Origin of the sequence: Sphingorhabdus sp. EL138 (assembly GCF_945882965.1) — a bacterium.
Taxonomy (GTDB): Bacteria; Pseudomonadota; Alphaproteobacteria; order Sphingomonadales; family Sphingomonadaceae; genus Sphingorhabdus_B.
Map to the genome: position 1 here is coordinate 1 of NZ_CAMCWY010000022.1, position 42,526 is coordinate 42,526.

General features: G+C 55.7%; 37 protein-coding genes. 19 read left to right on the forward strand and 18 right to left on the reverse strand.

The genetic code is table 11. The features are described 5' to 3' along the window. On the forward strand, window positions 1-477 hold a 477-nt coding region (locus Q0N43_RS09760), incomplete at its 5' end, for an enoyl-CoA hydratase-related protein (protein WP_295445857.1). Between the two features lie 39 nt (window positions 478-516). Here the strand turns inward: Q0N43_RS09760 and Q0N43_RS09765 are convergent. Genes Q0N43_RS09765 through dapB form a run of 3 tightly spaced genes read right to left on the reverse strand, consistent with a single transcriptional unit; the run spans window position 517 to window position 2,330 of the window. Beyond that, entirely contained in the window at window positions 517-906 is a 390-nt protein-coding gene (locus Q0N43_RS09765) for a hypothetical protein (protein WP_366845962.1), read from the reverse strand. A 15-nt stretch (window positions 907-921) separates the two neighbouring features. Next, complete coding sequence (gene nth, locus Q0N43_RS09770) at window positions 922-1,608, reverse strand: endonuclease III (protein WP_295445859.1); 687 nt, start codon at window positions 1,606-1,608, stop codon at window positions 922-924. Next, window positions 1,605-2,330 (reverse strand): 4-hydroxy-tetrahydrodipicolinate reductase, encoded by a 726-nt coding sequence (gene dapB, locus Q0N43_RS09775; RefSeq protein WP_295445861.1) that lies wholly within the window; start codon window positions 2,328-2,330, stop codon window positions 1,605-1,607. The genes nth and dapB overlap by 4 nt, the downstream gene beginning before the upstream one ends. Window positions 2,331-2,387: 57 nt before the next feature. Between dapB and Q0N43_RS09780 the strand changes: the two genes are divergently transcribed. After that, on the forward strand, window positions 2,388-3,119 hold the full coding sequence (locus tag Q0N43_RS09780; RefSeq protein WP_295445863.1) for an NAD-dependent deacylase: 732 nt from the start codon (window positions 2,388-2,390) through the stop codon (window positions 3,117-3,119). Here the strand turns inward: Q0N43_RS09780 and Q0N43_RS09785 are convergent. Genes Q0N43_RS09785 through Q0N43_RS09815 form a run of 7 tightly spaced genes read right to left on the reverse strand, consistent with a single transcriptional unit; the run spans window position 3,108 to window position 8,309 of the window. Then, complete coding sequence (locus Q0N43_RS09785; protein WP_295445865.1) at window positions 3,108-3,872, reverse strand: HesA/MoeB/ThiF family protein; 765 nt, start codon at window positions 3,870-3,872, stop codon at window positions 3,108-3,110. The genes Q0N43_RS09780 and Q0N43_RS09785 overlap by 12 nt on opposite strands. Beyond that, window positions 3,869-4,318, reverse strand: coding sequence for a dUTP diphosphatase (gene dut / locus Q0N43_RS09790; protein WP_295445867.1), 450 nt, complete (start codon window positions 4,316-4,318; stop codon window positions 3,869-3,871). Before dut ends, Q0N43_RS09785 begins: the two co-directional genes overlap by 4 nt. Then, on the reverse strand, window positions 4,299-5,567 hold the full coding sequence (locus tag Q0N43_RS09795) for a bifunctional phosphopantothenoylcysteine decarboxylase/phosphopantothenate synthase (RefSeq protein WP_295445869.1): 1,269 nt from the start codon (window positions 5,565-5,567) through the stop codon (window positions 4,299-4,301). The genes dut and Q0N43_RS09795 overlap by 20 nt, the downstream gene beginning before the upstream one ends. A 5-nt stretch (window positions 5,568-5,572) precedes the next feature. Continuing rightward, window positions 5,573-5,692 (reverse strand): hypothetical protein, encoded by a 120-nt coding sequence (locus tag Q0N43_RS09800; RefSeq protein ID WP_295445871.1) that lies wholly within the window; start codon window positions 5,690-5,692, stop codon window positions 5,573-5,575. A gap of 20 nt (window positions 5,693-5,712) precedes the next feature. Then, window positions 5,713-5,970: a type II toxin-antitoxin system CcdA family antitoxin gene (locus tag Q0N43_RS09805; protein WP_295445873.1), complete on the reverse strand. Its 258-nt coding sequence runs from the start codon at window positions 5,968-5,970 to the stop codon at window positions 5,713-5,715. A 51-nt stretch (window positions 5,971-6,021) separates the two neighbouring features. Further along, a complete protein-coding gene (ubiB, locus tag Q0N43_RS09810) occupies window positions 6,022-7,566 on the reverse strand; it encodes a 2-polyprenylphenol 6-hydroxylase (protein WP_295445875.1) in 1,545 nt (514 codons plus the stop codon). An 11-nt stretch (window positions 7,567-7,577) separates the two neighbouring features. Next, window positions 7,578-8,309 carry a class I SAM-dependent methyltransferase gene (locus tag Q0N43_RS09815; RefSeq protein ID WP_295445877.1) on the reverse strand — a complete coding sequence of 244 codons (732 nt, stop codon included), beginning with the start codon at window positions 8,307-8,309 and terminating at the stop codon, window positions 7,578-7,580. Between the two features lie 75 nt (window positions 8,310-8,384). Here Q0N43_RS09815 and mutM point away from each other — a divergent pair, with 75 nt between their 5' ends. From mutM to Q0N43_RS09835, 4 genes are all read left to right on the forward strand, one after another. Beyond that, a complete protein-coding gene (gene mutM, locus Q0N43_RS09820; protein WP_295445879.1) occupies window positions 8,385-9,197 on the forward strand; it encodes a bifunctional DNA-formamidopyrimidine glycosylase/DNA-(apurinic or apyrimidinic site) lyase in 813 nt (270 codons plus the stop codon). Between the two features lie 108 nt (window positions 9,198-9,305). Then, window positions 9,306-9,569, forward strand: a complete 264-nt coding sequence (gene rpsT / locus Q0N43_RS09825; RefSeq protein ID WP_295445881.1) for a 30S ribosomal protein S20 — start codon at window positions 9,306-9,308, stop codon at window positions 9,567-9,569. Window positions 9,570-10,078: 509 nt separating this feature from the next. Continuing rightward, a complete protein-coding gene (gene dnaA / locus Q0N43_RS09830; RefSeq protein WP_295445883.1) occupies window positions 10,079-11,443 on the forward strand; it encodes a chromosomal replication initiator protein DnaA in 1,365 nt (454 codons plus the stop codon). A 198-nt stretch (window positions 11,444-11,641) separates the two neighbouring features. Continuing rightward, window positions 11,642-12,613 carry a hypothetical protein gene (locus tag Q0N43_RS09835; RefSeq protein ID WP_295445885.1) on the forward strand — a complete coding sequence of 324 codons (972 nt, stop codon included), beginning with the start codon at window positions 11,642-11,644 and terminating at the stop codon, window positions 12,611-12,613. 36 nt (window positions 12,614-12,649) lie between these two features. Here the strand turns inward: Q0N43_RS09835 and Q0N43_RS09840 are convergent, their stop codons facing one another. The 4 genes from Q0N43_RS09840 to secB all read right to left on the reverse strand — a co-directional run bounded on the left by Q0N43_RS09840 (window position 12,650) and on the right by secB (window position 16,548). Continuing rightward, entirely contained in the window at window positions 12,650-13,303 is a 654-nt protein-coding gene (locus Q0N43_RS09840) for a DUF4136 domain-containing protein (RefSeq protein WP_295445888.1), read from the reverse strand. Window positions 13,304-13,406: 103 nt separating this feature from the next. Then, window positions 13,407-14,405: a tryptophan--tRNA ligase gene (trpS, locus tag Q0N43_RS09845; protein WP_295445890.1), complete on the reverse strand. Its 999-nt coding sequence runs from the start codon at window positions 14,403-14,405 to the stop codon at window positions 13,407-13,409. A gap of 5 nt (window positions 14,406-14,410) precedes the next feature. After that, the gene (murJ, locus tag Q0N43_RS09850) at window positions 14,411-16,015 is read right to left on the reverse strand and encodes a murein biosynthesis integral membrane protein MurJ (RefSeq protein WP_295445892.1); all 1,605 of its coding nucleotides are present in this window, start codon (window positions 16,013-16,015) and stop codon (window positions 14,411-14,413) included. Between the two features lie 23 nt (window positions 16,016-16,038). Further along, window positions 16,039-16,548: a protein-export chaperone SecB gene (gene secB, locus Q0N43_RS09855; RefSeq protein WP_295445894.1), complete on the reverse strand. Its 510-nt coding sequence runs from the start codon at window positions 16,546-16,548 to the stop codon at window positions 16,039-16,041. A 253-nt stretch (window positions 16,549-16,801) separates the two neighbouring features. On the opposite strand from secB, the gene Q0N43_RS09860 reads away from it, so the two are divergent. The 3 genes from Q0N43_RS09860 to Q0N43_RS09870 are packed head-to-tail and all read left to right on the forward strand — an operon-like array spanning window position 16,802 to window position 19,244. Then, complete coding sequence (locus Q0N43_RS09860; protein ID WP_295445896.1) at window positions 16,802-17,461, forward strand: Tim44/TimA family putative adaptor protein; 660 nt, start codon at window positions 16,802-16,804, stop codon at window positions 17,459-17,461. A 12-nt stretch (window positions 17,462-17,473) separates the two neighbouring features. Further along, on the forward strand, window positions 17,474-18,682 hold the full coding sequence (locus tag Q0N43_RS09865) for an MltA domain-containing protein (RefSeq protein ID WP_295445898.1): 1,209 nt from the start codon (window positions 17,474-17,476) through the stop codon (window positions 18,680-18,682). A 7-nt stretch (window positions 18,683-18,689) separates the two neighbouring features. Beyond that, window positions 18,690-19,244: a Smr/MutS family protein gene (locus tag Q0N43_RS09870; RefSeq protein WP_295445900.1), complete on the forward strand. Its 555-nt coding sequence runs from the start codon at window positions 18,690-18,692 to the stop codon at window positions 19,242-19,244. Window positions 19,245-19,262: 18 nt separating this feature from the next. On the opposite strand, the gene Q0N43_RS09875 is transcribed toward Q0N43_RS09870, so the two are convergent. Then, window positions 19,263-20,078, reverse strand: a complete 816-nt coding sequence (locus Q0N43_RS09875; RefSeq protein WP_295445902.1) for a DUF815 domain-containing protein — start codon at window positions 20,076-20,078, stop codon at window positions 19,263-19,265. After that, window positions 20,075-21,811, reverse strand: coding sequence for an acyl-CoA dehydrogenase (locus Q0N43_RS09880; protein WP_295445905.1), 1,737 nt, complete (start codon window positions 21,809-21,811; stop codon window positions 20,075-20,077). Before Q0N43_RS09880 ends, Q0N43_RS09875 begins: the two co-directional genes overlap by 4 nt. A 54-nt stretch (window positions 21,812-21,865) precedes the next feature. Between Q0N43_RS09880 and Q0N43_RS09885 the strand changes: the two genes are divergently transcribed. The 8 genes from Q0N43_RS09885 (at window position 21,866) to Q0N43_RS09920 (ending at window position 30,713) form a co-directional block, all read left to right on the forward strand. Then, window positions 21,866-22,822 carry an L-threonylcarbamoyladenylate synthase gene (locus tag Q0N43_RS09885; RefSeq protein ID WP_295445907.1) on the forward strand — a complete coding sequence of 319 codons (957 nt, stop codon included), beginning with the start codon at window positions 21,866-21,868 and terminating at the stop codon, window positions 22,820-22,822. Window positions 22,823-22,984: 162 nt separating this feature from the next. Continuing rightward, complete coding sequence (locus Q0N43_RS09890) at window positions 22,985-24,040, forward strand: efflux RND transporter periplasmic adaptor subunit (protein ID WP_295445908.1); 1,056 nt, start codon at window positions 22,985-22,987, stop codon at window positions 24,038-24,040. Between the two features lie 3 nt (window positions 24,041-24,043). Next, on the forward strand, window positions 24,044-27,112 hold the full coding sequence (locus Q0N43_RS09895) for an efflux RND transporter permease subunit (RefSeq protein ID WP_295445910.1): 3,069 nt from the start codon (window positions 24,044-24,046) through the stop codon (window positions 27,110-27,112). 3 nt (window positions 27,113-27,115) lie between these two features. Continuing rightward, complete coding sequence (gene msrA / locus Q0N43_RS09900; protein ID WP_295445912.1) at window positions 27,116-27,655, forward strand: peptide-methionine (S)-S-oxide reductase MsrA; 540 nt, start codon at window positions 27,116-27,118, stop codon at window positions 27,653-27,655. A gap of 31 nt (window positions 27,656-27,686) precedes the next feature. After that, window positions 27,687-28,556: a UTP--glucose-1-phosphate uridylyltransferase GalU gene (gene galU, locus Q0N43_RS09905; protein WP_295445914.1), complete on the forward strand. Its 870-nt coding sequence runs from the start codon at window positions 27,687-27,689 to the stop codon at window positions 28,554-28,556. A 118-nt stretch (window positions 28,557-28,674) separates the two neighbouring features. Further along, window positions 28,675-28,893 (forward strand): hypothetical protein, encoded by a 219-nt coding sequence (locus Q0N43_RS09910; protein ID WP_366845963.1) that lies wholly within the window; start codon window positions 28,675-28,677, stop codon window positions 28,891-28,893. 184 nt (window positions 28,894-29,077) lie between these two features. Continuing rightward, window positions 29,078-30,133, forward strand: a complete 1,056-nt coding sequence (locus Q0N43_RS09915; protein ID WP_295445918.1) for a hypothetical protein — start codon at window positions 29,078-29,080, stop codon at window positions 30,131-30,133. A gap of 16 nt (window positions 30,134-30,149) precedes the next feature. Next, on the forward strand, window positions 30,150-30,713 hold the full coding sequence (locus tag Q0N43_RS09920; protein WP_295445920.1) for a hypothetical protein: 564 nt from the start codon (window positions 30,150-30,152) through the stop codon (window positions 30,711-30,713). A gap of 324 nt (window positions 30,714-31,037) precedes the next feature. Here the strand turns inward: Q0N43_RS09920 and rpoC are convergent, their stop codons facing one another. Then, complete coding sequence (gene rpoC, locus Q0N43_RS09925) at window positions 31,038-35,315, reverse strand: DNA-directed RNA polymerase subunit beta' (RefSeq protein ID WP_295445922.1); 4,278 nt, start codon at window positions 35,313-35,315, stop codon at window positions 31,038-31,040. 141 nt (window positions 35,316-35,456) lie between these two features. Then, entirely contained in the window at window positions 35,457-39,614 is a 4,158-nt protein-coding gene (rpoB, locus tag Q0N43_RS09930; protein WP_295445923.1) for a DNA-directed RNA polymerase subunit beta, read from the reverse strand. 588 nt (window positions 39,615-40,202) lie between these two features. Between rpoB and lepA the strand changes: the two genes are divergently transcribed. Together lepA and Q0N43_RS09940 are read left to right on the forward strand one after the other, a co-directional pair. After that, window positions 40,203-42,020 (forward strand): translation elongation factor 4, encoded by a 1,818-nt coding sequence (lepA, locus tag Q0N43_RS09935; RefSeq protein WP_295445925.1) that lies wholly within the window; start codon window positions 40,203-40,205, stop codon window positions 42,018-42,020. Window positions 42,021-42,130: 110 nt separating this feature from the next. Next, on the forward strand, window positions 42,131-42,526 hold a 396-nt coding region (locus Q0N43_RS09940), incomplete at its 3' end, for an ATP-binding cassette domain-containing protein (RefSeq protein ID WP_295445927.1).

Genomic DNA, 42,526 nt, shown 5'->3' on the forward strand with positions numbered 1-42,526 from the left:
GCTGTAAACGGCTTTGCGCTTGGCGGTGGATGTGAGCTTGCGATGATGGCGGATTTTATCATCGCGGGCGACAATGCCAAATTTGGTCAGCCTGAAATCAAGCTGGCCGTCACCCCCGGCATGGGCGGGTCACAACGCCTGACCCGCGCAATTGGCAAGGCCAAGGCAATGGAAATGTGCCTGACAGGCCGGATGATGGATGCGGCCGAGGCCGAGCGTTCTGGCTTGGTCGCAAAAGTCGTTCCTGCAGCCGAGCTTGTTGAAGAAGCCATAAAGACCGCCACGGCAATCGCCGCGATGGCCCCCTTGGCTGCAATCGCCTGCAAGGAAATGGTCAACGCTGCGTTTGAAACGACGTTGCAGCAAGGCGTACTGTTTGAACGGCGCTTGTTTCATGGCCTATTTGGTACGGAAGATCAGAAAGAAGGCATGGCGGCGTTCGTTGAAAAACGGCCGGGTAATTGGACGGGGAAGTAATGTTATCCTCCCCATCTTTAGTCGATGGGGAGGATTTACTCAATTAGCGGCTACTTTCTCCACCATTTGAAACTTGCCGAGGCCGCAGCCTGCGCCTTCAGAAAGCTGCCCGCCTTGACTATGCAAAACGCGGACGATGTCGACGCTGCACAATTGGTTGAGCGACGTTCGATAGGAAAAGCGTTCTTCAAACTTCAATCCGGGGCAGCTTTGGGACAGGGTGTTGCGATAGGTTTTGCCGCCGGCCATGCGGAAATCGATATTGCGGTTATCGATGACTTTCGTTGACCGTATTTGCGATATCGTGACGCAATTTTTAGGTTCGCCCACCGCGCGAACGGGTGTGGGTGCGTTCTTGCTTGAAATCGCGACGGAACCGCCGCCTGACAGCAATGCAATCGCAGGAATGATCAACAGCATTTTACGCATCAAAATTCTCCTACATTACGACTCGGGCTTAACCTCTTCTACCTGAACTTTAGCTGACTTTATCTTCGGCGCAGGGGTTTTGGGTTTGAAGCGGCACAGGTCCGCTACGGGACAGCGCCAACATTCGGGCGTGCGTGCCTTGCAGATGTAGCGGCCATGCAAGATCAACCAATGATGCGCGCCAATGCGGAACGGCTTTGGCGTGCTTTTCTCCAGCGCTTTTTCGACCGCGACCACAGTTTTTCCCGGCGCGATGCCTGTGCGATTACCGACGCGGAAGATATGGGTATCGACGGCGAAGGTTTCTGCGCCGAACGCGGTGTTCATCACCACATTGGCGGTCTTGCGGCCAACGCCCGGTAAAGCCTCCAACGCATCACGGTCGGCGGGCACTTCGCCTGCATGATCGCGCACAAGGATTTCCGACAAAGCGATGACGTTCTTTGCCTTGTTATTGTACAGCCCAATGGTCTTGATATGCGATTTCAAACCCTCCAGCCCAAGCGCAACCATCTGTGCCGGAATCTTGACCTCTTCGAACAAAGCCTTTGTTGCCTTGTTCACCCCCACATCGGTCGATTGCGCCGAACAGGTTACGGCAACAAGCAACTGATACGCATTGCCATAAGCCAGCTCGGTTTCCGGATCAGGATTGGCCTCCGCCAGGCGTCGGTAAAATTCGAATATGTCTGATTTTTTCAAAGGCCAAGGACCTCTTGCATATTATACCGGCCCGCCTTTTGTTGCATGAGCCATTCGGCAGCTTTCACCGCGCCGCTAGCGAATATCGCCCGATTTTCGGCGCGATGGACAAGCTCAATGCGTTCATTGTCGGACGCAAAGATGACGCTGTGGTCGCCCGCCACGCTGCCGCCGCGTAAGGATGCAAAGCCGATATGGCCGGCCTTGCGTGCGCCCGTAATCCCGTCGCGGCCCCGTTCACTATGGTCTTTCAAATTGACCGCGCGGCCCTTTGCCGCCGCCTCGCCCAGCAGAAGGGCTGTACCCGATGGCGCGTCCACCTTGTGCCTGTGGTGCATTTCGAGGATTTCGATATCCCAGCCCTCACCCAACTGCCGCGCGGCTTGTTCCACCAAGGCGGCGAGCATGTTCACGCCCAATGAGGTATTGCCCGTCTGCAAGATGGGAATGTCGCGCGCGGCATCGTCGATGAGGAAATGGTGGCGCTCTTCCAAACCCGTCGTGCCAATGACGATGGGTTTGCCCGCTGCCACACACGCGTCGAGACTGGCCTCAAGGGCGTGCGGGCTCGAAAAATCGACGAGAACGTCGAATGCAGTGATTAGCGCCGCAAGATCGCCATCCTTATCAACGCCGCCTGCATGTTCATGGCCATCTGCGACAATCGCATCGACCAAAGCCTGACCCATGCGGCCTGCGCTGCCAATAATTCCAATTTTCATATTTCTTGCCCTGACCTATTGTTCGGGTCTTACTATATTAGGCCACTGAAACAAGTTTTGGGTGAAGATGAAGGAAAGCATGTGGGGCAAGGCATCAAAAATATCGTCATCCTGACGGGCTCAGGCGTGAGCGCCGAAAGCGGGATTGATACCTTCCGCAGCGCAGGCGGGTTGTGGGAGCAGCATAAGTTGGAGGATGTGGCCACGCCCGAGGCCTTTGCCCGCGATCCCGACCTTGTGCTGCGCTTTTACGATATGCGTCGCGCGCATATTCAGCAAGTGGAACCAAACGCCGCGCATTATGCGCTCGCGCGGCTGGATGCGGGCTGGTCAGGCAATCTGCTTCTGGTGACGCAAAATGTCGATGATCTGCACGAACGGGCAGGGGCACAGCGCCTGTTGCATATGCATGGTGAACATTTGAACGCTTGGTGCAACGCGTGCGATGCACGCCATCTGTGGCGCGGGACGTTGATTGACCGGCCAGCCTGCCCAGCTTGCGGCGTGGCGGGGCAGTTGCGGCCGGACATCGTCTGGTTTGGGGAAATGCCGTATCGGATGGATGAAATTTACCATGCGCTGGACCAAGCGGATTTGTTCGTCAGCATTGGTACCTCCGGCGCAGTCTATCCCGCTGCTGGCCTTGTGCGTGAGGCGCGGCAAAAGGGCATCAAAACCTTGGAACTGAACCTTGAACCATCGCATGGCACATTATGGTTTGAAGAATCGCGGCATGGCCCGGCGACGGAAGTGGTCCCTGCTTGGGTGGAGGAAATATTAGGCGGGTAAGTTGCCACAGCTCCGGCACCCTGCGTCTTTGGGCAGGCGGATTGACCGCATCGCTGGGGCGATGCCGTCGAACAAATGCAGTCTGCCCTTCTGGGCCTCTCCAAAGCCTGTCAGCGCACGAATGGCCTCCATAGCAGCAAAGGATCCCATGAGGCCGCACATCGCGCCCAGAACGCCCTGTGTGGCGCAGTCGTCGCAATCATCGGGGTCATGGGCGTCGCCGACAAAGCAGCGATAGCAAGGCGCGTCGGCTTGCCATCCGGTAAAGGTGCCGATCTGCCCATGAAACTGCCCAATCGCGGCGCTGACCAAAGGCACTTTAGCGGCAAGGCACAGATCGTTGACGATCAAACGCGTGGTGAAATTATCGCAACCGTCGATGACGACATCGACGCCATTGAGAATGTCTGCTGAGGTGGAGCGGTCAATACGCTGCTTAAGGCCACGAAATGTCACATCCGGGTTCAACCGCGCGACGGCGGCGCCAGCGGCATCGACCTTTGCTGTGCGAATGTCGCTTTCGCTATAAAGAATTTGCCGTTGAAGGTTGGACAAGGACACAACATCATCATCAACCACGCTGATCGTCGCGACACCCGCCGCCGCCAGATATTGCATGGCGGGGCAACCAATGCCGCCCGCACCGATCAGCAGCACATGACTCGACAGCAATTTGGACTGACCCGCACCGCCAATATCGCGCAGCACAATATGCCGGGCGTAACGGTCAAGCTGTTGGTCGTTGAGCGTCATACGCCAGTGGAACCAAAGCCTCCGGTGCCCCGCTCTGTATCGTCAAGGGCGTCGACTTCGCATAATATGCCGTGCGTGACCGGTGCCACAACAATCTGCGCGATCCGGTCGCCCGTGTTGATCACGAAATCTTCGTCACCCAAATTTGCGAGAATGACCTTCACTTCGCCGCGATAATCGCTGTCGATGGTGCCGGGGGTGTTGAGGCAGGTAATGCCATGTTTCAGTGCAAGACCGGAGCGCGGACGCACTTGAACTTCATAGCCATCGGGAATGGCAAAGGCGAAACCGGTTGCAACGGCGTGGCGTTTGCCGGGACGCAAGGTCAGGCTTTCGGCGGCGCAAATATCCATGCCCGCAGCGCCCATGGTCGCATATGCGGGCAGCGGCAGGCCAGTTCCATGGTCCAATCGCTTGACGCGGATATCAACCTTTTGCGAGTGCATCGGCTACCTTCTCCATCAATTTACGGGCAATCACGTCCTTGGCGCTCTCGGGCCAGCTATCGACGCCATCTTTGGTAACGATATGAAAGGCGTTGTTTGCGCCGCCCATCACATCGCCAGACACGTCATTGGCGACGATCCAGTCGCACCCCTTTTTGGCGAGCTTTGTCTGCGCATGTTCGACAATCTTCTCCGTCTCTGCCGCAAAACCAATTAGCAGCCTTGGGCGATGTGCATGCGTGGCGAGGCTGGCGAGGATATCGGGATTTTCGGTTAAGTTCAGCGCGGGGATATTGCCGCCGTCTTTCTTGATTTTTTGTTCAGGCGCTTGCACCGCGCGCCAATCGGCGACGGCGGCCACCATGATGGCGGCGTCTACGGGTAAGGCTTTTTCCACCGCCGCCTGCATGTCGATGGCGGTTTCAACATCTATCCGGGCGACGCCGGGCGGGGTCGCCAAATGAACGGGACCAGCAATGAGCGTGACCTCAGCGCCCAAGGCGGCAGCCGCTGCCGCAATGGCAAAACCCTGACGTCCAGAAGAACGATTGGCGATGTAGCGAACAGGGTCAATCGCCTCATGCGTTGGGCCAGCGGTTACCAATATGCGTTGACCGGACAAGGGACAATGCGCCAGCTCCGCCGAAAGCGCAGCGCCGCCGGGGACCGTCGTTGGTGAACGACCCGATGTCAGCATTATATCGAAATCATGCCCCAACATCGCGCAAATCCGCTCGGCAATGGCAGGTGGCTCCGGCAAGCGTCCGGGGCCAAATTCGCCGCATGCCATCGCGCCCTCGTCCGGAGCCATGATGTGGACGCCATCGGCGCGTAATTGCGCCAAATTCCGCTGCGTTGCCGGATGGTTCCACATGCGGACGTTCATCGCGGGAACGGCAAGCACTGGCTTATCGGTCGCCAGCAAGATGGTCGTCGCCAGGTCGTCGGATATGCCGGCCGCCATCTTGGCTAAGATGTTGGCGGTGGCGGGGCAGATGACTACCAAGTCGGCCTGACGGCTCAACTGGATATGCCCAATTTCGCTTTCTTCCTTCAGGTCGAACATATGACCATATACTTGGTCTTCAGTCATTACCGACATCGACAAGGGCGTCACGAACTCAGTTGCGCTTTGCGTCATGACCGCGCGCACGGATAGGCCTTGGCGCTTAAGCAAGCGGACAAGTTCAAGCGACTTATACGCCGCAATGCCGCCAGTGACGATCAGGAGGATGCGTTTTTCGTTCATGCGCTTCAATACCCGCTGAATAGTTTATCGACTGCGGAGGTGATGACTAAATCTTCCTGCGCCAGAGAGCCAATTTTTACGCCAAGCCTATCAAGCGGAATGGCGAAAATCAGATGTGTCGTCATAATATAATGTTCGTCATTAATCACAAATTCGGGATGCAATCGCGATACTCATCATATGGCATTCCGTTTTCGGCGATCCATTTGTTCCAGCTTTCAATAGCTTGGCGGTTTTCGCGTTTCCACTCTTCGCCCAAGGCTTTGCGCACCTGTTCCTGCAGCCCGGTTTCGCAGGCTTGCGATACGTTGATGCCAAGCCGCTTGGCCTCGTCAACCATATCGGATGGCAAGCTTATATTTGTCGGACGCCGAGGCGCGGTAAACTGCGAAGGTTTATTCATGCGCACACTTTATGCGCATAAAAGCAAAGGTCAAGCTGGCGAGAGCTTGGTTCAACCCCAAAGCCACATGCCAGCAGCGCCCAAGGCACCAGCCAATGCTGCGACCAGCAGATAGCGTCCAGTGTTACTGCTGCCCTTACGCTCCCAAATAAGCTGCACGGGTGGCAAGGGTGGTGGTTCGGGCGCGCCGCCCTTGCGTGGGAGCTGTTCATCCAAACGGCGGATGAGGTCGGGGATCATCTTCAGCGTATCGGCTTGTTTGCGCAGGCCGTCGGCCAACATTGCCTCAGGCCCCAACTCACCGCGAATCCAGTCGCCGACATATGGCGCGGCAACATTCCACATGTTAATGCTTGGGTTCAATGAGGTCGCAATGCCTTCGACCATCACCATCGTTTTTTGCAGCAACAACAGATGCGGCTGCGTCTGCATGTCGAAATCACGCGTGATCGCAAAAAGGCTGTCGAGCATTTGCCCGACCGACAATTCGCTAACGGGTTTGCCGCGCGTTGGCTCACCAACTGCGCGCAGCGCAGTCGCGAATTCGTCGACATTGTGATAGCTTGGCACATATTGCGCCTCGAAATGGATTTCGGCGACGCGCTTATAATTGCCGGTTGTCAGGCCATAGAGAATTTCCGCCAGCCAGAAACGCGCCTGCCGGTTGATCCGACCCATGATGCCAAAATCGATGGCGACAATTGTGCCGTCGGCGCGGACGAACAAATTGCCCTGATGCATATCGGCATGAAAAAAGCCTTCCGAAATCGCTTGCCGCAAAAATGTGAGCACAAGCTTTTCGGCCAGTTTACTTAGGTCATGGCCCGCCGCCTTGAGCGCATCAATGTCGGAAATTTTTACGCCGTCGACCCATTCCAGAGTCAGCACGCGGCCTGACGTCCGGTCCCAGTCGATGCTCGGGATCGTGTAACCCTCCACCGCGACCATCGCATCTTTAAGTTCGGATGCGCTTGCTGCCTCGCGCCGCAAATCGAGTTCGCGCAAGGTCCAGCGTTTCAGATTGGCGATAACCAGCTGCGGGCGCAACCGCGCCGCTTCGCCGCCAAGGGCCTCCAAATGCGCGGCCGCCCATTCATAGGTTTCAATGTCGCGGGCAAACTGTTCGCGAATACCGGGGCGAAGCACCTTGATAGCGACATCCTTGCCCTCGCGCGTGCGGGCACGGTGCACCTGCGCGATGGAGGCGGCACCGATAGGCACTGGGTCTATATATTCAAACAATATGGACGCTGGCTTATTCAGGCTGTTGTCAATCTGCGCATAGACCTGGTCAAATGGCGCCGGCGGTAACTGGTCCTGAAGCATCAGTAGATTATGCACGGCCTCTTCGCCGATGATATCAGGCCGGGTCGCGAGCGTTTGCCCAAGCTTAATCGCTGCGGGACCAATGGCGCGAAATGCGCCTGCATAATCCGGCACCTTTGGCTGGATCGTGCCAAAGCGCGCGATGCGGCACAGGCGCTTGACTTGTGCAGGCGTGTTACGATCAGCCTCAATGGCGCGAAGAGCACCGTGGCGCGCAAGAATGCGGCCCCATTTGAGCAAACGAATGATGTGGGTAACGGGACGAGTCATCGGGTGCGGGGTTAAACCTTCCAGCCGCTATGGATCGCGACCAGACCGCCCAATATGGGCTCAACTTTGGTTTGGACAAAGCCAGCCTCACCGATCATGCGTTTGAAATTTTGCATGTCGGGGAAACGGCGGATGGATTCGACCAGATAACGGTAGCTGTCTTCGTCACCTGCAATGGCTTTGCCCAATTTTGGTACCAATTTATCTGAATACACATCGTATAATTGCGCCAGCCCAGGCCATTCGACCGTGGAAAATTCGAGGCAGAAGAAACGGCCACCATAACGCAGCACACGATGCGCCTCACGCAGAGCCTTAGGAATGTGGGTGACGTTGCGGATACCAAAGGCAATTGTGTAGGCATCAAAATGTGCGTCGGGGAAGGTCAAGGTCTCGGCATTTTGCGCAGACCAGATGAGGCTGTCGACACCGCGCTTCATGGCGCGTTCCATGCCGACATCTAACATGTCTTCGTTAATGTCGGACACAGTGACCTGCGCGCCTGATTTTTCCATGCGAAACGCAATGTCGCCCGTGCCGCCAGCCATGTCGAGAATATCCTCGCCCGCGCGCGGCTTTACGCGGCGCACGAAGCTATCTTTCCACAAACGGTGCATCCCGCCCGACATCGCGTCGTTCATGATGTCATATTTGCGCGCAACATTGGAAAAGACGTCGCCAACGCGCTGCGTCTTTTCTTCGGGGCTAACTTCTTCATAGCCAAAGGATACGGTATCATTCATTATCTGGCTTCTAGCCGATTGTTGCGCCAGCCGCAAAGGCTGTTAGGGGGTCCTGACCCTTAGGTGCAAAAGCATATGCCCGAATTACCCGAAGTGGAAACCACCGTGTCCGGCCTGCGGTCGGTCCTTGAAAGCGCGTTGATCGTGCGCGCTGAACCGCGCCGTGCGGACCTGCGCTGGCTGATTCCGCCCGATTTGCGCCAGCGGCTAACGGGCGCGCGGATAGAGTCGCTGGGACGCCGTGCCAAATATGGATTGATCTATACGGATCGGCAGGACGTGCTGATATTTCACTTGGGCATGTCTGGCCGGTGGCGCGTAGACCCGGTGGAAATTGAAAAGCACGACCATTTCATTCTGGAAACGGCAAGTGGACGCGTGGTTGCATTGAATGATCACCGCCGTTTCGGGTCGCTGGATATTATCGATTCGGACCAGATCGACGCCTATCGTTTCTTTGCCAAAATGGGGCCAGAGCCGCTGTCGGAGGCGTTCGATACAGCTGTGCTGCAAAAGGCACTGTCTGGCCGCAAAGCGCCTATTAAGGCGATGCTGCTCAATCAGAATATTGTGGCGGGCTTGGGCAATATTTATGTGTGTGAGGCGCTAAACATGGCGGGCATTGACCCTGTTGCGCCTGCATCAAGCATAAGCAAAGCGCGGCTGGCCCGATTGGTCATCGCGATTAAAGAGGTGCTCACTGCCGCTATAGCAGCTGGCGGATCTACCTTGCGCGATTTTGCAGCGCCCGATGGCGAACTTGGTTATTTCGCAAAGGACTGGCGTGTCTATGGCCGCGAGGGTGAAGCTTGCGTCTGCGGCAGCACGATATTGCGGCGTGTTGATTCGGGCCGATCAACCTTCTACTGCCCGAAATGCCAGCGATGAGGCGGCATTATGAGGTTGACGAATCTCTTGGGCAGGGTTAAGGGCCGCTCCTTCAACGGGCGTACCGCATGGGCACGCCCCTTCAATTATTGAAATTCGAGGACAAAAATGGCCAATACGCCGCAAGCAAAAAAGCGTATCCGTCGCAACGCGCGTCGTACAGAAGTAAATGGCGCACGCGTCAGCCGCATTCGCACTTTCATCAAAAAGGTCGAATCGGCGATTGCGCTTGGCGACAAGTCGGCAGCCGCCGCAGCCCTTGCCGCAGTGCAGCCTGAACTGGCGCGCGGCGTATCCAAGGGTGTATTCCACAAAAACACAGCTTCGCGCAAATTTGGTCGCCTCACAAAGGCGGTCGGCGGTCTCGCTTAAGCGATACGGATGGCGCCGGACCTTCCGGCACTTGAATTTCAAAACCCGCTGTAACCACGGCGGGTTTTTTGTTTGTCAAATGTCACAAAGGTGAAATGTCAGGGTTTCCCGCGATTCGATGAAGTCACGAACGTGAATTCAGAAAAAAATAAATAAAATCATGTTCTTATAAATTATTTAACGCATTTGCTCGCGTCACAACGAGTCAATGGCATTTATTTCAATTTTTTTGCAGCGCTGCTCTTGATAGACTCGTTTTTTGGTGTCTAGTATATCCAATCCAGCAACGCACGACGACAGTCGCGCAATGCCTCACATGGCGAATGAACACGTAGCTTGGCTGCATTTGGTAAAAAATGCTTGGCCTCCCCGTTCGTCCCATGTTCGGCAGATAGCGCGCGGTCATGTAGTGCTGGTTGGGGTGGAAAATGGGGGTAGGCACGTTGGCAGAAGGCAATTCAGTATCGCAAAATAAAATCAGTCCTTCCGCAAGTGGAAATGACGATTCAATGGTAAACGCCCGTTTTGACGCTGATTGGCATAATATCTCCTCCGGCTTGCGCCGCGATTTGGGTGCTCAGGTTTACGGCCAATGGATTCGCTCCATCAGCCTTGGTGACTATTGTGACCTGACGGGCACGCTTGAGCTTTTGTTACCCTCGGACTTTTCGGCAAGCTGGGTTTCCGACCACTATGCCGACCGCTTGCGCCTTGCATGGTCAAGCACCAATAGCAGCGTCAAGCAGTTGAAAATTCGCACCCGCCCGGGTGCGCCGCGCGTCGAATTGCTCCGCGCCTCCACCAATGCAGAACGCGCGGTCGCGCAAGAAACCAATGAGGCGCAAGCCACGCGGTTGGCGCTTGACCCGCGGATGACTTTTGCGAATTTCGTTAAGGGCCAAACCAACGTGCTTGCGCTGAGCGCCGCAGAGCGCGTGGCGTCGAAAGACAAGCCATTGTTTAACCCGCTCTATCTTCAAGCCGCGACTGGCCAAGGCAAAACGCATCTGATGCACGCCATCGGCCATGCTTATGCCGAGGTAAATCCCGACGCACAGATTTTGTATATGTCCGCCGAAAAATTCATGATGGAATTTGTGACCGCAATGCGGCGCAAGGAAGTCATGGAGTTCAAGGCGCGTTTGCGTGCTGTTGACGTGCTGCTGATCGACGATATCCAATTCATCATTGGCAAGGTGTCGACGCAAGAAGAGTTTTTGCACACCATCGATGCCATCATTGGCGCGGGCAAACGCTTGGTGGTGTCCGCTGACCGTGCACCGCAAGCGCTTGACGGCGTGGACCAGCGTATATTGTCGCGTCTGTCGATGGGCCTTGTGGCCGACATTCAACCCGCTGATCTGGAATTGCGCCGTTTGATCCTGCAACAGCGCCTTGCCAATATGCCAGAGGCGCAAGTGGGTGAAGACGTGGTCGAGTTTCTTGCCCGCACGATCAGCCGCAATGTCCGCGAACTCGAAGGTGGCTTGAACAAGCTGCTTGCTTATGCCCAATTGACGGGCAAGCCAGTCACGCGGACATTGGCCGAAGAGCAGCTCAAGGATATCCTGAGTGCTTGCCGCCGCCGCATAACCATCGACGAAATTCAACGTGCCGTATGCGAATATTACCGCATCGACCGCAGCGAAATGTCTTCGAAGCGCCGTGCGCGCGCCGTTGTGCGCCCACGTCAAGTCGCCATGTACCTTGCCAAGGTAATGACGCCGCGCAGCTACCCTGAAATCGGACGCAAGTTCGGTGGACGTGACCACAGCACTGTCATTCACGCGGTTCGGTTGGTCGAAGGGCTTCGGCAACAAGACAGCGACATGGACAATGATGTCCGCGCATTGCTCCGCCAACTCGAAGCCTGAATTTTCCAACCCTTTTCAGCAGGCTTTCCAGCGCTTATCCCCATGATGTGAGTCGGAAGGACAATGATGGGAAAAAAATGCGCGTCGTGCGGGTCCGCTAATCCAAGCAAAGCTGCGTTTTGCGCCAGTTGTGGGCAAGCGTTGGCGGCAAAAGGGGCGAAAAAACCTGCAACGTCCGCCTCCAATCGCAAATGGCGCATGCCAGTCGTTGCCGTCGTGACTATATTGGCGATGGCCGGTTTGTATTTCTGGCTGTTCATCGCTGACGATTTGAAGCGCGATGCAGATGGGCTGATAACCGAAGCTTGGGACGCCTCAACTCCGGGCGCACAAATATTCTTCGCAATGACTGAGGTGAACATACGCGATAAGCCAAGCACCGCGGGTAGCAGCATTCTTGGCAAGCTTCCGCGTGGTTCGCAAGTCACCGGGACAATCCAGCCTGGCTCAGCCCCTGATGGCCCGTGGCTTAAATTGAGCGATGGCAATGGCTTTATCGCACGCACCAACATGTCGGAAAGTCGTCCCCCGGTCTTGATAAAGTCGTTGAACGACCAGTCATGGGTTGCAGATGGGCTGATTGATGTTTGGGCCTCGACCTTGGCAGATAGTAATTTGCTGGATCGGCTGCGCGAGGGCACACAGCTGACACTGGCGGGAACCACGGCAGACAACTTCATTGAGGTGAAGCTTGCGGATGGTCGCTACGGATATCTTGCAGACGCGACGTCGATATTAAAGCGGCTTGGGGGCAAGCCAATTTCAATCGGATTTAATCTTGAGACTTGTGCGTTTTCCGGCGAAATAGGTGCTGAATTTGAAAAGATCGGCGCACAGCTACGCGCCCAATGGCAGGCGTTGGAGACAAAGGAATTTGCCAACGAATCTGCCCGTCAAAATGCCTATTCGGCATTAGAAGGCAAAAGCAAATTTATCAGGCTACGCCGTTCATTTGAAGGCTTGTCGGTGACTGGTTTGGCGCAGCATTATGAATCGCAATCCCTATATTTCGATGATTCACCTGCCAAGGTTATGGACGTCTTTCGCGCGCAAGGCTTCGACATCGGACGCAATGGGCTGTTTACCGGGACGGAGCTGTATGCAGGCATTGCCGCCACGAGGGGTGAGGGCGCCGCTTATGGAAAAACGGAACTGGGCTGCGGCGTATAGACCGCCACAACTTTCATCGAGCCTAGGGTTCTGACCCTAGCGCTTTTCCTCGGGTGCCACGGAAATCCGGACAGTCTCGCCACCATTGCCGGGGAAACCTGTGAACATGGCCTCAATCAGATTAGGCACCAGATAGGGCATTTTGTTCGAACGCGACTTGGCTTCTGCCTTGCCTTCGAACAGGCGTTTCCCGTCCGTATTGCGGTCAATTTTTAGATCCAGATCGGCGGTGTACACCGTGAAGCTGTCAACATCATATGGCCTGTTGAAGCCGCTGTAGAGGAACGGGTCATAATAGCCCACAACATAGCGCGCGCCGCGCCGCGTGCGCACAACATAGGGGCGGTAAAAGCTGCCAAAGCCCCAATAAGGATCATAAAACGGGTCTTGGCGAACGATGTTGCGTTCCTTGCCTTCATCAACGGCATAATCGAGCGATACGGTCATGTCGGCGGTGCTACCCGATGAAGCCACATACCCAATTTCCTGAAGCTCATTGGCGACCAACGCGACATATTGCCCAAATTCAATGCCACCGGCGTTGGCGGGATTGGCCGCGCGGATTACAAAGGTCTGACCCTGCGGTGCGGGCAGCTCCTGAAAACGCGAAACATCGACGTTAAAGGGCGTTGCACATGCACCCAACGCAAGCAGCGCCAGCGGAGCGAGAAAAGTTGCGACCTTTTTCATCAATTCAAATCCCTTCGAACGCGGCCAGATGCCGTCTTGCAGCTAAAGCATTAAAATTAGGATTGTTTCGCTGAACTACAGCTGAACGACAATGTAACATCATTCAACGCAGCAAGCCAAGCGCGCCATAGGCTGCCTTTAACGTCGGCGCGCTCAATTCGCGCGCCTTTGCCGCGCCTTTCGCTAATGCCGCGTCAATCTGTTCATGGTCATCCTTTAGCGCGCTAAAGCGGTCCGAAATGGGGCGCAGATGTTCGACCACAATCTCTGCCAGTGCAGGCTTAAATGAGCCGAAGCCCTGACCGCCAAAGCGAGTCAGCGTATCTTCCACAGTCTCATTCGCAAAGGCAGCATATATGCCGACCAGGTTCTTTGCCTCGGGCCGGCCCTCAAGACCATCTGCCTCCGATGGCAACGGCTCTGGATCAGTCTTGGCCTTTCTGATTTTGCTCAGGATCGTGTCGGCATCATCGATCAGGTTGATTCGGCTCATATCGCTTGGGTCAGATTTGGACATTTTGGCGCTACCGTCGCGCAAGCTCATGATACGGGCCGTCGCTTTGGGAATGATGGGGTCAGGCAAGATGAAAATATCTGTGCCCTTGCCAAAATCGGTGTTGAATTTCTGGGCGATGTCGCGGGCAAGCTCCAAATGCTGCTTCTGGTCTTCGCCCACCGGCACGTGCGTCGCCTGATACAGCAGCACGTCGGCGGCTTGCAACACCGGGTAGGTAAACAACGCAATGCTCGCGCCTTCGCGGTTCTTGCCGGACTTGTCCTTGAACTGGGTCATCCGGTTGAGCCAACCCATCCGCGCCGTACCGGTCAGCAGCCATTGCAGCTCAGCATGGGCAGGGACCTGCGCCTGATTGAACAGGATCGCCTTGTTGATATCCAGCCCGCAGGCGAGCAACGCGGCAGCCATCTCGCGGGTGTTTGCGGTCAACTCCTCGGGCACATGCGGCATCGAAATGGCATGCAAATCCGCGAGGAAATACAGGCATTCCATTTCATCCTGCATCTTCACCCAGTTGCGGATCGCGCCCAGATAATTGCCGAGATGAAGGTTGCCAGTTGGCTGAATACCGGAAACAACGCGCATAGAATTTACTCGCTTGCAGGGGCCACGGGCGCAGTTGCTCGCCTGCGGAGAAGGGATTTTAATTCGCTGATCCGGTAGGCCCCGAACAGCAATATGGCCAGCGCATAGACCGCGCCGCCAGCGGTTACCAAAGTGAACAAAACGGCAATGCGCCGCCACAATCCGATGCCAAGCAGGTCTTCGATAAGTGCATTTCCGAAATAAAGCGCGAAGCCCATGACGGCGGCCGCCAAAATTATGCGCCATATCTTTTGCTTCAACCGGGCATCGACGGCAATATGACCACGCTTGCGCAAAGTGATCCAAAGCAACGCGACATTCACCCAAGCGGATATGGCAGTCGCCACGCCGACGCCAATATGCGCCAAGGGCCAAATTAGGATCAGGTTACCAACAAGGTTGACCAGCATGGACCATAAGGCCAGCCGCAGCGGCGTTTTGGTGTCGCTGCGCGCGTAAAATCCTGGGGTCAGCACCTTGATGAGCACATAGGCTGGAACGCCTGCCGAAAACGCCATTAGTACCGCCGCGGTCCCTTTTGTGTCGGCCGACGTGAATGCGCCATGTTCGAATATGCCATGCACAATCGGCATCGCCGACACAATCAACGCGACCGTCGCGGGCATCGCGAAGAATAAGGCAAGTTCGACGGCGCGGTTCTGCGTGTCCGATGCGGCTTTGCTATCTGCTCCGGCAATCTGCCGCGATAGTGCCGGCAAAATGGCTGTACCGATTGCTATGCCAATCAGTCCCAACGGCAACTGGTTCAAGCGGTCAGCATAATAAAGCCACGATACAGATCCTTCAGGCAGGAACCGCGCGGCAAGCGCAGTGGAGATCAACAGATTGAACTGGATTGCGCCTTGGCCAATCGCGGCGGGCGCAATCAAGGCCAGCATCAGCTTCACATCTGGAGTGAGGCGCGGCAAACTCAGCTTCAGGTTAACGCCAGCGCGGTGACAGGCCCAGATGAGCCACAGCAATTGCAGCGCGCCCGACACGGTAACTGCGACCGCTTGCGTGGCCGCCGTTTCAACGGGATTATCCCCACGGAAGAAAATCAGCGCGATAATCATGCAGATGTTCAACAAGATCGGCGCTGCGGCATTGACCCAGAATCGGTTCAGCGAATTCAATATCCCTCCAAGCAATGATACCAATGATATCAGCGCCAGATAGGGAAAGGTGATGATCGTTAAGTGCCGTGCCAGCGCGAACTTCTCCGGCCCGCCATCTGGAAAGCCGCCAGTCATAGCCCAGACAATAGGACCAGCGGCGAGCATCATGAGGGCCGTGAACAGCACCAGAAACGGGAACAGCACGGACAGCACTTGGCTTGCAAAAGCGCGGGCGGCGATCAGGCCTTGGTCAGCCTTCTCGCGCTCGGCCTCAGTCATTTTTTTGTTAAACAACGGCACGAATACCGCTGCAAACGCGCCTTCGGCAAAAAGGGCTCGGAACAGGTTGGGCAAACGCCACGCGATCAGGAATGCGTCGGACGCAAGGCCAGCGCCAACGAAGCGCGCCATCAACATGTCGCGCACTAGGCCCAAGACACGGCTGACCAAAGTCAGTCCGCCGATGGTAATGCTGTTTCGAACCAGGCTCATCTGTTCACCTGGTGCCGTCGGCTTCAGGCTTCGCCGGCAGGCTGCGTCTCTGCCATTTGTTGCGCTTGCGAAAGCTGTTGGATGTAGAGCGCGTTAAAGTCGATGGGTTCAAGCACCAGTGGCGGATAGCCCGCATCACGGACGGCATCGGCAACGATTCGGCGCGCAAATGGGAACATCAAGCGCGGCGCTTCACCGAATAAGAAAGGATGCGCTTGCTCTTCGCTTACATTGCGCAGGCCAAACAAGGTTCCATAATCAAGCTCAACGGAGAACTGTACGCCATCGTCAGTCTCTGCCTTGATGGCAAGCCGTAAGGCGACTTCATGCACTTCGTCTGTAATGGCGTTGGCTTGAATGTTGACCTGCACATCAACTTGCGGCGCGCCTTCCCAGTTAAAACTGTGCGGGGCGTGGGGACTTTCAACCGACAGATCCTTGATATACTGGTTCAACATACCGACGGCAGGCGCTGTGTCTTCGCCATTTGCTTTTACCTTATCGGAAACGATAGTGCCTGTTTCGTCGGCCATGATGTGTCGTGCTTTCTTTTTGTTTGCCACAGCCGCAATACTACGACCCCTGATGGCCGAAGCGCCTAGCAGGCGTGCCGTCAAAGGGCAATGATTGTTGCGCTCGCGCCATGTCCTTAGCCGAGCCTGCATTTTTCTTTGGGCAAAGCCCTTTGAAACCCGTATCGTTAGTCCCTATATGATTTGATATGGGCGTTTGGCGACCAGTTTTCGCGCCGTGACCATGTCTAGATTTTTGCCGAATGGAGGCGTTGTGACGTTTACTATTGTTTTGCTCGCTCTTGTTGCAGCTTTCCTAGGCCTTCGCCTTTATGCAGTGCTCGGCAAACGTTCCGGACATGAACAAGAACCTTTGGCCCACCGCCCTATTGAAGCGAATACGCCGCTATTGTTGCGGCAGCCATCTGCGGGTAGTGACGCGGCGTCGGCTGTGCCCGCTACGGACCTGTCAAACGTCGATATGGCAGCACAAAGCGGCGTCAAAGCGATTGGAAATGCCGATCGCGGTTTTGATCTCGGCACGTTCGTAGAAGGTTCAAAAATCGCTTATAAAATGGTGCTTGAGGCCTATTGGAAGGACGACAAGGAAGCGCTGCGCTTCTTGTGTGATGATGACGTCTATGCAAGCTTTGCCGAGGCGATTGATGGCCGGACTGCGCGAGGTGAAACCCTCGAAAACCGCTTGGTCCGCATTGATGAAATTCGCGTTGTCGACGCAAGCTACGATCACCCCATCGCTCGGATATCGGTTCGTTATGACGCCGATATCGCCGCGATGGTTAAGGATGCCGATGGAAATGTCATTGGTGGATCGATGACAGATGCGGTTGAAACCCATGATATCTGGACATTCATGCGCGACGTGAAATCGGGCGGCCGTAACTGGAAGCTTGACGAAACCGACTCGGTCTGATTCACCCGGGCGATGCTTCGCGCCCTTTTCATTCTCGGTCTATCGGCCCTCACGCTCTCGGCTTGTGCAAGCGGGGTGACACCCCCTGCGGGCCCTGCAACGTCGCCGGGTATATTGGCGTCTGCACCGCCCGTCGCGGATACAGTGGCAACACCTGCGCCGACGCGCGATATCACAACGGCGGCAGGACTCGGCGTCGTGCGCGGTCCGCAAATTGCAACTTTGCAAGTTGATGCGCGCAAGGCGGCACGTGCGATGGATAGTTTCAGGACAAGTTGCCCCGGCCTTGTCCGCCGTTCCGACAATAGCGGCCTTACCCAAAATAGCGACTGGGTAGCCGCTTGCGACGCCGTCAAAACATGGACCAATGATGCCATTTCCTTTTTCGCGACTCATATGGACGCAGTGCAGGTTGGTAATGGCAAGGCCTATGCCACTGGCTATTTTGAACCTGAGATCGCCGGTTGCCGCATGCTGCAAGCTGGATGCGATGTTCCCGTCTATAAACGGCCATCAGACCTGATCGATGTTGACCTTGGGCAGTTTTCTGATGAGCTGAAGGGACGCAGCATCCGTGGCAAGGTCAGCGGCACGAAACTTCTGCAATATGATGACCGCGCAACGATTGAAAACGGTTCATTGGCTGGGCGCGGCCTTGAAATTGCTTATGCGTCCGATGTTGTCGAATTTTTCTTCCTGCAAATTCAAGGGTCGGGCCGGTTGAAGCTGCCCGACGGCAATGTCATGCGCATTGGTTATGATAGCCAGAATGGGCGTGGCTATACGGGCATCGGCCGATTGATGCGGGATCGCGGACTGATTACTGATGCCTCTATGCAGGGGATCGTTGCCTTCTTGCATGCCAACCCCGAAGAGGGCCGCAAGATCATGCAGGAAAATAAAAGCTATATTTTCTTCCGCGAACTGACCGGTGCCGGTCCCTTGGGCGCAATGGGCTATCCCGTGGTGGGTGAGGCAAGCATTGCCGTGGACGTGAAATTCATCCCGCTGGGCGCGCCGGTTTGGCTGTCGATGGACCGCGCAGAACCCAATGGTATTTGGATTGCGCAGGATACCGGCGGCGCCATAAAGGGCGCGAACCGCATTGATACCTTCTGGGGCGCTGGCGAACGCGCGCGCGTAATTGCGGGCGGCATGTCGGCGCGCGGGGCGGCGTTGCTGTTTCTACCCAAGGCTGCGGTTGCGCGGCTGGGCCTGTAAATCTGGCATGGCGCGGCATCTCGACAGCAACGAAAAGTCCCTTTGGGGCCGGGTCATTGCGACCGTAAAACCGATGCATGGCGGCAAGCCAAAGCCAGCGCCGGTTGCGACCCCGTCGGCGGATAAGGCGGTACTGGCAAAGTTTTTGAACGCCAAGCCAAAGCCTGTCCCTGCCGATACAAAGCCGAAATTAGCGCCCGGGCAAAGCAAGATTGCGCCTGTGCTCCACAATCTCGACGGACATTGGGACAAGAGGATCATACGCGGTAGCATATTGCCTGATGTCAGCATTGATCTGCACGATGCGTCCTTGTCGCTGGCGTATAACCGGCTCGATGGCGCGTTGGAGCAAGCGATTGCGCAGCGGATGAAAGTGATATTGCTCGTAACCGGCAAGCCGCGCGCGCATGATCGGGCGAGCGGTGAGGGCAGGGGTGCAATTGCCGCCGTTGTCCGGGACTGGCTGGCGGCGTCGCGCCATGCGCGGCATATTTCGGCGGTGCGCAACGCCCATCCGCGCCATGGCGGGACGGGCGCGCTGTACATTATGTTGAAAAGCTAGGCCTAGGGTCAGGACCTATTAAATCTTCCGCCCTGCGCGGCCTGCAAGCTCAACGGTATAATGCCATGCGATCCGGCCTGAACGACCGCCGCGTCCTTGGGCAAAACTCAGCGCGCCAGCTTCGTCCCAGTCGAGATCAAAATGGCTGGCGTAGCTGCTGACCATTTGCAGATACGCGTCTTGGTCGGGATATTGAAAGCCAAGCTTTAGGCCAAACCGATCAGCCAAGGCCAGACTGTCATCGATGGCATCGCGTGCATTCATTGCATCCGTTTGGTCCGTGCCGTCGCGCTCAACGATGTTTCGGCGGTTGGACGTAACGCAAAGCCGGACGTTGTTCGGACGCGCCTCAACCCCGCCCTCCAGCAATGACCGTAATAGGCGCGCATTTTGGTCGTGCGGCTCGAACGAGATATCGTCGACGAACAATAAATAACGCCGGCCTGAGGCCCCAAGTTCTTCAAACAAGGCGGGCAGGCTCGTCAAATGACTTGAGGACGCTTCGACCAACGCGATGAAGAAGCCATCGTCCTGAAGCGCGGCGACCATAGATTTGATTAAGGCCGATTTGCCCATGCCGCGCGCGCCCCATAACAAGACATCATGCGCCGCTGCGCCAGAGGCGTGCCGCCGGCAATTTTCGTATAAATCGGACTTTTGCCGGTCGACGCCGACGATCAGGTCAATCGGCAGTGGCTTAAAACCCTGCGCCGCTGCCAAGGTCGTGCCGTTCCAATGATATGCAGGCGACGACGACAGATCGATTGGCGGCGCTGGCGGCGGCGAAAGCCGCTCAAGCGCTTCGGCGATCCGTTGCAGCGTCTGTTCGTTCAAGCAGCCAGTTCCTCCGCATCAAGGGCATAGAGCAATTGCGCCCCTGCCATTGCGGTTCCTTTATAGGCCACAGCCTCTGGCACCATGACGTCCAGATAATAGCGGCAGGCCGCGACCTTGCTGCGTAAAAATGCGCTGGTGTCGCCATTGGCGATGTCGGCTTGCGCAGCGCGATGTTGCCGCAGCATCAACCAACCCGACGTCACAACCGCCATCATATTGGCATAAGCGTAGCTGCCTGCCAAACGATCATCGACTTCTGCGCCGAGCATATATTCGGTTACTTCAGCCGTCGCTGCGGCGAGCGCCGACAGGCCGGGATGGTCCACCGCACCTGCCGAAATGGCCGAAAGATGTTTGCGGATAACATCCCCGCCCTGCATCGCAAGCTTGCGACCAACCAAGTCCGCCGCTTGAATGCCATTGGTGCCTTCGTAAATCGCCGCGATACGAATATCGCGATAATATTGCGCTGCGCCTGTATCCTCGACAAAGCCCATGCCGCCATGCACTTGAATGCCCAAAGAGGCGATTTCGCTGCCCATGTCGGTGCCATAGGTTTTGGCCAGCGGCGTCAGCAGGTCGACCATCTCCTGCGCGCCTGCCTCGCCAAGCGTGGCGCGATCAACATAGCCGGAGGCGAGATATAATAAGGCGCGAATTGCCTGTGTCCCTGCTTTCATCCGCATCAACATACGGCGCACATCGGGATGTTCGACAATCGCGACCGATTCGCGCGATGGTCCGCTAGCTTTGGCCGATTGCACACGTTCTTGTGCGAACCAGATGGCCTTTTGCGTGGCGGCCTCGGCAATTTGAACACCTTGCAGGCCGACATTCAGGCGGGCATTGTTCATCATCGTGAACATGGCGCGCATGCCGCCAAATTCGGGACCAATGAGTTCGCCAACGCACGCACCTTCTTCGCCAAAGGCCAAGACGCAGGTGGGGGAGGCGTTGATGCCCATTTTATGTTCAATCGATACGACCTTGATGTCATTGGCTTTGCCGATGCTGCCGTCTGCGGTCACTTGATATTTGGGCACGAGAAATAACGAAATGCCTTTTGTCCCAGCAGGGCCATCGGGGGTGCGGGCGAGGACCAAATGGACGATATTTTCCGCCATGTCATGGTCGCCAAAGCTGATATAAATCTTCGTGCCTTTGATCGCGTAGGCGCCATCACCGCGTGGGGTCGCGGTCGACGTCAGCGCGCCGACGTCGGAACCGGCCTGCGGTTCGGTCAGGTTCATCGTGCCTGAATAGGCACCCGTTGACAGCTTGGGCAGAAATAATTTTTTCTGCCGGTCGGTGCCATGATGGCTGATCGCTTCAATCGCGCCGACCGAGAGGATCGGGCACAAAGCAAAGGCCATGTTAGCTCCACCAAGCGAATCGAGCGCGACGGTCGCCAGCGAGAAAGGCAGACCCTGGCCACCAAATTCCGCAGGCGCGTTGATCGCGCCCCAGCCATTGGCGACATAAGATTTATACGCCGCAACAAAACCGTCGGGCATCACGACTTTGCCGTCGATTAACCGCGCGCCAACGGTGTCGCCAATGCGGTTCAGCGGGGCAAATTCCCCTTCGGCAAAGGCGCCAATGCCTTCGACAATGGCCTGCACCATATCCGGGGTCGCATCGGCAAAGCGCGCATGCTGCGCCAATGCGTCGATACCCACGATATGCTTGAGGACAAAATTTTGTTCTGCGACGGGTGCTGAAAACGCCATAATAAATAAAAATTCCTGTTAAGTCTGGTCTGCATCCGCCTATAGCCGCTTATTATGTTTGGCTCAAATACCTTGGGGAATGGCTGGGTTGTACCCGCTGACGACGCTGCGATTACCGCTGCGGCGCAGCTTCTGCGCGCTGGGCAGATTGTAGCGATTCCCACTGAGACGGTTTATGGACTTGCGGCAGATGCGCAAAATGCAGAAGCGGTTGCGCGCATCTATGCGGCAAAGGGACGGCCGGATTTTAATCCGTTGATTGTGCATGTTCGTGATCGGAAAGCCGCAGAAAAGCTTGGCCTGTTCAACGCTACTGCGCGGGCACTGGCGGACGCTTTCTGGCCGGGGCCAGTGACGCTGGTTCTGCCCTTGCAACCCGATGCGCCCGTCGCCCGCGCGGTAACCGCAGGGCTGCATACTATCGCCATCCGCTGCCCTGCACATCCGGTGATGCAGGCATTGCTCCTAAAAAGCGATTTAAGCCTCGCTGCGCCCTCTGCAAACCGCAGCCGGGCGATCAGCCCGACTCGGGCGGATCATGTCTTAAAAGGGCTTGGCGGGGCCGTGCCGATGATATTAGACGGGGGTCCATCTTCGGCGGGGTTGGAATCAACGATCATTGCCGTGCGCGATGACGGTTGGCATGTGTTAAGGCCGGGACCAGTCAGTTCAATGGAAATTGAACAGACGCTTGGATACCCGCCTTTGTCCTTGGTTACGGGCGCGATTGAGGCGCCTGGCCAAATGGCCAGCCATTATGCGCCGTCAAAACCCGTCCGCTTGAACGTCACAGCGCCTGTGCGTGGCGAATATCTTATTGGTTTTGGCGCAATAACGGGCGACGAAAACTTGTCCCCAACTGGCGATTTGGCGCAGGCGGCGGCGCATTTATTTGAGGCGCTGCACAATGCGGATGCAAGTTTGGCCAGCGCTATCGCGGTCGCGCCAATTCCGCATGAGGGCATAGGCATCGCAATGAACGATAGGCTCACAAGAGCAGCCGTCCGATGATGAAATTGTCGTGATTCTGTGGACCGTTACCACACATTTTTCTTTCACATATTCCTTGCTAACGCTAAGCAAAATTTAAAATGAGTTGCATATTAAAACGCTATTTCATCCTGCGGAATATTCAACTATCAGACGTGTTACAGCCGCGCAGGGGAGGGCCGTTTGCCAGTATCTTCGAAATTTTTGACGGGCCTATTGCTGCTGAGTTCACTCGGCGGTTGCAGTGACAGCGCAAGCGAAGGCAAAGTCGCGCCCAAGGCCGCGTTACCGGTAGAGATATTCACTGTCGAAAATCAGAGCGCAGAGCGCGAGATCAACGCCGTTGGCACGGTACGCTATCGCCGCGAAACGCCTCTGGGTTTTACCACCGCAGGCAAGGTCGCTATTGTGCGTTTTGAAGAAGGTGACTTTGTAAAGCGCGGCGCATTATTGGCTGCGCTCGACACGACAAATGTGGGCGCGGACATGAGTGTGGCGACGGCCGAGCGTGATCGCGTCCGGGCGGAATTTGACCGGGTCCGCGCGCTTTACGCCGATGGTTGGATAACCAAAGCGCGGTTTGAGGCAACTGAGGCATCGTTAAAGAGCGCAGACGCGCGCGTGCGGCAGGCCGGATTTGCTAGCAATACGGCGCGGCTTTACGCCCCGTCAAACGGTGTTGTGTTGATGCGCAATGTGCAGGCCGGGCAAGTCATCGCCGCTGGAACGCCAGCTTTTATGTTGGGTGAGGCCGATAACGGCTTTGTCTTCCGCGTGCCAATCGTTGATCGTGACGCTTCGAAACTGCGCGTCGGGATGGCGGCAGATATATTGATTGAATCCGCAGGTGACACGCCCCTAACCGCGACGATATCGGAGATTGACGGGCGTGCAAACGCCGCCACAGGGGCGTTCTCCGTTCAATTTCGGCTGCCCAATCGGTCAACATTGCGGTCGGGGCAAATAGGGACCGCAACCATAAAGTTGCCAGCGTCGGACGGTGGTTCAATATTACAAATTCCGGCAAGCGCTTTGTTTGGCGTCCGCACGGGCGAAGGCTTGGTCTATGTGGTGGATGCCAAGAACCGCGTTGAAACGCGCAATGTCATCATAGAACAGGTCGCGGATGATTTCGTGAATGTGTCGGGTGGGATACGGCCGGGTGACAAGATCGTGACGTCTGGGTTGGAAAAGCTGCGCACCGGGTCTACCGTGCGTATCGTCAAGAGACTGCCCTAGTCCATGCATATCGCGGAGTTTGCAATTCGTAGATGGCAGCTGACACTGGTGCTGTTCACGCTGCTCTGCGCGTTGGGCTTTTCTGCATTTCAGCAAGTTCCCCGCTCCGTTGACCCGCATTTTTCCATGCCTGTCGTGTCAATTGTGGCATCCCAGCCCGGGGCAGATGCGGCAGAGATTGAGCAAACCATTACCAAGCCGATTGAGGAATTGGTTCAGGGTTTGGAGGATGTCCAAAGTGTCGTCTCGTCCAGCAGCGACGGTAATGCGGTCATTCGGGCGGAGTTTGACTGGTCTGGCAATCCGGACCAATATTTCAACGATGCAGTGCGTGAAGTCACAGCGATCCGGAACCAACTACCTGCGGACCTTCAGGGCCTACAATTCGAAAAAGTCCGCACGACAAATGCGTCAATCCTCCAAATTGCGCTGCTGAGCGATACTGCAAGCTGGTACCGGATGGAGAAATATGCCCGCGATGTCAGCGAGGCCTTGGGGCGGGATAAAGAGGTCCGTCAGGCAGAAATTTACGGCCTGCCCCAACCGGAAATCAGCGTTGCGATTGATTCGGGTAGGCTTGCCGAGTTGCGGTTGCCAGCAAGCGTTGTGGTCGATGCGATCCGCGTTGGCGGTGCGGATGTGCCCGCTGGCGCCGTCATCAGCGGTGCCCGCAGATTCAATGTGGAGACAGGCGGCGCATTCCGGGACCTTGAAAAAATTCGCAATCTTCCGATCCGGTCGAACGACGGGTCGATAATCCGTGTCGGAGATGTCGCCGACGTGAAAATCAGCGCGGCAGAACAACGCGTGAAAGTCAGCCATAATGGCAAGCGCGCGGTCTTCATTACCGCCAATCAGAAACAGGGCACTGATGCGACCAAGCTGCGCAATCGTTTGGTGGAAGAACTTGCACGGCAACAGGAATTGTTGCCGCCCGATATAGAAGCCGTGGTCCAGTTTGACCAAAGCAAGGATATTCGGAAACGCTTGGACGAGCTCGCGCGCGACTTTGCAATCGCCTTGTTTCTGGTGCTGATCACTTTGTTGCCCTTGGGCTGGCGGGCGTCGATCATCGTGATGATATCGATTCCGCTGTCAATTGCGTCGGGGCTGCTTGCGATATCGGCCTATGGCTTTAACCTTAGCCAGTTCGTGGTTGCCGGCTTCATCCTGACGTTGGGATTATTGGTCGATGATTCGATTGTTGTGGTCGAAAACATCGCCCGGCACCTGCGCATGGGGAAAAGCCGGAACGAAGCGGCCATTGACGGGACCAAAGAGATTACGATGGCGGTTTTGGGGTCGACCGGCGTGTTGGTCTTTGCCTTTTTGCCCTTGTTCTTTTTGCCTGAAGGGGCGGGCAAATTTATCCAGAGCTTTATCGGCACCATCGTTGCAACGATTACGGCATCAATGATTGTTTCGCTCACGATCATACCGTTTCTGGCGAGCCGAATTCTCAAAGGCGACGAGCCCGAGGAAGGCAGCCCGCTTCTGCAATGGCTGATGCGTAATATTGACCGTTTCTACCACCCAATGTTGCATTGGGCGCTCGACCGGCCGCGCCGTTCCGTATGGGGTGCATTAATTGGCACATGCGCGGCATTCTCGCTTGTGCCGATACTTGGTTTCAGCCTGTTTCCAAACGCCGATACATCTTATTTCCGCGTCACAATAGAGGCAGAGCAGGGTGCGAGCATCGCCGAAACGGGACGCATTGTCGCCCAAGTATCCACCGTTCTGAAAACCGAACCCGCTATTAAAGTCCGCGCAGAAAATGTCGGCGCATATAACCCGCCCGTTTTCTACAATTCGTTTCAGCGCGGCGAAAACCCGACCCATGGCGAGGTGATTGCAATAATGGATGCGTGGGAAGGCACAAAGTCCCAAGCGATGGTTGACAGGCTGCGCAAGAAATTGGACCAGATATCAGGCGCGCGGATCAAGCTGATGTTGTTTCAGAATGGCGCGCCCATCAACGCCCCCGTCGAATTTCGCGTCTATGGTCCTGATCAGGACGAGCTAAAACGTCTCGCGGGGCAAATGGCGCAAGTGTTAACCGAAACCCCCGGCACAAGAGACATTAACAACCCAGTTGCGTTCGATAAGGTCGATTTGGACATACAAGTTGACGATGCCAAAGCCGCGTTGCTTGATCTGCCTGCGGGTGCCGCGCGGCGGGCGATACGGCTTGCGCTCAGCGGGGAGCGGGCTGGTACCTATCGCGACACCGAAGGGGACAGCTACCCCGTTGTTGTCCGCTTGCCATTGGCAGAGACGCAGCCGGTTTCGGCGTTGGAAGCGATCTATGTTTCGAACCGAAGCGGGCAGGCAGTGCAATTGGCGGAGATTTCAGACCCGACGCTGGAATCAACGCCTTCCGCCATTTATCGGTATAATCTTCAGCGCTATGTTGGCGTCACGGCCCAGATCAACGACGGCGTTGTCGTGTCCAAAGTGAATGTCGATGCAAAAAAGCGGATGGACCAGATTCCGCTTAAGCCCGGCTACTCCATCGCGGTGGGCGGTGAGGCGGAAAAAATCAATGATACCTTTGCCGGTTTCGGCCCAGTGGTGGTGGTGGCCTTGTTCAGCATATTCGCCATATTAGTGGCTGAATTTGGCAGGTTTAAGGAAGCTTTGGTCGTTGCCGGCGTTATTCCCTTGGGCACCTTTGGCGGCCTCATCGCATTGTTGATAACCGGCAACAACCTGTCCTTTCTTGCGATCATTGGATTTATCGCTTTGGTCGGTATTGAGATTAAAAACTCCATATTGTTGGTCGATTTCACCACGCAGTTGCGCCAGCGCGGGCTTGGCTTGCGCGAAGCGATTGAAAAGGCAGGTGAAGTACGATTCTTACCTGTCCTGCTTACGTCCGTGACCGCGATAGGCGGCCTGATGCCGCTCGCCTTGTTTGGCGGCAGCCTATATTCGCCATTGGCAATCGTGTTAATCGGGGGGTTGATTTCTTCCACTTTGCTATCACGTATTGTCACGCCTGCGATGTACCTTCTGGTGGTGCGCGGGGATGCGGCTAAGGCCGCAAACGCTGCCCAAGTTAAAGGATAGATTATGCCGCAAGAAGAAGCCATTTTTGCCGGAGGTTGTTTCTGGTGCACTGAAGCCGTGTTTGGACAACTGAATGGCGTTAGCGGCGTCGTAAGCGGCTATATTGGGGGCCATACGGTCGATCCGACTTACAAAGACGTGTGCGGCGGAAATACGGGCCATGCCGAGGCAATCCGCATCGCATTCGATGCTGACGTCATAAGCTATGCCGATTTGGTCGAAATATTCTTTGCAACGCATGAACCAACGCAGCTAAATCGGCAGGGCAGTGACATCGGTACCCAATATCGTTCGGCAATTTTCCCATTGTCCGACGAACAGCGCGCAGAGGCCGAGGCGGGCATAGAAAAGGCAGCAGGCGATTGGCCCACACCCATTGTGACGACAATTGAGGGCCCCGCCACTTGGTATCCTGCCGAAGATTATCACCAAGAATATTGGGGCGGCGAAGGGCAGCGCAACCCCTATTGCCTCGCAGTCATTCCGCCAAAATTGGCAAAGCTGAAAAAAGGATTTGCCGAACGGATTGCAAAGTCTGCGTAGACTTTGTTGTTTCAGGCGTTAAGCAGAGATCATGACACGTAGACCTGTTCGAAAGGCTGTATTTCCTGTTGCTGGATTGGGAACACGTTTCCTGCCCGCGACAAAAGCCATTCCCAAAGAAATGCTCCCAATTGTCGACAGTCCGCTCATTCAATATGCGGTCGATGAAGCGCGTGAGGCCGGTATAGAGCAGATGATTTTTGTCACTGGTCGCGGCAAAAGCGTCATTGAGGATCATTTCGACATCGCGTTTGAACTTGAGCACACCATGACCGCACGTGGGAAAGACGTGTCGGTTTTGGCGAACACGCGGCTTAGTCCCGGCAATTGTGTATATGTGCGGCAGCAAGAGCCCTTGGGCCTTGGCCACGCCATCTGGTGCGCGCGTGATATCATTGGCGATGAGCCCTTTGCCATCTTCCTACCCGACGAGTTTATGCATGGATCGCCGGGATGTATGAAGCAGATGGTCGATGCGTATCACCAGATTGGCGGAAACATCATCAGCGTGCTTGAAGTGCCGCATGATAAAGTTTCCAGTTATGGTGTGATTGCACCGGGCGCGGCGAATGGCGCGGTGACCGAAGTATTGGGCTTAGTTGAAAAGCCAAAGGTTGAGGATGCGCCTTCGAACTTGATCGTGTCGGGGCGCTATATCCTTCAGCCGGAGGTTATGCGGATACTTGAAGGTCAGGAAAAAGGCGCAGGCGGTGAAATACAGCTTACCGACGCCATGGCACAGATGATCGGCCAGCAACCCTTTAACGCCGTCACATTTAACGGCAACCGCTATGACTGCGGATCAAAATTGGGATATATCGAAGCGAACTTAGCGCTCGCGCTGCAACGCCCAGATATGGCAGAGCAGGTGCGCATAATGGCAATGAATTTGCTCAAGTAATTCGTTTCAGTGAGGATATGTCTTGCGACGGAATGTGCGTTTGGTGTTGGCGATAGCGCCCATGATTCTGTTGCAAGGATGCGTTGCGTCCGTGGTCTCAAGCGTTGTCACAGCACCGGTGAAGATCGTATCCAAAACCGCCGATGTCCTTACTACCAGCCAGTCTGAGTCCGATGAAAAACGTGGGCGTGACATGCGTAAGCGCGAAGAAAACCTCGGAAAATTGTCTCGTCAGTTGAATAAAGCGCAAAAACGCTGCGCCGATGGCGACAGAGACGCCTGCGAAAAAGCGGAAGACATTCGTGAGCAGTTTGAGGACGAGCGGGACGATCGGTGACAAAGCCACCTTTCCGCTGACTTTTTAGAAACATCGACAAATGGATGAAGCGTAAACTGATCTTGCGGCTTGTCGACAAGGCAGCCCGTTAGTCGAACTTAACTGGCCCCGAAATGTCCTGCACTGCTAACCGGCGTTTATGCCACATAAGACGAACATTTTGTGGGTCTTACGGGAGATTTCTATGTTTGGTTTGAAAATTCGGCAAGCGTTGCTGGTCACAGCAGCGATTATTCTGTTTGTCCCCGACATTGCACATGCAAATGTCGATAATGCCAACGCCGATATGTCCGTGACACCAACGGGTAGCCGGAAATTCGACCCTGATTTTTTCGTCACTTACGCCCCTGTGACCGCGCTTGATATGGTGAAACGGATTCCTGGCTTTTCGATCAACGAGGGTGAAGGTCGTCGCGGTTTCGGGGAAAATGACGGTAATGTTTTGATTGACGGTGATCGTCCCGCAACCAAATCCGACGACATTTTAACGATCCTCTCCCGAATACCCGCAAGCCAGGTCGAATTTATAGTGCTTTCGGAACAGGCCGGCGCGGACACCGAGACGCAAGGGCAAGGCCAAGCGGTCAATATCGTCCGCAAACGCTCGGCAAAATTGAACGGCACCTATGAAGCCACCATCGTAGCAGGAACGCGTTATGGGTTTCAGCCATCACTCAATATATCGGCAACCCTTCGCCGCGGCGACATCAGCTATGAGCTGAATTTCTCGTCTTATTCGGAACGCGTGTATGGTTTTGGTCCCGAAGACTTTAAGACTGCCTCCGGAGGACTTGTGGAACGGCGATCCTATGCCGGGAAAGGCGGCCATGACGAAGCTGCACTCGGGGTGGGCATTAAAACCAGAATAGGGGGAGTAAAACTCAACCTCAATGGACAAATGCGCTGGAATGACAATTTCGACATTCGCAATGCCGAATATTCAAATGCAACGCGGGTCCGCACTGGCACAGAATTCTTGCGGCGCGACGGACCGATCGGCGACCTAAGTTACGAATTGGGCCGCGATATCGAACTTCCCGCCTTACCGAAAACGAACACCAAGATTGTTGGACTATATCGCACAGGGGATGAAAGCAGCTTCAGTAGTATTGAAACCTCTCGTATTACGCAGCCAGTGTCGCTGTTCGAAACACGAAGCCGAAACACCCCACAGAAGCCGATATACGCATGCAGAATGATTGGGCTGGACTTGAAGGTACGCGGTCCAATTCGGCGCTGAGATCGCCTATAATCGCTTGGACGCACGCTTCAGCGTCGCAAAATCGGTAGCAGGCGCCGTCACGAACTTCCCGGCGTCAAATGTGTTGGTCGAAGAAACGCGGTTTGAACCTTTTGTCAGCGATGTATGGACGCTTGGCCAGGCATGGAAGGTTGAAGCTTGCGCAATCGCGGAGTTTTCGAGGCTCACGCTGTCCGGTGATAGCATCGCGGAACGCAGCTTTAATTTCATCAAGCCACCCGTGATCGCCACGTGGACGATCAGTCCCCAGAATACTTTGGAACTGCGTGCTGAACTTCAAGTAGCGCAATTGAACTTCAACGAAACGCGCCGACAGCAAGAGGGCACTCTAACCACGACTTTCATAGAATATAGCAAGTTCAAATTGGGAACGATCCGCTTCCAAGTGACCGATATGGTAGGGTTCCGACGTGACCGCTTTATCTATGCAGGGACAAGGGCATCGGGCAGCCTTGCCCAGATTGTGAACCGTGAACGCAAGTTGGACCCGTTGTTGCAACTGTCCTTGTCAGGCAAATGCCTAGGGTCAGGACCTATTAAATCCATCTTCGCGGTTTGAGGCCATTTTGTTCAGTGCAAGGCGGCAAAGCGCAGGACTTAGTGGTTCTAAGTCCAAGCTTGCCAACGTAGCAATGGACAAAATGGGCCAAATCCGAAGGACGTCAAAATGGCTTCGATCTCACAGCAAAATGCCCTTGCAGGCAGAATGACTGCCTGCGGCGGACATTTTCCTTCGATCTCTTTGCCATTTTGACGCCGCGAAGGTGGATTTAATAGGTCCTGACCCTAGGCATTTGCGCCCGTATATGGGGGGCAAGGCGGACCAACAAAAAACCCGCCGGAATTGCAACCGGCGGGTTTTTGTTTGCCTTGAAAGCGAAGTTTATTCTTCGCTCGTGTCAACGACATCGTCGATAGCGGCATCAGTGGTGGTCAGGTCATCTGAAATGACCTTTGCCAACACATCGTCGCCAATCGCGGCTTCAGGACCCTGTGCCAGTTCGGCAGCATGCTCTTCGGCTGCTGTCTCTGGCGCAATCAGGCTTTCCTGCAGCTTCTTGTAGCTGGCACGAAGCGCAACATCGCGGCTTGTCGCTGCAATCCGCATCCGGTTCATGGCAGAGCCAGTACCCGCAGGGATGAGGCGACCAACGATGACGTTTTCCTTCAACCCGGTCAGAATGTCCTTCTTACCCTCCACAGCGGCCTGCGTAAGGACGCGTGTGGTTTCTTGGAAGGATGCTGCCGAGATGAACGAACGTGTCTGCAACGAAGCCTTGGTAATGCCCAACAATACGGGGTTACCCGTTGCTGGTGCCTGACCCTTGGTCAACTTTGCATTGATGGCGTCCATTTCTTCGCGGTCAACTTGCTCGCCCGGAAGCAAAGTCGTGTCGCCACCGAAGGTGATTTCAACCTTTTGCAGCATCTGACGAACGATCGTTTCGATGTGCTTATCGTTGATCTTCACGCCCTGCAGACGATACACTTCCTGAATTTCGGCAACCAGATATTCCGCCAGCGCTTCAATGCCCATGACTTCAAGAATGTCATGCGGGTTCGGCGAACCAGCAATCAGGTTATCGCCCTTACGGACGAAATCGCCTTCCTGAACATCAAGTACCTTGGACTTCTGGATCAGATATTCAATCCGATCGCCTTCTTCCGGCACAATCGCAATCTTGCGCTTCGCCTTGTAATCCCGGACGAACTCAACGCGGCCCGAGATTTTGGCGATGATCGCGTTATCCTTTGGAATACGCGCTTCGAACAATTCGGCAACGCGTGGCAGACCGCCGGTGATGTCGCGGGTCTTGGCAGATTCGCGGGTCACACGGGCGATAACATCGCCTGCCTGCACCACGGCACCATCTTCAACCGAAAGCATCGTGCCAACGCCAATCAAATAACGCGCAGCTTCGCCGCTATCGTCATCCAACAGGGTAATGCGCGGACGAAGGTCTTCCTTCTTGGTGCGGCTACCGGCACGATCTTCGATAACGACGCGCTGGGCAATACCCGTTGCTTCGTCGGTCTGTTCGGTCAGCGTCTTGCCGTCGATCAGGTCCTGATACTTCACGATACCCGACTTTTCGGTGATGATCGGCATGGTGAATGGATCCCATTCGGCCAGACGGTCACCCACGTTGACGTCGGCGCCATCCGGGAAGGCCAAAGTCGCACCATAAGGCAGACGGTGGATTTCCATTTCACGGCCATCCTTGTCAACGATGATCAGTTCGCCGTTACGTGCCATCGCTAGGCGCTTCTTCCGCTTGTCGACGATGCTCGGCAGATCGCGATACATGACCTTACCCGCTGCCGTGGCATCAAGGTTGGACTGCTCGTTCAACTGTGCTGCACCTCCGATGTGGAAAGTACGCATGGTCAACTGTGTACCAGGCTCACCAATAGACTGTGCAGCGATAACGCCGACAGCTTCACCGATGTTTACAGGCGTACCGCGTGCAAGGTCACGGCCATAGCAGGTTCCGCACACACCGACCTTGGATTCGCACACCAATGGCGAGCGGATCTTCAGGGCCTGAATGCCGGTTTCTTCCATTGCGACAACCATTGGCTCGTCGAGCAAGGTTCCCGATGGGATCAACACCTTGCCATCAAGGCCCATAATGTCTTCTGCCGTGGTGCGGCCAAGGACACGTTCACCCAGCGAGGCGATAGTCGAACCACCCTGAACGATCGAACGCATTTCCAAAGCACGCTCGGTTCCGCAATCGACTTCAACGATGGTGCAATCTTGCGATACGTCCACCAGACGGCGTGTCAGATACCCTGAGTTCGCTGTCTTCAATGCTGTATCGGCCAGACCCTTACGGGCACCGTGGGTTGAGTTGAAATACTCGAGAACGGTCAGACCTTCCTTAAAGTTCGAGATGATCGGCGTTTCAATGATTTCGCCCGAAGGCTTGGCCATTAGCCCGCGCATACCGGCAAGCTGCTTCATCTGCGCTGGCGAACCACGCGCACCGGAGTGGCTCATCATATAGACCGAGTTGACCGGCAATTCGCGGCCATGCTCGTCCATTGGTGAAGCCTTCAGCTTGTCCATCATGGCACTGGCGACCTTGTCACCGCATGTGGACCAGGCGTCGATCACCTTGTTGTACTTTTCCTGCTGCGTGATCAGGCCGTCCTGATATTGCTGCTCAAAATCGGCAACAATCGCCTTGGTTTCGGCAACCATTTCGGTCTTTTCTTCCGGAATGATCATGTCGTCCTTACCGAACGAAATACCGGCCTTGAACGCATATTTGAAGCCAAGCGACATGATGGCGTCGGCGAACAATACCGTGTCTTTCTGACCAGTGTGGCGGTAGACCTGATCGATAACGTCGCCGATTTCCTTCTTTGTGAGAAGCCGGTTGACGGTCTCGAAGGGCACGCGGTGGCTCTTTGGCAGCGTTTCCGCAAGCAACATACGGCCAGGCGTGGTGTCAAAGCGCACCATACGCTCTACGCCGTCTTCGCCAGTCTGTGGCACGCGGGCGATGATCTTGGAGTGAAGCGTTACCGCACCCACTTCAAGCGCCTGATGCACTTCGGCCATGTCGGACAGCATCATGCCTTCGCCGGGCTCGCCGCGACGATCCATCGAGAGATAATATAGACCCAAGACCATGTCCTGCGAAGGAACGATGATTGGCTTACCATTTGCTGGCGACAGGATGTTGTTTGTGGACATCATCAATACGCGCGCTTCCAATTGCGCCTCAAGGCTCAATGGAACGTGAACAGCCATCTGGTCACCATCAAAGTCGGCGTTGAACGCCGAGCAGACCAATGGGTGAAGCTGGATAGCCTTGCCTTCAATCAGGACAGGCTCAAACGCCTGAATGCCCAAACGGTGCAGTGTTGGCGCACGGTTTAGCAAGACGGGATGTTCGCGGATAACCTCATCAAGGATGTCCCAAACTTCCTTACGCTCCTTTTCGACCCACTTCTTGGCTTGCTTCAGGGTCATCGAAAGACCCTTAGCATCCAGACGCGAGTAAATGAACGGCTTGAACAGTTCGAGCGCCATCTTCTTTGGCAGGCCGCACTGGTGCAATTTCAATTCTGGACCGGTCACAATAACCGAACGACCCGAATAATCGACGCGCTTGCCCAAAAGGTTCTGGCGGAAGCGGCCCTGCTTGCCCTTGAGCATGTCGGATAGCGACTTCAACGGACGCTTGTTGGCACCCGTGATCGTGCGACCGCGACGGCCATTGTCGAACAATGCGTCCACAGCTTCCTGCAACATACGCTTTTCGTTGCGGACGATGATGTCTGGCGCGCGCAATTCGATCAGGCGCTTCAAACGGTTGTTGCGGTTGATGACGCGGCGATAAAGATCGTTGAGATCGGAGGTCGCAAAGCGGCCACCATCCAGCGGTACCAGCGGGCGCAATTCTGGTGGAATGACCGGAATGACGTCCAAGATCATCCACTCTGGCTTGTTGCCGGAATCGATGAAGCTTTCGACGACCTTCAAACGCTTGATGATCTTCTTTGGCTTAAGTTCGGACTTGGTAACCGCCAACTCGTCGAGCAGGTCAGTGCGCTCTTGTTCAAGGTCGAGGTCCATCAACATGGTCTTGACGGCTTCGGCACCAATGCTGGCGGTGAACGCGTCTTCGCCATATTCGTCCTGCGCATCGAGCAATTCGTCTTCGCTCAACAACTGGAACTTCTCCAGCGCGGTCAAGCCAGGCTCAGTCACGATGTAGTTTTCGAAGTACAATACGCGCTCAAGCTGCTTCAGCTGCATGTCGAGCAACAGGCCAATGCGCGAAGGCAGCGACTTCAGGAACCAGATATGTGCAACGGGAGCCGCAAGCTCGATATGGCCCATGCGCTCACGGCGCACCTTGGTGACCGTAACTTCAACGCCGCATTTCTCGCAGACGACGCCCTTATACTTCATGCGCTTATACTTGCCGCACAAGCATTCATAATCCTTTACCGGACCAAAGATGCGCGCGCAGAACAGGCCGTCACGCTCTGGCTTGAACGTACGATAGTTGATGGTTTCCGGCTTTTTAATTTCGCCAAAAGACCAGCTGCGGATTTTATCCGGCGACGCGATCCCGATCTGGATCTGGTCAAAGGTTTCGACCTTGGCGATGGGATTGTTGAATTTGCTCAGTTCGTTCATTTTGTATTCCCTTTGTCTTTCCCCTCCCGCAGGCGGGAGGGGTTAGGGGTGGGTTTCTGTCATCTTGGGCAGCACGCGCACTTTACGTTCGCGCCCACCCCCCCCTCCCCTCCCGCTTGCGGGAGGGGAGGGGAGCAAGTGTTATTCCGCTGCCTCGGCAAAGCCTTCGTCACCTTCGATCAAGTCATGCGCCTTCAGCTCTACATTGAGACCCAATGACCGCATTTCCTTAACCAGAACGTTAAAGCTTTCGGGGATGCCGGCTTCAAAGCTGTCGTCACCCTTGACGATCGCTTCATAAACCTTGGTACGACCGATCACGTCATCTGATTTGACCGTCAGCATTTCCTGCAAGGTGTATGCCGCGCCATAAGCTTGCAGCGCCCAACATTCCATTTCCCCGAAACGCTGACCACCGAACTGCGCCTTGCCACCCAATGGCTGCTGCGTGACAAGGCTGTACGGTCCGATCGAACGGGCGTGGATCTTGTCATCAACAAGGTGATGCAGTTTCAACATGTAGATGATGCCGACTGTGACCTTGCGGTCGAACTTGTCGCCCGTGCGCCCATCGAACAGGTCGGACTGACCCGAACCATCAAGCCCAGCAAGTTGAAGCATCGTTGTTACGTCGGCTTCACGTGCACCGTCGAACACAGGTGTGCCCATGGGAACGCCAGTGCTGACATTGCTGGCAAGTTCAATGATGTCCGCATCGCTGCGGTTCTTGATCTCGTCCGCATATTCTGCACCATAAGCCTTAGCCAGACGTTCACGCACCACGGCTGGCGGGGCTGCTGCTTCGGGGTTCGGGTTTGCATGGCGCCACTCTTCCAGAGCCTCACCAATTTGCATCCCCAGACCACGTGCGGCCCAACCAAGATGGGTTTCGAAAATCTGACCCACGTTCATACGTGACGGCACACCCAATGGGTTGAGCACGATGTCAACTGGTGTACCGTCGGCGAGGAACGGCATGTCTTCTTGCGGCAGGATCCGCGAGATAACACCCTTGTTCCCGTGACGTCCGGCCATCTTGTCACCCGGTTGCAGCTTACGCTTCACCGCGACGAAGACCTTGACCATCTTGAGCACGCCCGGCGCAAGCTCATCGCCCCGCTCCAGCTTCTCACGACGATCTTCGAACTTCGCGACGATCAACTTGACGGCATCGTCATACTGCACCTTAACCGCTTCAAGATCTCCTTGGACCTTGTCATCGGCAACGGCGATTTTCCACCATTCGTATCGCTCGACTTCACCAAGATTTTCCTCAGTTATGACATCGCCCTTCTTGATGCCCTTTGGCGCTGCGGCTGCAGTTTGGCCGATGAGCATGTCTTTCAGGCGGTTGTAGGTTGCACGGTTCAAAATTGAACGTTCGTCCTCTCGGTCCTTAGCAAGACGCTCGATTTCTTCACGTTCAATCGCCATGGCGCGCTCGTCTTTGTCGATACCGTGACGGTTAAAGACGCGGACTTCAACGACCGTACCGGCAACACCCGGCGACAGACGCAGTGAGGTGTCGCGCACGTCGCTGGCCTTTTCACCGAAGATGGCGCGCAGCAGTTTTTCTTCTGGCGTCATCGGGCTTTCGCCCTTTGGCGTGATCTTACCGACCAGAATGTCACCGGGGTGAACCTCTGCGCCGATGTAGACAATGCCAGCCTCATCAAGGCTGCGAAGCGCTTCTTCACCTACGTTTGGAATATCGCGGGTGATATCTTCTGGTCCAAGCTTGGTATCGCGGGCCATGACTTCGAATTCTTCGATATGGACTGATGTAAACACATCGTCCTTCACGATACGTTCCGAGATCAGGATCGAATCTTCGTAATTATATCCGTTCCAAGGCATAAACGCGACAAGGCTGTTCTTGCCCAAAGCGAGTTCGCCCAGTTCAGTCGAAGGACCGTCGGCGATGATGTCGCCGGCCTCAATCACGTCGCCAACCTTCACCAATGGCTTTTGGTTGATGCAGGTGTTCTGGTTCGAACGCTGGAACTTTTGCAGCGTGTAGATGTCGACGCCCGATTTGCCGGGTTCGACATCACCAGTCACGCGCACAACAATACGCGTTGCATCGACTTGGTCGACGATACCAGTGCGACGTGCGCCAATGGCCGCGCCGGAGTCACGGGCAACGGTCTCTTCCATACCAGTGCCGACAAACGGCGCTTCTGCACGCAGCAGAGGCACAGCCTGACGTTGCATGTTCGATCCCATCAATGCGCGGTTCGCGTCATCATTTTCCAAGAAAGGAATGAGCGATGCCGCAACCGAAACCAGCTGCTTTGGCGAGACGTCCATCAAGGTGATCTGGTCACGCGGTGCCATCAGGAATTCACCTGCTTCACGCGACGAAATTAGGTCCTCGGCAAAGCTGCCATCGGCGTTCAATTCGGCGTTTGCCTGCGCGATGGTGTTCTTCTGCTCTTCCATTGCGGAGAGATACACCACATCGTCGGTGACCTTATTGTCGATGACCTTGCGGTATGGTGTTTCGATAAAGCCATATTTGTTCACGCGGCTGAATGATGCCAGCGAGTTGATCAGGCCGATGTTCGGGCCTTCTGGCGTTTCAATCGGGCAGATACGGCCATAATGCGTTGGGTGCACGTCGCGGACTTCAAAGCCAGCGCGCTCCCGCGTGAGGCCACCTGGTCCAAGGGCCGAAACGCGGCGCTTGTGGGTGACTTCCGAAAGCGGGTTGGTCTGATCCATAAACTGCGACAATTGCGACGAACCAAAAAATTCACGGACCGCAGCAACAGCTGGCTTTGCGTTGATCAGGTCGTTTGGCATCACGGTCGATACGTCAACCGAGCTCATCCGCTCCTTCACCGCGCGCTCCATGCGCAGCAGACCAACGCGATACTGGTTTTCCAGCAATTCGCCGACCGAACGGACACGACGGTTGCCAAGGTTATCGATATCGTCGATTTCGCCCTTGCCGTCCTTCAGATTTACCAGTTCCTTGACCACGGCGAGGATATCCTCCGTCCGCAACGTCGTCAGCGTATCTTCGACGTCCAAGTTCAACCGCATGTTCAACTTCACGCGGCCTACCGCGCTGAGGTCATAGCGGTCAGCGTCGAAGAACAAGCCAGCAAACAAGGCTTCTGCGGTTTCACGCGTTGGCGGCTCGCCAGGACGCATGACGCGGTAAATGGCGTCGAGCGCCATGTCGCGGTTCTCGGCCTTGTCCGCCTTCAATGTGTTGCGCATCCATGCACCGGTGATGACATGGTCGATGTCGAGCAGCTCAAGGCTGTCAATGCCGGCCTTGTCCAACGCATCGAGGTTTTCGGCGGTGATTTCGTCACCGGCTTCAACATAAATCCGGCCCGTCTTCTCGTCGATCAGGTCGAACGCCGAATAACGGCCAAAGATTTCTTCGGTCGGGATCAGCAAGCTGGTCAAGCCATCCCTCACGGCCTTGTTGGCCGCGCGCGGGGTCACCTTAGTGCCGGCGGGGAATACGACTTCGCCCGTCTTGGCATCGACAATGTCGAACATCGGCTTTGACGCGCGCCATTGCTCCGCATTGAACGGAATCTTCCATCCACCCTTGCCACGTTCAAATGTCACGCGGTCGTAGAAATGGCCCAGGATTTCTTCGTCGTTCAAACCAAGCGAATAGAGCAATGTCGTGACCGGCAACTTGCGCTTACGGTCGATACGGACGTTGACAATATCCTTGGCATCAAATTCAAAGTCGAGCCACGAACCACGGTACGGAATAACGCGCGCTGCAAACAGATATTTGCCGCTGCTGTGCGTTTTGCCACGGTCATGGTCGAACAATACGCCCGGCGAACGGTGCATTTGGCTGACGATAACGCGCTCTGTACCGTTGATGAAGAAGGTGCCGTTATGCGTCATGAGCGGCATGTCGCCCATATACACGTCCTGCTCCTTAATATCGAGGACCGAGCGCGCCTCGGTGTCTGGATCAACCTCAAACACGATCAGGCGCAACGTCACCTTCATCTGCGCTGCATAAGTAATTCCGCGCTGACGGCATTCCTCAACGTCAAATTTCGGATCTTCGAGTTCGTAATGCACGAAGTCGAGTTCCGAGGTGCCGGCAAAATCCTTAACCGGAAAGACGCTGCGCAGCGTCTTTTCAAGGCCGGAAACATAGCCTATCGACGGGTCAGAACGCAGGAACTGTTCATAGCTCTCGCGCTGAACCTCAATGAGGTTGGGCATGTCGATAACTTCATGGATGTTACCGAAGATTTTGCGGATACGCTTTTGACGCGACAGGGTCGCAGGAGCGGGACGGGATGCCATAAGGTGCTTTGCCTCAGTTAGAAATGTCAGTCGCGGCGTGCCATTCCACAGACAAGAAAAGGCCACATAGCAATGCCCCGAAGAATCGAGCCCTGCCGTGCAGCCGTTTCGCGTATGTGAAAATCCATATCCATCAATACGTTAGCCAAGTTGCGCGACGACGAGGCCATTCCCGATGGGTTGGATGTTGGGGGCGCTATAGGCGGGTAGGGGGTGGGGGTCAAGGGCGCGGGGGTCAAGCGGGAGGCAAGGACCAGCGTATCTAACATTGAGTTGTTTGAATAATCCGCGGAACAGACATTAAAGAATTATTTTTCCGGCAATTTGAGCACTGACAGGAATATTAGCTATACCAGTATCCCTTATGTCAAGATTGCCGCAGCCAATAAAATCGGCGGGTCAATTTTGATCCCAAAATCTATTCTGAAATAGCGCGCGGGCGGGACTTTCTAAATCCTCCCCATCGACTTGCGATGGGGAGGGGGACCGCGCGATGATCACCCCCATCACGCACCCCATCGCACATAACCCCCTACCGCCTTTCCGCCATGCTTGAAGGGGCGGGGCGGCCCTGCTAGGGGCGGCTGCATGACTGAACTTTCTCTCATCCGCAATTTTTCGATCATCGCCCACATAGATCACGGGAAGTCGACTCTGGCCGACCGGTTGATCCAACAAACGGGCGGGCTTACCGCGCGGGAGATGACGAGCCAAGTCCTTGATAATATGGACATTGAGAAAGAGCGCGGCATCACGATCAAGGCGCAGACGGTGCGGCTGGATTACACCGCGAACGACGGCCTTACCTATCAATTGAACCTGATGGACACCCCCGGCCATGTCGACTTTGCCTATGAAGTCAGCCGCAGCCTCGCCGCATGCGAAGGCGCGTTGCTTGTTGTCGACGCCGCGCAAGGTGTTGAGGCGCAAACGCTCGCCAACGTTTACCAATCCATTGAGCATGACCATGAAATCGTGCCCGTCATCAACAAGATCGATCTGCCTGCGGCAGAGGTGGACAAGGTCAAGGCCGAGATTGAGGAAATCATCGGTCTGCCCGCCGACGACGCCGTCCTGACCAGCGCCAAATCAGGCATCGGCATCGCCGAAGTGCTTGAGGCGGTCGTCACCCGCATCCCGCCGCCAAAGGGCGACCGCAGCGCCCCGTTGAAGGCGATGTTGGTCGATAGCTGGTATGACCCCTATCTGGGCGTCGTCATCCTGATCCGCGTCATCGACGGCGTGATTAAAAAAGGTCAGGAAATTCAGTTCATGGCAGCCGGCACAAAGCATTTGGTCGACCGCGTCGGATGTATGCGGCCAAAGCTAGAGATCCTGCCCGAAATCGCGGCTGGCGAAGTTGGCATCATCACCGCGCAGATTAAGGAAGTCGCGCAAACCCGCGTCGGCGACACCATCACCGATGCCAAGCGCCCCGCCGCAGAAGCGCTCCCTGGCTTTAAGGAAGTGCAGCCCGTGGTGTTCTGCGGCCTGTTCCCCACCGACGCCGCCGACTTTGAAAAACTGCGCGAAAGCATCAGCAAGCTGCGCCTCAACGACGCATCATTCAGCTTTGAAACCGAAAGCAGCGCCGCCTTGGGCTTTGGCTTTCGCTGCGGGTTCCTTGGGTTGCTCCATTTGGAGATCATTCAGGAACGGCTAACGCGCGAGTTCGACCTCGACCTCATCACCACCGCGCCCAGCGTTGTGTATAAGCTGCAACTCAGCCGCAGCAAAACCGAAGATGCCTGCGAGATGGAACTGCACAACCCGTCCGACATGCCCGACGTCAACCGCATCGACGAAATTCAGGAACCGTGGATACAGGCGACGATTTACTGCCCCGATGAATATCTCGGCTCCATCTTGAAATTATGCCAAGACCGGCGCGGTATTCAAAAGCAGCTGACCTATGTCGGTGGCCGGGCGCAGATCGTTTACGAATTGCCGTTGAATGAGGTGGTGTTCGACTTTTACGACCGCCTAAAAAGCATCAGCCGTGGCTATGCCTCTTTCGATTATCACCAGATCGGCCACCGCGAAGGCGACCTTGTGAAGATGAGCATCATGGTCAATGGCGACGCGGTCGACGCGTTGAGCATGATCGTCCACCGTGGCACGGCGGAATCGCGCGGCCGCGGCATGTGCGAACGCCTAAAAGACCTCATCCCGCGCCATTTGTTCAAAATCCCCGTGCAAGCGGCCATCGGCGGCAAAGTCATCGCCCGCGAAACCATCGCCGCAATGCGCAAAGACGTGACCGCCAAATGCTATGGCGGCGACATCAGCCGCAAGAAAAAGCTGCTGGAAAAGCAGAAAAAGGGCAAGGCGCGGATGCGCGAATATGGCAATGTGAGCATTCCGCAGGAAGCGTTTATTGCAGCGCTGCGGATGGGGGAGGAGTAACTTTTCCCGCCTCACTTAAATTGCCCGCTTTAACCGCCAATGCGTTAGGCCCCAAATAAACCCCAATTCTCTGACTGACAGCGCGCTGCCACTCTGCTACGCGGCCCAGCATGCTTAATCTGAACGGTATCACCGTGCGCCTTGGCGGACGCACTATCCTTGACCGCGCCACCGCGGCCTTGCCCCCTTACAGCCGTATCGGCCTGATCGGGCGCAATGGTGCGGGTAAGTCGACATTGATGAAGGTGATGATTGGTTCGCTGGAGGCCGATGACGGCAGCCTCGATATGCCCAAGGGCACGCGCATCGGCTATATCGCGCAAGAGGCGCCTGCGGGCGATTCCACGCCGTTTGACACGGTGCTGGCGGCAGATACAGAACGCGCGGCGTTGATGGCCGAAAGCGAGCAAGAGGGGCTTGACCCCGACCGCATGGCCGAAGTGCATGAACGCTTGATCGCGATTGATGCCTATACGGCGCCCGCGCGGGCTTCGCGGATTTTGGTC

Bases quoted from the DNA above. Each gene is read 5' to 3' on its own strand.
- Q0N43_RS09765 (WP_366845962.1), bottom strand. From the start codon at position 906: ATGCGTAAAATGCTGTTGATCATTCCTGCGATTGCATTGCTGTCAGGC.
- dapB (WP_295445861.1), bottom strand. From the start codon at position 2,330: ATGAAAATTGGAATTATTGGCAGCGCAGGCCGCATGGGTCAGGCTTTG.
- Q0N43_RS09785 (WP_295445865.1), bottom strand. From the start codon at position 3,872: ATGACGCTCAACGACCAACAGCTTGACCGTTACGCCCGGCATATTGTG.
- dut (WP_295445867.1), bottom strand. From the start codon at position 4,318: ATGCACTCGCAAAAGGTTGATATCCGCGTCAAGCGATTGGACCATGGA.
- Q0N43_RS09795 (WP_295445869.1), bottom strand. From the start codon at position 5,567: ATGAACGAAAAACGCATCCTCCTGATCGTCACTGGCGGCATTGCGGCG.
- Q0N43_RS09800 (WP_295445871.1), bottom strand. From the start codon at position 5,692: ATGACGACACATCTGATTTTCGCCATTCCGCTTGATAGGCTTGGCGTA.
- Q0N43_RS09805 (WP_295445873.1), bottom strand. From the start codon at position 5,970: ATGAATAAACCTTCGCAGTTTACCGCGCCTCGGCGTCCGACAAATATA.
- ubiB (WP_295445875.1), bottom strand. From the start codon at position 7,566: ATGACTCGTCCCGTTACCCACATCATTCGTTTGCTCAAATGGGGCCGC.
- Q0N43_RS09815 (WP_295445877.1), bottom strand. From the start codon at position 8,309: ATGAATGATACCGTATCCTTTGGCTATGAAGAAGTTAGCCCCGAAGAA.
- mutM (WP_295445879.1), top strand. From the start codon at position 8,385: ATGCCCGAATTACCCGAAGTGGAAACCACCGTGTCCGGCCTGCGGTCG.
- rpsT (WP_295445881.1), top strand. From the start codon at position 9,306: ATGGCCAATACGCCGCAAGCAAAAAAGCGTATCCGTCGCAACGCGCGT.
- dnaA (WP_295445883.1), top strand. From the start codon at position 10,079: ATGGTAAACGCCCGTTTTGACGCTGATTGGCATAATATCTCCTCCGGC.
- Q0N43_RS09835 (WP_295445885.1), top strand. From the start codon at position 11,642: ATGCCAGTCGTTGCCGTCGTGACTATATTGGCGATGGCCGGTTTGTAT.
- Q0N43_RS09840 (WP_295445888.1), bottom strand. From the start codon at position 13,303: ATGAAAAAGGTCGCAACTTTTCTCGCTCCGCTGGCGCTGCTTGCGTTG.
- trpS (WP_295445890.1), bottom strand. From the start codon at position 14,405: ATGCGCGTTGTTTCCGGTATTCAGCCAACTGGCAACCTTCATCTCGGC.
- murJ (WP_295445892.1), bottom strand. From the start codon at position 16,015: ATGAGCCTGGTTCGAAACAGCATTACCATCGGCGGACTGACTTTGGTC.
- secB (WP_295445894.1), bottom strand. From the start codon at position 16,548: ATGGCCGACGAAACAGGCACTATCGTTTCCGATAAGGTAAAAGCAAAT.
- Q0N43_RS09865 (WP_295445898.1), top strand. From the start codon at position 17,474: ATGCTTCGCGCCCTTTTCATTCTCGGTCTATCGGCCCTCACGCTCTCG.
- Q0N43_RS09870 (WP_295445900.1), top strand. From the start codon at position 18,690: ATGGCGCGGCATCTCGACAGCAACGAAAAGTCCCTTTGGGGCCGGGTC.
- Q0N43_RS09880 (WP_295445905.1), bottom strand. From the start codon at position 21,811: ATGGCGTTTTCAGCACCCGTCGCAGAACAAAATTTTGTCCTCAAGCAT.
- Q0N43_RS09885 (WP_295445907.1), top strand. From the start codon at position 21,866: ATGTTTGGCTCAAATACCTTGGGGAATGGCTGGGTTGTACCCGCTGAC.
- Q0N43_RS09895 (WP_295445910.1), top strand. From the start codon at position 24,044: ATGCATATCGCGGAGTTTGCAATTCGTAGATGGCAGCTGACACTGGTG.
- msrA (WP_295445912.1), top strand. From the start codon at position 27,116: ATGCCGCAAGAAGAAGCCATTTTTGCCGGAGGTTGTTTCTGGTGCACT.
- galU (WP_295445914.1), top strand. From the start codon at position 27,687: ATGACACGTAGACCTGTTCGAAAGGCTGTATTTCCTGTTGCTGGATTG.
- Q0N43_RS09915 (WP_295445918.1), top strand. From the start codon at position 29,078: ATGTTTGGTTTGAAAATTCGGCAAGCGTTGCTGGTCACAGCAGCGATT.
- rpoC (WP_295445922.1), bottom strand. From the start codon at position 35,315: ATGAACGAACTGAGCAAATTCAACAATCCCATCGCCAAGGTCGAAACC.
- rpoB (WP_295445923.1), bottom strand. From the start codon at position 39,614: ATGGCATCCCGTCCCGCTCCTGCGACCCTGTCGCGTCAAAAGCGTATC.
- lepA (WP_295445925.1), top strand. From the start codon at position 40,203: ATGACTGAACTTTCTCTCATCCGCAATTTTTCGATCATCGCCCACATA.